This is a genomic window from Seonamhaeicola sp. ABD4_340, assembly GCF_056312135.1.
Map to the genome: position 1 here is coordinate 2711029 of NZ_CM149981.1, position 57671 is coordinate 2768699.

The following is a 57671-nucleotide window of genomic DNA, read 5'->3' on the forward strand; positions in this document are numbered from 1 at the left end:
TGCCAACATTTAACTTAAAAATTAACAACAAAAACCATACTGTAAATGCAGATATGGACACACCTTTACTTTGGGTGTTAAGAGATCATTTAAACCTTGTAGGTACTAAATTTGGCTGCGGAATAGGGCAGTGTGGTGCTTGTAGTGTGCATGTAGATGGTAATGTAATGAGAAGTTGCTTAATACAAGTATCTCAAGCCGAAGAAATGAATATTACAACTATTGAAGGCCTTTCAGAAAATGGCACTCACCCAGTGCAAGAAGCTTGGAAAGCTATTGATGTGCCACAATGCGGCTATTGTCAAGCAGGACAAATAATGACGGCCTCCGCTTTTTTACAACAAAACCCCAATCCTTCAGAAACTGAAATTAGAAACGCTATGCATGGTAATATTTGCCGTTGTGCATCATACAATAGCATTGAAGAAGCAGTAAAAGTGGCTGCCGAAAAAATGAGTTAATTTCAACCAAAAAAAAGAAAACATGGAACCTTCAAATAAAATAAATTTCAGCAGAAGATCATTCTTAAAAACCTCTGCTTTAGCCAGTGGCGGTATGTTAATTGGTTTTAACTTGTTTAATGCTTGTAAGCAAGATGTTAAAATGCCAGTAGATTTAAGTACGCTAAATTATAACGATTTTAATGCCTTCATAAAAATTTCACCCGAAGGGAAAGTTACTATTTTTGCACCCAACCCCGAAATTGGCCAAGGTGTAAAAACCTCAATGCCAATGCTTATTGCAGAAGAATTAGACGTGCTTTGGGATGATGTGTATGTGGTACAAGCACCTTTAGATACCGAAAATTACACACGCCAATTGGCAGGTGGTAGCCAATCATTACGTTTGGCTTGGGAACCGCTAAGGCAAACTGGTGCTACAGCAAAACAAATGTTGGTAAATGCTGCAGCAGCAAAATGGGGCGTAAATGCTTCAGAATGCAAAGCAAAACAAGGTGTTATTACAAATGCAAAAGGCGAAACTTTAGGTTATGGCGATGTGGTTTTAGAAGCTGCACAACTTGAAGTTCCTGAAAATGTAACCCTAAAAGAACCTAAAGATTTTACCATTATTGGCCAAGGTATTGCAAATGTTGATATAGATGAAATTATAACAGGTAAACCACTTTTTGGTTTAGATTATAAAGAAGAAGGCATGTTGTATGCATCTGTATTACGTCCGCCTGCTTTTGGTCAAATTTTAGATACTTTTGATGCTTCCGAAGCTAAAAAAATACCCGGTGTTGTTGATGTAATTACTATTGGTGATAAAGCAAAAGCATATTTAGAAGGAGATAAACCAAACTGGACAGCCCAACTTAGTAAAAGTAATAAAGTGGTTGTACTTGCCAAAACAACTTGGGATGCTTTTAAAGGCAAAAAGGCCATAAAAGCAACTTGGAAAGAAGATTCTGCTTTAGAAAGTACTGAGTTTCACAATAAAAAATTAAATGAAATTTTAGAAGGTTCTAAATTTAATACACGCAGAAAAGATGGCGATGTTAAAAAAGCATTTGCACAAGCAGATAAGGTTTTAGAGCGTACTTATGAAGCGCCCTTTTTACCACACAACACATTAGAGCCAATGAACTTTTTTGCCGATGTTAATGATGAAAAAGTACGTTTAGTTGGCCCAGTACAAACACCGGAAGATGCTGCCAAAACAGTAGCAGCTTTATTAGGCAGAAATATAGAAGATATTACTGTTGAAATGACTAGAATGGGTGGTGGTTTTGGAAGAAGGCTATATGGCGATTTTGTGTATGAAGCAGCCGAAATTTCAGATAAAATTAAGAAACCTATTAAAATGGTATCTTCTAGGGAGGATGACATGACAACGGGTGTGTATCGTCCTTCAACTAAATATAAAATTGCAGCTTCTATAAAAGATGGCAAAGTAACAGGTTATCATTTAAAAGAGGCGTGTATTAACGGTAATATGTACGGGTTAATACCAAACTTTTTTCCAGCAGCAGCCATAGAAAATTATCAAGTTGATACGGCAAACTATAAAAGTAATATAACAACCGGTGCTTGGAGAGCGCCATATACTAATTTTTTAGCGAGTGCAGAACAGAGTTTCTTTGATGAATTAGCTGAAGAAATAGGCATAGATAGGGTACAATTACATATGGATTTACTAGATAATGTAAAAAACAATCCAGACCCTAAAATAGAATATAATCCAGACAGGTTACAAGGTGTTTTAAAGTTAGCTGTTGAAAAATCTAATTGGGGAAACACAGCTGAAGGTGTTTACCAAGGTTTGGCAGTGTATTATTGCCACAATACGCATGTAGCTGAGGTAGCCGACATAACAATGGAAAATGGAGTGCCTAATGTAAAAAAAGTAACCTGCGCAGTAGATTGTGGTATTGTTGTTAATCCGTTAGGTGCCTTAAATCAAATAAAAGGTGGTGTTTTAGATGGTATTGGTCATGCAATGTATTCAGATTTTGTGTTTGATAACGGTGTTCCACAGTCTAATAACTTTAATAGTTATCAATTAATTAGAATGGGGCAAACCCCTAAAGTAGATGTGTTTTTTGTTGAAAATAATATAGCTCCAACTGGTTTAGGTGAACCAACTTTGCCACCCGTAGGCGGCGCTGTTGCTAATGCTATTTACAAAGCTACAGGCCAACGCTTAACTAAGCAACCTTATATGAATAATTTACAAGCTAAAAAGGTTGTAGGCTAAACAATAATAAAAAAGATAAAAAAAAGCGAGTATTATTTAACTCGCTTTTTTATTTGTTAAATTTCTTTACCAAGAAATGCTTGGAACTTTTTGGGGTTACCATCAGCATCGCCAGTAAGTAAATAGTAAACCATTCCTGCATCTGAAATATCTGCTCTAAATTCTTTATGCTTTTTCATACTTTCCCAAAGCCATACAAAATCGGGGTTTTTGCTATCTCTTAACCAATGCCAAACACTCCAATCATGCAGTGAACTCCATCCTTCGTTGGGGTTGTTTTTATTGTTTTGGTCTTTAATTCTTTTAAATTTTAAACGGTTTTCACTTAACTTTAAAACATCATCAATAGTGTGATGGTCTGGTCTTCTTAAATGATTATCATTATAATTACTGTGTGAAATAATGTAAACGTAAGAAAGAACATCTGCTTTACCTTCATCAATAACTTGTTTTACAGTTTGATATAAAAATTCTGAAGGTCCCATGTTAACAAAAAACAATGGGTCATTTTCTGTAGATTTTAATATTTCAACTTTTAAATGATTTATAGCTTGTTTTTTATGCGTGCCAACATCAAAAAATACAGATTTATTAAAATGCCATCGTTCTACAGAACCATCAACCCCTTCTTTCATGTAATTACGCACCGTTGTATGAGGTGGCGAAGGCATAAAATTATTGTAAGAGTAATGAACAAGTTTGTTTTGTAATTTTTTTTTAGCAAGTATAGCTAAAGTGGCAGGTGTTGCACCCCAATCATCGGGGTCTGCGTAATTATAACGTCCTGTATACTCTAAATCAGGTTGTGCGTTACCATCTGCACTACAAGCAATTCTATTGTTTTTGTATGTGGGTATTTGAGCAAATGCTAAATATGGTGTAATTATAAAAATAAGTACAACTTTTAAAACTTGGTGTGTCATGTGTTTATTAAGTATGGTTATTATTTGTTATTCACAAACTATATTTTCGGTAAGGTTTTTGCTTTTATTTTTAGCATCGTCATCTGGCATACCTGAAGAAAGTACTAGTTTATCTAATTGAAAAAACTCAGATCTGGCACAAATTTTTAAAGTGTATTCACCTGCTTCAGGAAATCTTGCACGCATCCATGAGCTAGATTTTGGGTTGTGTAAATCTAAAGCACCACCATAGGTGAATTCACCTTTACCACGGCTTACAAATTTTTCATAATGTTCTAAAGTATAATCGGCATCGTTAACTCTAGCCAAACCAATATTTCCTGGGAAATAAATCCAAACGTCGTTAGATTTATCACCTTCGGCTTCATCAGGTTGTCTCATGTACCACCTAACTAAGTATGTTGCTGGGGCATCTACCGTAAATTTTACCGTAATTTCATGATCTAAGTTTTGAGTTTGGTAGCTATTAGCGCCATAATATTCAATGTACTTACCTGCAGAAGCTTTTTCATCTTCAACGATGCGCCATTTTCCTTTTAAATCAAAACTTTCGGCTTCAATTATTAATAAGCCATCTTTGTTTGTGATTTTGCAAGTTTCATTTTCGGTGTTGCTTTCTTCTTCTTCTTCTTCTTCTTCTTTTGTTTCATCGGTAATTTGTGTTTGTTCTTCTTTTGAAGATTCATCGTTACTGTCTCCACAAGAAAACATTAAAAAGAACACAGATAGTAATGTTAATAAGGTTTTTTTCATCATAAAATAGTTTAGTTGTTGGTAATTATGTGTTGTAGTTAAAATTATAATACTACATTATTAATCTATTGTAAGTAAAAATAGGTTTTAAGTTTTTAAATCATGATAAAAAACAACTTAGCAATAACTTTACTGTGTTGTTTGTTGTGCTAAAATGAACTATACAATCATGTTTTTTTTATACATTTAATTGTTTAGTGAAAAACGTTATTTTTAAGTATGAAGAATTTTTTAATAACCTGTTTAATTTTTGTTTGTGTTAGTAAGTTGTTATTTAGCAGTAATGTTAATTCTTATAAAGAATACCAAAACATTGAAATTAATAATATTACTGTAAACAATGATACTATATTTCAAATTAAAAATCATTTAAAATTAGCTGATGAAAACAAAAATAAAGGTTTATATGCCTTTGCATATGGGCATTTATGGGATGCTTTGTTGTTAGTTGAACAAACGGCAAATTTTAAAGAGTTGGCTAATATTCATGATGAATTGGGTGTGCTGTATGGTATTTACGGACGAGATAAAATGGCAATTCATCATAAAAAATTAGCGTTATTCTATACAAAAAAAGATAGCGTTTTAGGTGGGGAAAAATCAAAGAAATTAACAAAAGCTTACTATAATTTGGCGGTGCAATATAGAAAGGCAAAACAATATGATAGTAGTTTGGTGTATTTAGATTCTTGTTTGTACATACATAAAACAACTTTACAAATTAAAAAAAGCAACCCTTATTTTTTAGCCGAAAAAGGTTATGTGCTTTTACAACAAAATAAAGTTAACGAGGCTGAAGATTACTTATTACAATCAAAACATATTTTTGAAAATTATAAAGAAGAGAAAAATTATACTATAATTATTTATTCGTTTTTGGGAGATTTATATTTTGAAAAGACAAATAATAATGAAGCTTTAAAGTTTTATAAACTAAGCTTACAAAAAATTGATAGTTTAAAAGCGCACACAGATTTAAAGCCAGACATATTAAAAAAAACATCTGAAGTATTACAAAAACAAGGATATTTAAATGAGGCGTTTAATTATTTAAATGCCTCAACTAAAATATCAGACAGTCTCTTTAGTGTTAGAAATAAAAGTAACAATCAGTTATTTGAGGTAAGAAACAAGTACCAAGAAACTATAGATAGCAAGGAAGCTTTTATAACCAAACAACAAAATATAATTGAGAAAAAAAGCTTAATACAATCGCGTTTATTAGTTGTAATAGCACTTGTTTTACTTTGTGCAATATTGGTGGTAATAGGTTTTTACCACAATGCTAAAGTTAAAAAATTACAATACGCCAAACAAAATGAAGCCATTAAAACCCAACACGAAAAAGAAAAGTTAAATATAAATTTAGAGTATAAACGTAAAGAACTTACCGTATCTGCACTTCAGCTTATAGAAAAGGACAAAAAAGTAAATTACTTACTAAAAATTATAAAGGAGAAGGCTCCAGAAATTTATAAAAAAACTAAAGATGATGTTATTAAAGAAAACACAAACATGTGGGAACGTTTTAATGTAAGGTTTACTGAAGTGAATTCTAATTTTTATAAGGCTTTAAGAAAAAAATATCCTAACTTAACACCAACAGAACAAAAACATTGCGCTTTAATACGGCTGAAATTTGATAGCAAAGAAATGGCTTCGCTTTTAAACATATCTATAAATAGTGTACATATATCTAGGCATAGAATTAGAAAAAAAATTGGCTTAAAAAGAGAAGATAATTTAACAGATTGTATTGCCGATATTTAAAAAATACTGTTTTTAGAGGTCTTTAATAACAATTTAGTTTATATATTAGTTATAATAGTTTAGTTTTTCAATTTTAACTACCAGTAATTTAGCAAACTTAATATTCATCTATCAAAAAAGGTATGAGCAAAACACCAAAAGATAGAGCAGCTACTTCAGAAAAGTTTACAAAGTTAAAAGTAACTAATCCACCAAAAAATAGTGTGGGTTTTGGCGCTTTAAAATCTGCAGTAACCCAGGTTTCAAAATATATGAAACCATCTGATGCTCTTAAAATTTCATCAAAAATAAATCAAAAAGGCGGGTTTGATTGCCCTGGTTGTGCATGGCCAGATCCAGACGATGAGCGTTCCGCTTTAGGCGAATATTGTGAAAACGGTATGAAAGCCATGGCAGAAGAAGCTCAGAAAAACACTATTGGAGCCAATTTTTTTGCAAAACATGCAGTTGATGAACTATCTGAATGGTCAGATTTTGAAATTGGTAAATCAGGAAGGTTGGCAGAACCTATGTATTTAGCTGAAGGCGCTACACACTATCAACCAATTTCTTGGGAAGATGCTTTTAATAAAGTTGGAGACCATTTAAACGCTTTAAATTCGCCCGATGAAGCCGTATTTTACACTTCAGGAAGAACTACAAATGAAGCCGCTTTTTTGTATCAGCTATTTGTTAGAGAATATGGTACCGCTAATTTGCCAGATTGTTCAAATATGTGCCATGAGGCTAGTGGTAAAGCACTTTCAGAAACACTTGGCATAGGTAAAGGGTCTGTTACTTTAAACGATTTGTATAAGGCAGAAGTAGTTATGGTTGTGGGGCAAAATCCAGGAACCAACCACCCAAGAATGCTTACAGCGCTTGAAAAATGTAAAAATAATGGCGGTAAAATAATAACTATTAACCCGTTAAAAGAGGTTGGTTTAATGAAGTTTACCAACCCGCAAAGTCCGTTAAAAATGTTATCTGGTGGTACAGAGTTAACCGATGTTTTTGTACCTGTTACTATTAATGGCGATGTTGCTTTTTTTAAAGCTATTCTTTTAAAACTACTAGAAAAAGAAGAAACTACGGGCAATGTATTTGATAAATCTTTTATTGAAGAGTACACCAGTGGCTATGATGCTTTTATTAAAGATTTAAGACAATATAATTTTAACGATTGTTTAAAGGCTTCGGGTGTTTCAAAAGAAACATTTAATGCCGTTTTTGATATAATTTTAAACAACAACAAAATTATTATTTGTTGGGCAATGGGCTTAACACAGCACGAAAATGCTGTTGATAATATCCGAGAGTTGGTTAATTTATTATTATTAAAAGGAAGCATAGGTAAAGAAGGCGCAGGAACATGTCCGGTGCGTGGGCATTCTAACGTTCAGGGCGATAGAACTGTTGGTATTTGGGAAGCTGCACCACAAGCTTTTTTAGATAAAATTGAAGCTAAATACGGCTTTAAGCCAACAACAAAACACGGTTATTCTGTTATTGATGCTATTGAAGGCATGTATAAAAAAGAGGCTAAAGTATTTTTTGGCTTAGGAGGTAACTTTATTTCGGCAGTGCCAGACACTAATTATTCTGCACAAGCACTGGCCAATTGTAATTTAACGGTGCATGTAAGCACAAAGTTGAATCGTTCTCATTTGGTTACCGGCAAAGAGGCGTTAATTTTACCATGTTTAGGAAGAGCAGAAAAAGACTATCAAAAAACGGGCGTGCAAACCCAAAGTGTAGAGAATTCTATGGGTGTTGTATCTTCAACTAAAGGTATTTTAGAACCTTGTTCAGATAAAATTATTAGTGAAGTGGCTGTTGTTTGTGGTATTGCCAATGCTACCTTAAAAAACCGTTCAAAAATAAACTGGTTGGCCTATAAAGATGATTATGCTTTGGTTAGAAATGATATTGAAGAGGTTGTTGATGGTTTTAAAGATTATAATACTAAATTAAAACAACCTTCAGGGTTTTATTTACCTAATGGTGCTCGTGTAAGGCAGTTTAAAACTAAAACAGGTAAAGCTAATTTTAGTGTAAACAAATTACCTCAATGGCAATTAGAAACAGATGAATTAGTAATGATGACAATACGTAGTCACGATCAATTTAACACCACCATTTATGGTTTAGATGACAGGTATCGTGGTATTTTCAATGAGCGTCGTGTTATTTTTATGAATAAAGATGACATGAAAGCACGCGGACTTGAAGAGCAGCAAGTAGTGCAATTACAATCAACATTTAAAGGTGTTGTACGTACTGCAAATAATTTTAAAGTTGTTGGGTATGATATTCCTAAGCATTGTTGTGCTACCTATTTTCCTGAGGCCAATGTGCTTGTACCTTTAGATAATTTTGCTCATACAGCTAAAACACCAGCTTCAAAAAGTATTGTAATTACAGTACATGCCAACTAAAATGTAATTTCAGAAAAAAATATAATAGCAATTTTGCTTTATAAATAATTTAAAAGCCTTCAATTTATCAAATTGGTAATAATTGAAGGCTTTCGCAATTTTCATATCCTATTTTGAATCAAAATTAAGTATAATTACTTAGTTTTGTTTTAAAATACTTAGATATGAAAAACATCATTGTTGTTGGTAACGGTATGGTTGGTTATAAATTTTGTGAAAAGTTTGTAGCACAAGAAAATGCAAAGAATTTTAAAATAATCATTTTTGGTGAAGAACCAAGACCCGCTTATGATAGAGTTCACTTAAGTGAATTTTTTGAAAATCAAAACGCTAAAGCCCTTGAAATGGCACCAGCAACATGGTATGCAGATAATGGTATTGAATTAATAACAGGTGAACGTGTTGCCGATATTAATAGAACCGAAAAAACAATTACTACAGCTAAAGACCGCGAGTTTACTTATGATTATCTTGTAATGGCAACGGGTTCTTCGCCTTTTGTACCGCCTATTAAAGGTGTTGAAAAAGAAGGTGTTTTTGTATATCGAACCATTGAAGACTTAGAGGGTATGTTAGCTTACGCAGCTAAGTTAAAAGTAGAAAAACCAAATGCTAAAGCCGCTGTTTTAGGAGGTGGTTTGCTTGGTTTAGAGGCTGGTAAAGCAGTTTTAGATATGGGCTTAGAGCCTCATATTGTTGAGTTTGCTCCTAAACTAATGCCTAGACAGTTAGACACCCGAAGCTCTCAAGTTTTAAAATTGAAGTTAGAATCTATAGGTTTAAATATTCATTTAAGTAAAGCTACCAATCAAATTTTAGGTGATAAGTTTATCACAGGTATGGAGTTTGGTGAAGATGATGTTTTAAATGTTGATATGCTCATTGTTTCAGCCGGTATTCGTCCAAGAGATGAATTGGCTAAAGCTTGCGGATTAGAGGTTGGTGTTCGTGGAGGTATTGTAGTTGATAATACTATGAAAACTTCAGATGATAGTATTTACGCCATAGGCGAAATAGCACTTTACAACCAAATGATTTACGGTTTAGTGGCTCCAGGTTATGACATGGCAGAGGTTGCTGTACAACAAATTATTGGAAATTCTGAAGTAAAAATGGCTGAAGAAATAGACATGTCTACCAAACTAAAATTAATTGGTGTAGATGTGGCTAGCTTTGGTGAACCATTTATGCCTGCTTCAAAAGGGCATTCTATAATTTTTGAAAATAAAACAGAGTATTTATACAAAAGAATCAATGTTAGCTTAGATGGGAAATCGTTATTAGGAGGGATTTTAGTTGGTGATGCTTCAGATTATAATATGTTGCATCAAATGTACTTGAATGGAATGGCTATTCCTGAGAATGCTGCCCAACTTATTTTACCAGCAAGTGATGGTGCATCAGCTTTTGGCGATGTAACAGATTTACCTGATGAAGCTCAAGTATGTTCATGTGAAAGCGTAACAAAAGGACAAATATGTGCTGCTATTGAAAACGGCGAAGCTACTGATGTTGCAGGCGTTGTAAGTTGCACCAAAGCTGGCACAGGTTGTGGTGGTTGTAAACCCATAGTGACCGATTTAACCAATGCTACCCTAAAATCTTTAGGTATTACGGTTAAGGAAGGTGTTTGTGAACATTTTGATTTAAGCAGGCAAGATTTATACCAAATTATTAAAGTTAAAGGTTACACAGCGTTTAATGAGGTTTTAGATAATCACGGAAATGGTGGTCATGGTTGTGAACTATGTAAACCATTGGTAGCCTCATTAATGGCAACAATAAATGCAGATACAGCCAATAAAGAATATGCCATTCAAGATTCAAATGATAGATTTTTAGCGAACATTCAACGTAATGGTACTTACTCGGTTGTACCGCGTGTTCCTGGTGGAGAAATTACACCAGATAAGCTCATTGCACTTGGAGAAATTGCAAAAAAATACGATTTATATACCAAAATAACAGGCGGTGTTCGTATAGATTTATTCGGAGCTACTTTAAACCAATTACCTTCAATTTGGAAAGAATTAATTTCACATGGTTTTGAAAGTGGTCATGCCTATGGTAAATCGCTCAGAACGGTTAAAACTTGTGTAGGTTCAACTTGGTGTCGTTATGGTATGGATGAAAGTGTAAGCTTTGGTATTGAACTAGAAAATCGCTATCGCGGAATTAGAGCACCTCACAAAATTAAAGGCGGCGTATCTGGATGTATAAGAGAATGTGCCGAAGCTCGTGGTAAAGATTTTGGTTTAATTGCTGTTGAAGGTGGCTGGAATTTGTACGTAGGAGGAAACGGTGGCGCAACACCACGTCATGCCGAATTATTAGCAGAACAAATTGACAATGAAACGGTTATTAAATACTTAGATAGATACTTAATGTTTTACATGCGTACTGCCAAACCATTACAGCGTACAGCTGCATGGCAAGAACGATTAGAAGGTGGTTTAGAGTATGTAAAAGAAGTTGTAATTGATGATAAACTTGGTATTGCCGAAGATTTAGAAAATGAAATGCAAACCTTGGTTAATAAATTTGAATGTGAATGGACACAAGCTGTTAATAATCCTGAAATGATGAAACGTTTCAACCATTTTGTTAATAGTAAAGAAGACGATGATAATTTGGTATTTGTGCCAATGCGCGAGCAAAAAATGCCAGAACCTTGGAAATAATTAACCTTCAAAAAAATGAAAACATGGAAACAATTCTAGATACATATAAAACCACAAAAATAGAAGCGGTAAACGTTTGGTTTAAAGCAGCATCGGTTAATGATTTTCCTGTTGATGGTGGCGCTTGTGTTAAATATAAAAACAAACAAATAGCCGTATTTAATTTTGCAAGATTGGGCAAATGGTACGCTTGTCAAAATGTTTGTCCGCATAAAATGGAAATGGTATTATCACGCGGTATGATTGGTGATGATAAAGGCATACCAAAAGTAGCTTGCCCATTACACAAAAAAACATTTTCATTAGAAAATGGTGAAAACTTAAATGGTGATTTAGAGGCTATAGCCACATATCCTGTAAAAATTGTAGGTGATAATGTGTATATTGGTTTTACAGAGTAGGTAAAATTTCTAAATAAAATTTAGGAAACCTAGTTGTAAAAAACATAAATTTTTAAAAGAATTTAAAATTACATACTTGTGTTTAATATTAAAATGTTAAATACGTATCTTGGCTACTAATATTAAATATTCCTTGAAAATATGAAGCCAACCAGATTTGAAACTGCCATAGCATTAATTGATAAAAAAAATTCTGAAGATGTAAACACTTATCAAGTAAGCGGTATGAATTACCCAAAAGAATTACTGTATTCACAACGCATGACGCGTAAATTGCTACAATTTGAGCCCAATGCATCAAAAGCACTACAAATTGCAGCACGTGCACAACATATTTGCAGATGGCAAATTGCCCGTGATGAATATCCAATGGATAGAGTTGGCTATTTAAAATGGCGCGAAACTTTAAAGAAAATGCATGCTGAAATCACATCAGAAATACTTAGCAATGTTGGGTATGATGCACAGTATATAGAAAGAGTTTCGCAATTAATAACAAAGAAATTAATTAAGAAAAACGAAGAGTCTCAAACACTAGAAGACACTGTATGTTTGGTGTTTTTAGATTATTATTTTGAAGAATTTGCTGCAAAACATGAAGATGACAAGGTTATTGATATTCTTCAAAAAACATGGAAAAAAATGTCAAAAAAAGGACATGAAGCAGCTTTAAATCTAAATTTTTCTGAAAAAAATTCAGAGCTTGTAAAAAAAGCAATTCAAGGTTAATATTCAACGTATGGCTAACAACCAAAATGCTTTAGATCAAAGAACTTTTGAGCGCTTAAGGCGTTTATATATTATAGCGCTTAGTACCATTGCGCTGTCTGTTATTGTTAGTCAAATTTTAATAAAAAAGCATTTAAAAGATCAAGAAAGCGACTCTAGAATAATAAATGTGGCAGGTAGGCAGCGTATGCTTAGTCAAAAACTTACTAAAGAAATTTTAGCGCTTTCCGCAGAAAAAAATAGCCTTAAACAAGAGGCAATTAAAGATGGTTTAAAACAAACACTACAACTTTGGGTAAACTCACACAACGCGCTACAAAATGGTAGTGATAGTTTAGGTTTACCAGGTAACAATAGCAAAGTTATTATGGGCATGTTTAATAAATTAAGCCCAACGTTTAAAACAATAAAAAACGCTTCAGAAAATATAATTCATCAAATAGAATCTTCAGCATTAACAAACACGGCATTTTTCACAAAACAAATACAAAAGGTTACACAAAGTGAAGGCTTTTTTTTGGTGCAAATGGATGGTATTGTAAACCAATATGATAAAGAGGCCAAAGCCAAAGTTGCATGGTTACGCAAACTAGAAACCTTTTTAATGGGGTTTACGCTAGTACTTTTGTTAGCTGAATTTTTATTCATTTTTTGGCCCACAGCAAAAACAGTAAAAAAGAGTATTTCAGAGCTTATTTTAGCAGAAGAAAAAGCCAAAGAAATGGCCTTTAATGCCGATGTTTTAAGTGAAGCCAAAGAAAAATCTATTAAAGAATTACGGGCTTTAAGTCATGCCATGGATGAAACTTTGCTGTTTGCAAGAATTTCTCCAAACGGGCGCGTTCTTCACATGGGTAAAAAGTTTTCAAAGCTTTTTAAATTGAATAAATTTAACTCAGCCGATAGTTTTGCTAAAGTGATTTCTAACATTGAAACCGAACAGGAAACCATAGAAAATTTAATAAACAAGTATAAAAAAATTGGTTGGCAAGGAGAAGTAAAAGCTACCACTAAAGATAATTCAGATACCTGGTTAGAGCTTTCTATGATACCGTTTAATCCTACCAATGAGCGTTCAGAATTACTCATTATAGCCTCTGATATCACAAAACGAAAAGAAGGTCAACTTGAAATAGAACGCCTTACAAAGGCAAGTTTTGAGGAGAAAATGAACCAGCAAAAAATTGTATCGAGTAAAATTATTGAAAATCAAGAAAAAGAACAAAACAGAATAGCTAAAGATGTGCACGATGGCATTGGGCAAATGCTTACAGGTTTAAAATATAATTTAGAAAGTATTGATAGTAATGATGTTGAAAAAACAGCGGTTAAAGTAGAACATTTAAAAGCGCTTACAACCAACATAATTAAAGGTGTGCGTACCGCTACGTTTAATTTAACACCACCAGAGTTGGCAGATCATGGTATTGTGCCCGCATTAACAAAGTTAACCCAAGAATTAGCTAGATTAACAGGTAAAGAAATTTTACTTTTTAATAAAACCGATTTTAATGAAAGATTAGATTCTTTAACCGAAATAAATATTTATCGTATCACCCAAGAAGCTATTAATAATGCTATAAAATATGCCAATTCTTCGCACATTATAGTATCCTTGTCTAGTAGTAAAAACATGTTAAGCATTGTGGTTGATGATAATGGTAAAGGCTTTGAACCTTCAAAAATTAAAAACATAAAAAATGGTGATGGTGGTATGGGGTTAACTTTTATGAAAGAGCGCATAAAATATATAAACGGACGCTTATTTATAAATTCAGAACCAGGAAGTGGCACACGTATAACATTAAATATTCCTTTGAATTAAACTAGCCAAACAGTAATAAAAAGTTAAAACAATGATGTGAAATATAAAATTAAGTAGATACGTATAACTACTTAAAATTTGTATTTTTGCCACACAGAGTAATAAATTATGGATGTAATAAAGGTTGTATTAGCAGATGATCATGCGTTGGTAAGAGATGGTATAAAAGCGCTTTTAGAAGATCAAAAAGGTATTAAGGTAATTGCTGAAGCATCAAACGGTATAGAAGCTTTGCAAGTTATTAAAACCAATAAGCCCAATGTACTTATTGTAGATATTAGAATGCCCGAAATGAATGGGATTGAAGTTGTGAAAAACATATCAGCTAATTATAAAAATATAAAAACATTGGTGCTTTCTATGCACGATTCTGAAGAGTACGTAGTACAATCTATTCAATCTGGAGCCGATGGTTATTTACTTAAAGGGGCTAGTAAAGAGGAGTTTTTAAAAGCATTAAATAAAATAGCTTCTGGTGGAAAATATTTTACTGGCGATGTTTCAGCAATTATAATGAATAATTTTGTTAACGGCACATCGGCAGCTTCACTAAAACAAAATACAGAGGTTAAACAACTACCTTTTAAATTAACAAAACGCGAAAAGCAGATACTTGGTTTGGTTTTAGAACTAAAAAACAATAAAGATATAGCTGAAGAGCTTAACATAAGTAAAAGAACTGCTGAAGTGCACAGGTTTAACTTAATGAAAAAATTAGAAGTTTCTAATTTAAAAGAACTTACCGAAAAAGCCAAGGAATATCAGTTGGTATAAAATTGCTTTATTAGTAAAATTATATGGTTTTCGTTACAACCATTTTAATGAATTTGTAAATTTTGCTTTTGTAAATTATTAATCTCATAAATATTATTAATTACGTATGCTTTGAATGCTAAAATTAAGTAAAAATACTTAGTTTTGTGTTGAAAAATTACGTAGTCATGATAAATATTCAAGCTCAAAAAGCAACAAAACTGTCGCTTTTCAACCTTAAAAACGTTTCAATACGTACATTCTGTATTACCGCAATATCATTCTTCATGTGTTTTTTATCATGGTTTGTTTTAGTGGTATTAATGTCAAATGTGTCATTATCATTAGTTAATTTAGTTTCTAAAAGTTGTTTTTTAATTGGTTTTATGGTTTTGATTACTAGTGTTTTGGATTTAAAAATTAAATTTTCAAAAGTAGAAGATACTATTAATAACGCTTCGCAAAGTAAAAACAAAAATTTAGCTGAAGGTTTACAGCCAATAAAAATAAAAAGTAAAAAAACATCCTGGGTTTTTAGTATTAGTTCAGGTTTCTTTGAGAGTGTTATTCCCGCAAAATACAATTATAGCCTGTAAAGCGGGAATAACAAAAAGAAAATACGTAAGTATTAAATACGTATTTCTGAAGCAACTTTTTTAGTCAAAATATAAGTTTAAGGGGTGTTTTTAAAACTATTCGTAATTATTAAAAATGCCTTTTACAAGTTAAAAATATTAGTTTAAATTTAAATAAAAACACTGCTGTTTATGGTTAAAAATGAGGTAAAAACAACGTGCTCTTACTGTGGTGTAGGCTGTGGTATTATTGTTAAAAAAGACAACAATAATAAAGTAGTTGTTGAAGGCGATAAAAACCATCCTGTAAATAAAGGTATGTTATGCTCTAAAGGCAGAAATTTACATTATGTTGTTAATGATACTTCAGATAGAATTTTATACCCAGAAATGCGTTGGAGTAAATCACACCCTTTAGAGCGCGTATCTTGGGATACAGCCTTAAATAGAGCTGCAAGTGTTTTTAAATCTATAATAAAAAAACATGGGCCAGATAGTGTAGGTTTTTATGTGTCTGGGCAAAGCTTAACTGAAGAATATTATATAGCCAATAAACTTACAAAAGGGTTTTTAGGTACTAATAACATTGATACTAACTCAAGGCTTTGTATGAGTTCTGCTGTAGTTGGTTATAAAAAAGTATTTGGTGAAGATAGTGTGCCTATTAGTTATGCCGATATTGAATTGGCCGATTGTTTTTTAATTACAGGCGCAAACCCAGCATGGTGTCATCCTATATTATTTCGCCGTTTAGAAAAGCATAAAGAAGAAAATCCTGATGTAAAAATAATTGTAGTTGATCCTAGAAAAACTGATACAGCAAGTTTTGCCGATTTACACTTGCAAATTTTACCAGGAACCGATGTAGTACTTTACAATGCCATTGGCCGAAGATTATACGACCAAGGTTTAATAGATGAAGATTTTATAAAAAACAATACTGAAGGTTTTGCAGCATACAAAGCACAAATATTAGCCACAAGAATTAGTAAAGCTGCTAAAATTTGTGGTATTGAAGAAAAAGAAATAAAAAAAGCAGCCGATATTATTGGGCTATCAAAAGGGTTTATAAGCATGTGGGCTATGGGGCTTAACCAAAGTGTGGTTGGTGTAAATAAAAACATAGCCCTTTTAAACCTATCTTTAATTACAGGGCAAGTTGGTAAACCGGGTTCTGGCCCGTTTTCATTAACGGGGCAGCCTAATGCCATGGGCGGACGTGAAGTTGGCGGTATGGCAAACCTTTTAGCTGTTCATAAAGATTTAATGAATGAAGAACACCGAAGAGAAGTAGCACAGTTTTGGGGTGTTGAAAAAATTAACCCAAAGCCAGGTTTAACGGCTACCGAAATGTTTGATGCTTTAGAATCTGGTAAACTTAAAGCCATTTGGATAGCGTGTACAAACCCATTAGTAAGTTTGCCAAACATAAACATGGTAGAAAAAGCTGTTAAAAATGCAAAGTTTGTGGTGGTTCAAGATATTTCGCATAAATCTGATACTGTTAAGTTTGCAGATTTAGTTTTGCCTGCAGCTGGTTGGTTAGAGAAAGAAGGTACTATGACGAATTCTGAACGTAGAATTTCATATTTACCAAAAGAAATTGATCCGCCAGGGGAAGCTAGACCCGATGTTGAAATTTTTTGCGATTTTGCACAACGCATGGGCTTTAGAGGCTTTAACTATGGTTCTGCAGAAGAAATCTATGATGAATATTGCGCCATGACCAAAGGCACAAATATTGATGTGTCTTACTTAAATTATGATAGATTAAAAACCGAAGGCACGTTTCAATGGCCTGTAAATCAATACAGGCACGGTGGTACTCCTAGATTATTTCAAGATAAAGTGTTTTTTACACCATCAAAAAAAGCCATTTTTAACGTACCAACAACTTTAGAGAATACCTCAGAATTACCAAACCCAGAATACCCGTTAATACTCACAACAGGTCGTGTTAGAGATCAATGGCATACCATGACAAAAACAGGTAAAGTAGCGCGTTTAAAAACGCACTATTCAAAACCTGTTTTAGAAATTAACCCGGTTGATGCGTATTTAAATAAAATAAAAGATGGCGATATTACTGAAATTACTAGCAGTAACGGTAAAGTAAGGGTGAGGGCTAAAGTAACCGATGCTATTAAAAAAGGCGTAGTATTTTTACCAATGCACTGGGGCAAGCAATTACAAAATGATTTAAACCGCGCTAATAACTTAACAAATACACATGTAGACCCGGTTTCAAAAGAACCCGATTTTAAATTCACACGTGTTAATGTTTCAAAATATGAAAAGCCTAAAGAAAAAATTATTATTGCAGGAGCAGGAGCAGCGGCTTTTCGTTTTATTCAAAATTACAGAGAGCGCAATAGTAAAGATGAAATTCATGTGTTTTCAAAAGAATCTAATTTGTTTTATAATAGAGTTTTGCTACCAGAATATGTTACTGAAGAATTAACTTGGGAACAACTTCTTAAAATAAAAAAACAAGAATTAAACAAACTTAATATAGTACTTCACCCAGAAACATTAATTACTAAAATTGATAAATTACAAAAAAAGGTAATAGACAGTAAAGGTGAAACACATACATACAACAAGCTTATTTTAGCAACCGGTAGTAGGGCTTTTATACCTAAAGATGTACAAATAGATTTGCCAGGGCGTTTTACCATGCGAAATAAAACAGATGCAGATAAATTTAAAGCCTACTTAGATGCCACAGGTTTACCACCCGAAGAACAATACGTAGCCATAGTTGGCGGAGGTTTATTAGGCTTAGAGCTAGCAGCAGCACTAAAGCATAAAAATTTAAAAATAACCATTATACAAAGAGCATCACGTTTAATGGAGCGCCAATTAGATAAAGTTTCTAGTAAACTACTAGCTTTAGATGTGCAAGAACGTGGTATTCAAATTTATTTTGATAATGAAGTTAGTACTGTTTTTGATGATGAAGATACAGGTGAATTAAACATTAGTTTAAAAAGTGGAAAGATATTTACCGCTAATGCCATTGTATATGCCATAGGTACTAGACCAAATATTGAAATAGCTAAAGAAAACGGCATAAAATGTAGCAGGGGTGTTATTGTAAATCAACATATGCAATCATCAAACCCTGATGTTTTTGCCATTGGTGAAATTGCCGAATTTAAAAATCAGTTATTTGGTATTACATCAGCAGCCGAAGAGCAAGCAACAATTCTTGCTAATTTTATTGGTGGCGATGTTAGCAGCACCTACAACGGTTCTGTTTTAATGAATATTTTAAAGTTTAATGATTTAAACTTGTGTAGTATTGGTGAAATTAGCGTGCCAGAAAATGATCCAACTTATGAAGAAGTTGTGTTTACAGACATATCAAAACGTTATTACAAAAAGTGTATTGTGAAAGACGATTTGTTGGTAGGCGCTGTATTAATGGGCGATAAAAATGAATTTGCAGAGTTTAAAACTCTTATTGAAAGTAAAATTGAAATGTCTGAAAAGCGCGACACCTTGCTTAGAGGCGCTTCAAATAATAAACCCGTAATAGGTAAATTAATATGCTCTTGCAGTCAGGTTGGTGCAGGTAATGTAGAGGAAGCTATTGCAAAAGGCTGTACAGATTTTACAGAGCTTTGTAAACAAACAGGCGCAGGTTTAGGTTGTGGTAGTTGTAAAACTGAAGTTAGAGAAATACTTCAAAATTCTAAAGTATTAAAATAATTATGCAATTAAACAGACTTATAGTTAAAGGCGGTGTGTTGTCTCCAGGTGAGCTAAAATATATTTGTGAATGTGTTGAAGCTATTGGGTTAAAATCAATTTCATTTGGGTCGCGTCAAGATATTTTATTACCCAAAAAAGCTACTGAAGAAAAACTTAGCGGCTTTGATAAATTAAAAATAGTATCGCAAGAAGAAACAGGTGTGTCTAACATCATGTCTTCATACGTATCAGCCGATATTTTCCCAAATACACAATGGTTAACAAGTGATAAGTACTTGTATATTTTAGAACTTTTCAGATCTAAATTACACTTAAAAGTAAATATAACAGACCCCAAACAGCGTTTAGTACCTTTATTTACAGGACATATAAATTTTATAGCATCACAACATGAAGACTATTGGTATTTATACATAAGATTACCAGAATGGGAAAAGGCTAAAATGTATCCGGCACTAATTTACAGTTGGGATATGGGTAAAATAGTTGCAGCCATTGAAAATGTTTTGCAAGAAGAACCAGAAACAATTGAAACTATTTTTGAGCTGGTTAGTGATGCTGTAGATTCTAATAACCGAACTGTAGATAAACCACTCGAAATATCTTTTCATCCGTTTCCGTATTATGAAGGCATGAACAAAATAGGTATGGATAAATACTGGTTAGGTTTGTATTGGAGAAATAATAAATACGATATTTCTTTTTTAAAAGAAATGTGCGAGTTATGCCTAGAAAATAAAATTGGTAAAATTTCTATTACACCCTGGAAATCGTTCATAATTAAAGGTATACCAAGATCATCAAAACTAATTTGGGAGAAATTTTTGGGTAAACGTGGTATTAATGTACGCCACTCTATGTTAGAACTTAATTGGCATATTCCGGCCGCAAATAAAGAGGCTTTAAATTTAAAAAAGTATTTGGTATCTAATTTTGATCAAAATGATATTAGTACTTACGGTTTAACTTTCGGAATAACAGATTATGCTAAAACATCGCACTATTTTACGTCCATAGTTATTGAAAAAAATAAACAACCAGCACCTATAGGAGATTTTAAAATTAGAGATACTTACAACCTTTTGTACGCTAAAAATTTCGATCCTAATACACGCGCATACATTATGCATGTACAAGATGTTGATAAAGTTGAATTACCCGGGCTTTTAATGGAATTAAGCCAATTATATTTTGAAGATTTAGGCTCAGAAAAAGAAACTTTAGAAACAAAAAAAGTACCCAAACAAATTACAGAAGAGGTTTACCAATGCACATCATGCTTAACGGTTTACAACCAAAAATATGGAGATGTTACACAACATATTGCTCCGTTAACCCCTTTTGAAAGTTTACCTGAAACATATTGCTGTTCACTTTGCGAAGCACCAAAATCTAATTTTCAAAAGAAAGAATTAGTAAAACAACTATAACAATAGTGCGGTTTTTACACATGCCTCTTAATGGTTTTTCCTTTAAATAATAATGGTTTTTTAAATTGGTAGCAATTACCATTCGTCGACACTTATCTGCATTCTAACAACCTAAAGCATCGCTTAAAAGAAAGTAGGCTTCAACATTAAATCTAGTAATATATTTTTACGCTGATAAATAATATATGGTATGAAAAATTTAAATATTTTACTAGTTGAAGATGATATGATTGAGGTTATGAAATTTAACCGCGTGCTCTCGGCGCTTCAACTTAATCATAAAATTATTGAAGCTAACAATGGGGAAGAAGCTTTAAAAATTTTAGAGGACAAATCAGATTTACCTGACATAATTTTGTTAGATTTGAATATGCCCAAAATAAATGGTATTGAATTTTTAACCATTTTAAAGGAAGATGAGTATTTAAAATATTTACCCGCTATAATTTTAACTACATCTAGCAATGATAGAGATTTGCTAGAATGTTTTAAACTAGGTATTGCAGGCTATGTTTTAAAACCTTTAAAGTACGAAGATTACATGAGTAGCATTGAAAAACTTTTGGCATATTGGAGTATTAACGAATTAAAAAAGAAATAAAATGAAAGGTATTGTGTTTTCTGAGTTTTTAGAACTTGTAGAAGATAAATTTGGTTTAGAAATGGTAGACCAAATTATTAGTCAGTCTAAACTAGAGTCTGGAGGTGTATACACATCTGTAGGAACTTATGATTTTTCTGAAATGCTACAATTAGTAACAAACCTAAGTAAAAACACAGGTATAGCAACAGATGATTTGCTACAAGTTTATGCAGAGCATTTCTTTTCTGTATTAGAAAACAGTTATGGCGATTTATTAAAAAATTACAAAAACCCAATAGAAATGCTATCATCTATTGAAAGCCATATACATGTTGAGGTAAGAAAAATATATCCAGATGCGGAGCTACCTACCTTTGAAGTTTTAGAAAAATCTAGTAATAAATTAGTAATGATTTATAAATCTAGTAGAGCCATGCATAGCTTTGGTTTAGGCCTTATGAATAAAACTTTCGAGTATTTTGATACCAAAGCAAAAATTGAAGTTGAAAAATTAAAAGAAGACGGAACAGAAGTTAAGTTTTTAGTTAATAAGTACTAGATGACCCCAAACAGAATCGAAATACTTGAACGTGCTTTATCTAGAGAAAAAGCAGCAAGAAAGGCAGCCGAAAAAATATTAGAACAAAAAGCCGCCGAACTTTATAATGCCAATAAAAAACTAGAAAAATCATACCTTGAATTAGAAGCGCTTTTAGATAAAACTGACTCACAATTACAAGGCGTTTTTGAAAACATTGTTGATGCCTACGTAATAATGGATTTAATGGGTAACATTTTAAAAATGAATGATGCCGCCGTAAATTTATTAGGGTTTGATGATCAAAACGTAAACGCTAACCTTTTAGAGTTTCCTATAGCTGAAGAGCAAGAAGTAGTTTCTCAATCTTTTAAAACCTTGTTAAAAGAAGGAGCCGTAACAGATTTCATCATAAAAATAAAAACAAATAAAAATGATATAAAACTAGTACACATAAATGCTAGTATAATTTATGATCAAGGCATTCCCGTTGCAGCACAAGGTATTGTAAGAGACGTAACTGAAGAGCGAAAAACAGCCTTATTAATAGAAGAACAAAAAAAGGAACTAGATGCTATTGTTCAAAACTCATCATTGGGTATTGTACTTGCTCAAAATTTTAAAATTATAAGAACCAATGAAGCTTTTCAAAGGTTATTGGGCTATACTGAAGAAGAATTATTAGAAAAATCAATTAAAGATATTGCTGATAATTCAGATGAAGAGCAAGTAAAACAATACGTTTTAAAAATGCAATCTGGCGAAATTGATAATTTTGTGCTTCATAGACGATATATAAGAAAAAACGGATCTGTTTTTTGGGCAAAAACCAGTGTTGCAGCTGTAAGAAATAGTGATGGTAGTGTAAAATACAGGCTGGGTTTAGTTGAAGATATTACCTCTGAAAGAGAACGCGCTTTAATACTTGGCATGGTAAATGAAATTACCAATGCCATTTTAGGTAAAATTGATATTTACGAAATAGCCAATGTAATTACTTCTAGAATTGCCGAATATTTAAATACAGACTATTGTATAATTTATTTAGTTAATAAATATGGTGATTATATTGAGCCAATTGCAGGCTACGGTGTAGATGCTGAAAGCAGAGAGAAAAACTTAGAAAGTGCTAAATTTCCTATAGAGCAAGGTGTTGTTAATACTGTAGTTAAAACAGGAAAGCCAATACTCACAAAAGACGCCTCTTCAAACAGTAAGTATGTGTTTTCAGGCAAACAATTAAATTCAAAAATAACAGTGCCAATTGCTAATGAAGGCAAGGTTATTGGTGTAATAGATGCCAGACATAGCAGTAAAAACTACTTTACAAATAAACAATTGCAAACCATAGAACGTATTGCAAGTTTAGTGGCAATGCAGCTAAAAAGCGCCATTAATTTAAGAGAAAAACAGCGTATAGAATCTAAAAACGAAGAACTTTTAGAAAAATTAGCAAAAAGTAATGATGAGCTACAAGAATACGCTCACATTGTGTCACATGATTTGAAGTCGCCATTACGCAGTATTAACGCTTTGGTTACATGGTTAAAAGAAGATAATGTTGATAAACTAGATAATGTAAGCCTTCAAAATATAGCACTTATTGAAACCACATTAGAAAAAATGGATCAATTAATTTCTGATGTTTTAGAATACTCAAGTATTGGTAATGATGATGATGAATTAACCGATGTAAATTTAGATACGCTTATTTCAGATTTAATTAAAATAATGTACACACCAGAGCATATTAAAGTTGAAATATTAAATAAATTACCAACTGTTAAAGGTGATAAAACCAAATTACAGCAAGTATTTCAAAATCTAATAAGTAATGCCATTAAGTTTATTGATAAACCCGAAGGTTATGTAAAAGTAGCTGTTGAAGACGTTAAAACACATTATAAATTTTCAATACAAGATAATGGTATTGGTATTGATGAAAAATACCACTCAAAAATATTTAAAGTATTTCAATCTGTAAACAAGCGAAAAGATTCCTCAGGTATTGGTTTATCAATAGTAAAAAAAGTAGTAGAGCTGCATGAAGGAGACATTTGGTTAACTAGTAAACTAAATGAAGGGACTACATTCTTTTTCACAATAAAAAAATAAAAGATGAAAGTTGTACAATTAAAAAAATATAAAGAAAAAGATTGGGAAGCCGTAACACCTTACATGGAGCTAAAACAGCCCTTAGTAATGGTTTTTGGTAATCGTTTTGAACTAGAAAACCCAAAAATTTACAAAGCAATTTCCAAAATGTTTCCAAAAGGGCACATTGTATTTGCTTCAACTAGTGGCAATATTACAACAGCTTCAGTTGAAGATGATTGCTTAATAATTACAGCCATAGAATTTGAAAAAAGTACCTTCAAAATAGAAACAATAAATTTAAACGAAACCAAGTTAGATAGCTTTCAAGCAGGTGCAAGTTTAGTAAATAAACTACCTAAAGAAGGGTTGAAAAATATTATTGTTTTATCTGATGGTAGTTTTGTAAACGGCAGTGAATTAGCTAGAGGCATGAATTTTGCAGCCGATAATAATGTATTAATTACAGGTGGTTTATGTGGTGATGATGCCAGGTTTGAAAGAACCTTAGTATCATACAACGAAAACCCTAAAGATGGCGAAATTGTAGCCATTGGTCTTTATGGTGATACTATTGATGTATCATCATCTATTGAAGGTGGTTGGAAGCCCTTTGGGCCAGAGCGAGTGGTAACAAAAGCAAAAGGAAATATATTGTACGAATTAGATAATAAACCGGCTCTAGATTTATATAAAAAATACTTAGGCGATAAAGCAAAAGATTTACCAGGAGCAGCATTATATTACCCTTTAGGTGTAAAAATAGAAACTGATGATCAATCGTACGTAAGGACTATTTTAAATATAAATGAAGATTACAATGCCATGATTTTTGCGGGCGATGTGCCAGTAAATTCAAAAGTACAACTCATGATGTCTAATGTTGATAATTTAATACATGCCTCAGAACAAGCAGCAAATAGAGCATTAGAGGGCAGAGTAAATAAACCGCAATTAGCATTATTGGTAAGTTGTATTGGTAGAAAAATATTATTAGACCAAAGAGCTGTTGAAGAGTTAGAAGAAGTAAAAGAAATTGTTGGAAACAACGTTTATGTAACAGGGTTTCATTCATACGGTGAAATAGCACCGTTTAATGATGAAAACATGTGCCAGTTGCACAACCAAACCGTAGCATTAACATTAATAAGTGAATAATGAATTCATTATTAAAACATCAAGTTAAAAAATATTTAAGTGATAAAAATGTATCAAATGAAGATTTGATGGCGTTTTTAGATGCGGTAAATAGGTCGTATGATAACTTTGATGAACAAATATTAATGCAACAAAGAGCCATGGAAATTAGTTCAGAAGAACTTTTTGAAGCTAATAAAAACTTAAAAAAAGAAACCGAAATACAAAGCAACCTCATTGATAAGCTTAATAAAGTTATTGAAACTTTAAATTTCACAGGACCTTTAGAAACTTCGCAAAAAGCATTACCATCAACAGAAAATTTAGATGGTATAAAACTAGCAGAGTTTATAGAAAAGCAAACCCAAGAAATAGTTGAAATGAACCAACAGCGCGAAAAATTAATGGGTGAGCTAGAACGCCAAAATGAAGAGCTAAGTAACTATGCTTACTTGGTGTCTCATGATTTAAAATCACCGCTTCGTAGTATTGATGCGCTTACAACTTGGTTAAATGAAGAAACAAATGGAAACGAAACCAATAATAAAGCTCAAAATTTACAATTAATTAGAGCCAATGTAGAGCGTATGGATAATTTAATTACAGGTATTTTAAATTATTCAACCGTTAATAAAACAGATTCTCAAGTAGGTGTTTTAAATACTGATGCGTTTGTGAAAGATATTGTTAATGATTTTTCTGTACCTAATCACATAAACATAAAAGTAGTTAATAAATTACCAGAAATAGAAGCCGATAAACCTAGAATAAGGCAACTTTTTGAAAGTTTAATAGGCAACGCTATAAAGTATATTGATAAAGAAAAAGGCTTTATAGAAATAGGCGCTAAAGAAGAAAGTTTGCACTGGCAATTTTATATAAAAGATAACGGTAAAGGTATTGAAAAAGCGTATTTTGATAAAATTTTCAAGCCCTTTCAAAAATTAGAAAACAACCCAAGCGCCACAGGAATAGGTTTATCTATAGCTAAAAAAATAGTAAATGCCTATGGTGGTAAAATTTGGTTAGATTCTACTTTAGGTGAAGGTACTACGTTTTATTTCACATTAAAAAAATAAACCATGGAGCAACCCAATTTATCATACATAAATACATTATCAGGTGGCGATAAAGCTTTTGAAGCTAAATTAATTGGTATTATAAAGCAAGAATATCCAGAAGAGCGAGATGTTTATTTTAATAATTTCAATGCTAAAAATTATAAACTAGCTGCAGAAAATGTTCATAAATTAAAACATAAAATAAACTTACTGGGTTTAGATAAAAGCTATAAAATAGCTGAGAAATACGAGCATAATTTAATTGATAATAGCACTGAAGGTGAAGAAGATTTTGCTAATATTTTACAAACCATAACAAATTTTCTTGATAGTTTATAGCACTTTTTGCAGCAAACACAGTTTCTTCAAATTATAATACATTAATAATTTTCATTTATATTTAATTGTAATATTTTTACAAGCAAAACTATATTTTGTCTTGTTTGGCATGATATTAATATAACTTGAATATAGATAATGATTAGAAAAAAAATTCTAGTTACAGGCGGCGCAGGCTTTGTAGGTTCTCATTTATGCGAACGTTTATTAAAAGAAAATAATGAAGTTTACTGTTTAGATAACTTTTTTACAGGGCAAAAGCAGAATATAGTTCATTTATTAAATAACCCATATTTTGAACTCATTAGGCACGATATTACAAGTCCGTTTTTTATAGAAACCGATGAAATATACAACCTTGCGTGTCCTGCATCACCAATTCATTATCAATACAACCCAATAAAAACAATGAAAACCTCAGTAATGGGGTCAATAAATATGTTAGGCTTGGCTAAACGTGTTAAAGCCAAAATTTTACAAGCATCAACCAGCGAAGTATATGGCAACCCATTGCAGCACCCACAAACAGAAGCATATTGGGGTAATGTAAACCCAATAGGAGAGCGCTCATGTTATGATGAAGGTAAAAGAGCCGCAGAAACCTTGTTTGTAGATTATCATAAATCTAATAATGTAGCGGTTAAAATTGTTCGTATTTTTAATACCTATGGTCCTAAAATGCACCCAAATGATGGCAGAGTTGTTTCAAATTTTGTAGTACAAGCATTAAAGAATGAAGATATTACAGTTTATGGTGAAGGCAAACAAACCCGAAGTTTTCAGTATGTTGATGATTTGGTTGAAGGTATGATTACCATGATGAATAATACACCTAATAATTTTATAGGTCCTGTAAATATTGGTAATCCGGGAGAGTTTACCATTTTAGAACTAGCAAAAAAGGTAATAGAATTAACCAATTCAAAATCTAAAATTGTTTATAAACCAATGCCTTCCGATGATCCTTTAATGCGTAAACCAGATATTACTCTTGCCAAAGAAAAACTAAATTGGCAACCAAAAGTATCATTAGAAACAGGGCTTTTAAAAACAATAGATTACTTTAAAACTATTATTTAAAAGAAAAAACTTGTTAAAACCTGTATAAAATTCGTATTTTTAATTAGATTTATATCACACGCTAATTACTAAAAGATATTTAGAGCCAATTAAACATTAGTTTACCAACATATGAATTGTATTATTATAGATGATGAACAAACAGCAAGAGCTATAATTGCGCAACTATGTACAAATTTTTCTAATTTAAACGTTGTTGAAGAATTTCCTAATGCCATACAAGCCATAAAATATTTAAATCAAAACACTGTAGATTTAATTTTTTTAGATATTCACATGCCAGATTTTACAGGTTTTGATTTTATTCAAACCTTAAAAAATCCACCAAATATTATTTTAACAACTAGTGATTCTAAATTTGCAATAGAAGCTTTTGAATATAATTGTATTGTAGATTATTTGGTAAAACCTATTGAATTACAGAGGTTTAGCAAGGCTATATTAAAAGCGCAGGCAAGACAAAAAGAGGTTGAGCAACAAGATAAAATAATCGCCCAAAAAGAAAAAGAAGAGCGCATTTCTGAAAAAGATTTATATGTAAATATAGATAGGCGCTTAATAAAAATAGATATGGCTAGTATTTATTTAATTGAAGCTAAAGGTGATTATATTAACATTAAAACTGAAAATAAAAACTATACGGTACATTCTACACTAAAAAAAATAGAAGAAAAATTACCAATTGATACGTTTTTAAAAGTACACCGCTCATACGTTATTAACACTAAAAAAATTATTGATATTGAAGATAACAGTGTGTTAATTAAGAAAGATGTAATACCTGTAAGTAGGTCAAACAGACCTGAACTTATGAAGCGCTTAAACCTTTTATAAGTTTATCTTTAAAATACATTCATTCGTCTACACTTATCTTTCATTTACCGAAGTTTACCCCAAAAGAGTCTGCGTTTAAACTAATTTTATGACACCAAATCTAGTGTCATGAAAAAAACTTTACTATTATTACTAATTTGCACAACTTCCTTATTTGCTCAAAGTGAGCCTTTTAACTGCGATTATAACGCATATTTGTTTCAATACAATGATGTGTATGCCATAGACTTAGCCTCGGGTAATGCCTATGTAGTAGCAACCGATGTTACACCAGGAAATATTAATGCAGCTGCATACAACCCAAAAGACGGTTATATATGGGGCTCATTAAGTTCGCCATCAAAAACTATAGTTCGTATTGGTAAAAATTTTCAAACTACAACGTATTATATTGATGAGCTTTCTACAAACGGAAGGTACATTGGAGACGTTAGCGCTTCAGGTATTTACTATTTAAAAGGAGGCGGCGCAACGTATTATGCTGTAGATTTAGATCCTGAATCTGCAAATTTTGGCAAACATCATCAAACGCTTAACATGTCTAAAAGTTTAAATATACACGATTGGGCGTTTAATGCTGTTGATGGCATGCTTTATTCCGTTGAAAAAAATACAAATATTTTATATAGAATAAATGCAGAAACAGGTTCTGTAGTAAGTTTAGGTGAAGTACCAATTTTATCTGGTTTAAACTACACATATGGCGCTGTGTATTTTGATGCTTCTGGCCGTTTTTATGTGTCTGCCAACCAAACAGGAACCATTTATGTTATTCAAAATGTACAAGATTTAACAGGCAGTAATGCTATAAATTCTAACTTATTTGCCTTTGGGCCTGCAAGTTCACAAAATGATGGGGCTAGATGCCCTACCGCTCCCGTTCCACAAGAAGATTGTATAAATGGTATTGATGATGATGGAGATGGTTTAGTAGATTGTGATGATCCATCATGTTCAGGCACATTTACTTGTCCAATAATTACAGCATCTGCATCTAGTGCCAATACAGGTGGTCTAGAAAGTAACAATAGGTTATCTGAAAAAATTAGTAAAAGAAACTTTAACCGAGTAAAAAATAGCTATAAATTTAACGTTAGCACAGCTAAAAAAGTTAAAAAAAGCACTAAATACGGTAAAAAAACAAGTAAAAGCACAGGAGGTTTTCAGTTAGAAGATTTAATTCCTTTAGGGGTAGTAAATGAAGATAGTGCTGTAGAATCATCACCAAATGATTTGATTGATATAACCAATGCAACCAATGTATATTCAGTAGATTATATAAAAGATAATGTTACTGCGGCTTCAATTTTACTTTTAGAAACTCAAAACGGTGTTTATGAGCATACCAAAGTAATTTGTGATAGGTTATTAGGGGCAGAAATTATTTCTGTTTCAACTATTGAAATTAGAGAGCATGCGTTTATAAAAACATTGTTTAAAAATGTTAATGGCGGTGTTGAATTTGTTTTAAGTTTAGCTGCTAAAAATAGTAACAGTGGTAATGATTTTGAAATTGAAAGCCATTGGAATATTGATAAATATGAAAGCGGCGTATCGTACTATAACTTCCAAATTTGGGCAAATTCATTAGATGATTTATACAAGTTAGCCGATGAAGTTTTAAATCTTTTAGAAGTACAAAAACCAATAGTAGGATACAACAATTCTACACCACCAACAGTGTTTATTAAAAAAGGAAAATATCATAATGGTAAATTAGATTTACAAATTGTAAACACAAACAGAACACAAGCTGTTACTTTTGATGCTGGTGTAAGAGCTTCAGAAACTGAAACGGTTAATTATATTTCATCAAACATAGATTTATCTAGCGGAAGCTATATTTCTAATGTAGAAGTAGATGCTGGTACTTTATTTGACGTTGGTTTTAGAATTGGTGATGGTATTGCAACACCCGATGATTTATTCTTATCTGACGGCTCTTGGGGCTATGATGATGCCGATGCCACAGTTACTAATTATGTCGTAGAGCCTAATACATTATCATTTGATGACAACCAATTTGCTATTGAAAGAAACTTATCATTAGAAGCTACAACCAATAATTATGTGGCAGCTTACAGGTCTTTAACCGCTAAATTTAGCCCAGTAAATTTAACTGCTTTTGATACTTTTAATTTTGAAGCTAAAGGAACTGGAAACATGATTGTTAGATTGGTTAAAGAAGGTATTAGCAATTGGGAAGAGCAATATAAAGTAACCATTCCATTAACTAATACATTAACCAATTATAGTGTGCCGTTTAATATGTTTTTATCATCAACAGGTCAAGAGTTTGAAGCAAATGATGTTGTTTCGGTGGTGTTTACCATGTTGGCATATGGTGCCGAAGAAACTAAAAAAATGGATTTAAAGCAGCTTCATTTTTCTCATAGCAGTAGTTTATCTACAAATCAAATGGATGATGAAAATGGCGCTGAAACTCAAGCAGTACCAAACCCAATGCTTAATACAACAAATATAGAGTTTATAGCCAATGCTATTGAACCAGTAACTTTAGATGTTTTTAACCAAGACGGACGCTTAATTAAGCAATTAGAATACACAACAAGTAATGGTAATAACCAAATTAAATTAGACAGAGGAAGTTTAAGTTCAGGATTATATTTCTGCAAAATTAATAGCAAAATAACTACTTATAAAACCGTTAAACTAGTAATAGAATAAGTTAATAGCAACTATTTATTTTATGGTAAAAAAGGCAAAACTTAATGGTTTTGCCTTTTTTGTTATTATACTTTCATAGGTTTTTGAGTTATAATTGCATTCTAAATAAATTTCATATAAGTTTCATTTTTAGTGTTATAACAACATAAAAGGTGTTGTTTTGTTGTGTTTTAAAGTTCAAAAGCATAAAATAATGTAATTAGTAAATTCATTAGAGGTATATTTTAAAAACACTTTTTAATATAAATTTGATGTATTGTTTTTATTCATTAAGAGATAAATGAGCTTTATTGATGCAATTGGTAAGCTGTACTTCAGTACCTTTAGTAATAAATAATAACAAAGTAACCATCAATGTATCAGTGTTTTTAAAGTAAATATGTTTATTTGAATAATAAAATTGAATAAAAAAACCTGCCAATATATTTAGCAGGTTATTATAAATGAAAAGGATTTTATTTTTCTATTCTTCTTTTTTCTTAAAAATAGGCTTCTCTAAAAAGTACCATTTAAAGCGTAAACCAATTTCATTAAATGTAAAACCAGCTGCAGTAGCCGATGCTATATTACTACGAGTGCCAAATAAATTAAGTTGACAACGTTCTGAGAATTTATAACCTAATTTAGCCTGAATTCTGTAAGTGCTTTGTTTCGGGTCTTTTTCAATAAACTGTAAACCTGTTGCAGCGGTAAGCTCATAAAACCATTCTTTAGCTTTTGCAATGCCATCGGTTTTAATTAGGTTTATAAAAATTTCGGCAGCGTTAAATGTTTCCGGACTAAAATAAATGGTTGGTACTTGGTTTTTAAAGGTTATGTATTGGTAGTTTAAACCGGCCTTTAATGATGGTTTACTTAAAATATTATAATACAATGATGTAAATAGTAAGTTTCTTGCATTATCATCATTTTGCCACGTGTAAAAGTACTGTGTAAACCAACCAATGTTAACGTTTGTACTTAAACTATAGTTGGCGTAAATATTGTTCATTACTATTTGGCGGTCTAATAATTCGGCATTAAAACTTTGTATTTCACGCTTATAACCAATATCTAAAACTTGTAGTTTCATTGGTTTTATGTTGAATGAAGCATCTGTAACTAATTGGGTGTAAGATTGATCATTAGCATTAGCAGCCGTTACACCAACATTACCGTTAAATGTAATATTTGGTAGTAATTGATAACCTAAACCAAAGGTGAATGCATTAGAATTTGCCTCATTATCTGTTACTTTATTACTAGTTGTTCTGTAACCGTATCCCGCTTTTAGTTTAAATTTTGTAGACATTGGGAACTCAATGGAGGTATTAACAGCATAAGCTTTGTTGTTACCATTATCAAAAGAATAAGAGGCTTTGGTTTCCCAAAAAGGAGTAAAACTTTTATCTAAATTTTTAATAAAGTTAGAGGCATCTTTTTGTTTTTCATAAAACGTTAAAGTGTTATTTGCCCATTGGTAGGCTTCTTTGTATAGGCCTGTAGCTTTTAAAGCATTTGCTTTACCTAAATTACCATCAAAAGAGCTGCTGTCTATTTCTAAAATCCGGTTGTAGTCATTAATACTATTTTTAAATTCGCTTTTGTAAATATTTAGGGTAGCGCTAAGTGATAAAACCCAAGCCTGATTAGGCTTTTCAGTTTTAAGTTCGTCAATTAAAGTATTGGCTTCTTTAAATTTTTTATTCCAAATTAAAGCCTGTATGTAGCGTTCTTTGGTTTGGTTTATTTTAAGGGTGTCTTTAATATTTGGTATATTATTAAATGCTTGCTTACTTATTTTTAAAGCATCTTTTTCTTTTCCTTTTAAATGTTTTACAAGCGCAATACCGTTAAGTGCTGTAGTTTCACTTTCGGGTAAGGTTTTAATTATTTGGTACGTGGCTTCGGCTTCATCAAATTTACCAGCAATAATGTATAGGTTAGCAAGGTTTAATAAGGTTGATTTATCATTATTAAAAAGCTCTAAATTCTTTTTTAGCAAGGTTTCGGCTTCATCATATTGTTGCGCTTGTTGTTTTTGGTATGCATAACCTAAATAAATATATTTTTTTGAAACCATAGCATTGGGGTTGCCAGGAGAAACCTGTAAGGCCTTATTTACTTGAGTAAGCGCTTCATTGTAAATTTTTAAGTTAGAAAGCGTGTTTGCATACCCAAGCAATGCTGCAAAACTTTGGTTGTTTTCTTTTAAAAGCTTTTCATAATACACTTTAGCATCGGGGAAGTTTGAGCCCCATAGTAAAGATTCGGCATAGTTAAGTTTTACTTCAAAATCATTTGGATAAACCTCCAATAATTCTGTAAATATAGTTACTGCTTTTGGTGCATTTCCGGCTAGTCCAACAGCTCTTCCGTAACAAAGTTTGGCGGTTTTATTATCAGGGTGTTCTTTTAAAACATTATTAAAAAAAACTTCGGCTTCAGGATATTTACCAGTTTCTAATAGGTTAAAGCCTTTTTTCATGTCTTGAGAAAAGCAAAAGCCGCTTATTAAAAACAAAGCAAACAAAAATAGGTGTTTATTGTGCATAATTTTGGGGTTGGTTTTATACTTCTGCAAGTTAGTCATTACTTTTCAATCATTCATCTACAGCAAATTGCCACTCACCGAAATAAAAGGTTTATTCACTGTAAGTTGGCTGATATTTGTGTTAAATACATAAAATAATAACCCCAAATATTATGAATTATGGCTCTTAAAATTAAAAGAAATAATGGTGTTTATTTTGCTGAAGGCACAATAAATGCATCTACATCATTCAATTTATTAAATCACTTAAATTATTTAATTAATAGCGAAAAAGCACTAACGCTAAATTTAGATTTGGTTAAAAATATTGATAATAACGGTGTTTTTGCTATTTATAAAGCTTATAAAAATGCATTAATTAAAAATGTAAATTTTAAACTTACAGGTAAACAAAGCGCCTCTATTTTAAAGCAGTTTAATAATAATAAGGCTTAATTTTAAAAAGTAGTTATGCAAATATTAACGGTTTTAAAATCAAAAAAAATTACACCCGAGCAAATATTCATGCTCAGTGTTTTGCTGGTAAACGGTGGTAATTACCTGTATAATTTAATATTGGGTCGTATATTAGGGCCGGCACAATTTGCAGATGCAGCCGTTTTAATTACATTTTTATTAGTACTATCGTTTGCGGCTATGACATTTCAGTTGGTAACTGCAAAATTTTCAGTGTTATTTGAAAATGATATTCTAGAAAAATTTGTTACCAAAGTATATAAACAAGCTTTATTAATTGGCGTGTTAATGGGTATTGCTATTGTGGTGTTTTCAAAACAACTACAAATGGTTTTTAATACATCATCATCTAGTATGTTTGTAATTTTTGGTGTTGGTGTGCCTTTGTATTTTTTAATGAGTGTAAACCGTGGTGTTTATCAAGGTAAAAAAGCTTTTAAAAACTTATCAATAACTTATCAATTAGAAATGTTAAGTAGGTTGCTCATTACATTGGGTATTATATTTTTGCTTAACATACAATCTTCAGTAGTCATTGCTATTGGTATATTATTGTCTTTTGCCTTTGGTTTAGTGCCATTTAAATTCAGTTTATTAAACTTCAAAGGGCAAATTTCGCTTTCAGAATCACAAACAAAAAACATCCGTAGTTTTTTTATAATTACAGCGTTTTATGAATTAACACAAATTATAATTAATAATAGTGATATATTATTGGTTAAACATTATTTTGAATCTTACGAAGCAGGACTCTACGCATCATTAGCTTTAATAGGGCGTATAGTGTACTTTATAGCGTGGATGTTTGTAATGTTACTGCTACCAACGGTTGTTCAGCAGAAAAAGGACGGATTAGACACTGCGCCAACCTTGTTTAAATACGTAGGTTATATTGCCGCTATTTCTACAACCATTGTTTTGGTATGTTCTATAATGCCGCAAACTATAATAACTATATTATTTGGTAAAAGCTATATTGCAATGGCACCTTTATTATGGAAATACGCCATAGCAACATCTATGTTTGCCATTTCTAACATATTTGCATACTACTATTTGTCTTTAGATAAATACGTGCCAGTTGTAATCTCGGGTGTTTTTGGTGTACTTCAAATAGCCTTAGTTGTTTTTTATCATGATAGTTTAGCGCAAGTTGTGCATGTTCAAATAATAGCCATGTTTTTGTTATTGTGTATTCAACTGGTGTTTTTTAAGCTTAGTCACAAGAAAAAACAGTTAGTCTAAAGTAAATTACCACTCGTCTACACTAAAAGCTACCTAATCTAAATCTATCACATTATTAAATATATAAGTCCCAATTTTACAATAAATAAAACCACTATTAATTATGAAATTAGCAATTGTAACAGCGTATCCGCCAAGTAAAGTAACCTTAAACGAGTACGCCTACCATTTAGTAAAACACTTTACCCAAAAAGAAGATATAAATGAAATAGTTTTGTTAACAGACAAAACTGAAGGAGAAAAGGATCTTAATTTTAATACTAATGGCTGTAAAATTACAATTAAAGAATGCTGGGAATTTAACAGCTACAAAAATATTTTAAGTGTTAATAAAGCAATAAAACAAGAAAAGCCAGATGCTGTATTGTTTAATTTACAGTTTATGAAATTTGGCGATAAAAAAGTAGCTGCTGCCTTAGGTTTAATGTTACCGTTAGTTTGTAAACTTAAAAGAATACCAAATATAGTATTATTGCATAATATACTTGAAGAAGTAGATTTAGGTAGTGCAGGTTTTACCAGTAATAAGTTAATGCAGAAAATTTATGGTTTTATTGGAAGCACACTAACGCGTTTAATTTTACAAGCAGATACCGTTGCTGTAACCATGCAAAAATACGTTGATATTTTACAAGCAAAATATAAAGCAAACAATGTTAAATTAATACCTCACGGAACTTTTGAAATACCAGAAGAACCAAATTATGCAATACCCGATGGCCCCAAACAAATCATGACTTTTGGTAAGTTTGGTACCTATAAAAAAGTAGAAGGCATGATTGAAGCTGTTGAAAAAGTACGCGCCAAAACAGGCTTAAACTTAGAAGTAGTTATAGCAGGAACAGATAACCCAAATGTACCAGGTTACTTAGCCGGTGTAAAAGATAAATATAAACATGTGCCAAAGTTACGATTTACCGGTTATGTTGAAGAAGAAGAAGTGCCTGTGTTGTTTAATGAAAGTACTGTTGTAGTATTTCCATATACATCAACCACAGGAAGTTCTGGTGTGTTGCACCAAGCAGGAAGCTATGGTAAAGCAGTAGTAATGCCAGATTTAGGTGATTTAGCCTTGTTAGTTCAAGATGAAGGTTATAGAGGTGAATTTTTTAACCCAACAAGTGTTGAGAGTTTAGCAGTAGCTATTGAAAGAATTGTAACCGATGAAGATTATAGAGTAACACTTGGTAAAGCTAATTATAAAGCTGCAACAGCACACCCAATGTCTCAAATTACTGAAATGTATTTAAACACATTTAAAAGTATTATTGCCCGCAAATCTCCAGATAAAATTATAAAAGGAAAAGAAGTTATTGTTTAGTTAAATGTTGGAAAGATGGTTTAAGGTTTCCATCTTTATCAATGCAACCAAAGTGCTCTTGCACTTTTTTACGCCAAGGAAGTCTGCCCACGACTTCCTTTGGTATTTTATTAAAGTCATAAAGTGTCCAAAACATAAACTGTATGTTTTCTTCTTTAAAAATGTTTTGAGTTTTTTTATGAAACTCAGCTTGGTCTTCATCATTATTTCCAAACGGATTCCATAATCCTTTGTATGATGAAACACCGTATTCTTGTAAAACTAAAGGTTTGTTATTAATGCTTTTAGCTAAAGTATTATGTGCCACTAAAAAATCATCAATATTGCGGTAGTAGTGGTATGATACAAAATCTACATGAGGTAATAGATTTGTAGCAGCTTCTGGGGCAGACCAACCTATGGTAACAGGATGTGTTTTGTCCCATTGTTTTATATTAATTAGCATTTGTTCTAACCAAGCTAAAACGCGTTGTTTTCCTCTAGAATCAAAATCTAAATCGGGTTCGTTTTTAATATCCCAACCTAATAACGCCGGATGATTTTTTACGGCATTAACAATAGCTTCGGCATGCCTGTGTGTTAGTGTCCAGTTAGATACATCATAATCACCATAAAAATCAAACAAAGTAATTAATACATCTATTTTGTTATTTTGTGCAATATCTAATAACCGTTTTAGAAGCTCTAGTTTTTTGGGCTCAACATTATTTTTACCAAAATCTTCATATTGAATAAAAATTCTAATGGTATTTAATCCCATTTTATTAATTATTTTAAAATCGGCATTAATAATACTGTCGTTAAATTTTTTTCCAAACGTGTCCCAAGGAGAATCTTTTGGGTAATAATTTAGGCCTTTAATATGTTTTGTTTTAGCTAACTTTTTAGCAATATTTCTATGTTCTGTTTGTGTTGTATCGGTTGTTGGTGTTGGTATTTCTTTTAAATGCCTAATACGCCAAAAGCCATCTTCTAACAACATCATTACTTGGTAGCTTGTTGTGTCTTTTTCGCTTAAAATTAAATTTTCATTTTCATAAATTTCTTGGTATTGTTCAACGCCATAATCTTTAAACACAACCATGGTACCATCGGCACTGTAAAAATCTAAATCTGTATTGTGTTTTAAAGTGGTTCTTTTGTACCAATTGTTATTGGCTTTGTTAAGGTGTATGTTTTCAAAAATTCTAACTCTAGCGCTATCGGTGTAAAAATCATTAACGCCGTAAGGGTCATTTTTTTTGTAAGCAATATTTCTAACATGCCACGCATTCATATAATCATTTGTAATTTCACCCAAAGCTTGTTTATCCATGGGTCTGCCAGGGTTTATGGTGTCAATCCAAGTTAAGTTTGGTTTGTAAACATCGGCCATGGGCACTTCTAAGTGTAGCATAGATGTGCGGTCTGCACCAGTATTCATAAAGGCTAAAATAGATCCAATACCCGCAATAATAAGGGCATTTACAGCAACAAATGTTGCTATTAAAACAGTTCTGTAAAGTGTTTTGTTTAATTTAATTGCCATGTAAAGTTTTTGAGTATTCTTTAGTAATACCTGCTGCTTTTATTTTAAAAACATACGTGTTATTGGGTAAAAATTGCGTTTCAAAAAACAAACTACTTACTCCATTTTTAGTTGTTGTTTTTTTCGTTTCAATAAAGTTACCGTTTTTATTGTAAATTTCAATTTGTACTAAAATACCATCGGGTACCAACTGTTTCATAAAGCTTTTAAAAGGGCCAATAACTAGTTTTCTGTTATTTTCATAAAAATGTACGGGAAAATCTTTTATAGCTGCTTCAAAATTAAAATGTATAGTGTTACTCTCTGCGGCGCCTGTTATAAAGGCTTTAATAGTCCATTTAGCAGCATAATCTGGGTGAAGTGTTCTAGCTTCGGCTATACCACTAATTGTGGTGCCAACGGTGTTTAAATAAGAACCTTTTTCATCTATTATAATAAAATTCACCAAGGTGCCATCACTAACTGTATTGCCGTATTTATCTTTTATAATATCAGATTTAAATGTTATAATTTGATTACCATCGGCATAATTATGGGCGCTTGTTGCCGAAATTTTAAAGTTCTTAGCGTTTGAAGGAAATACAATAGTTGTTAATTCTTTTGATGTTGTACCGTTACTTTCTGAAGTTACTAAAATTCTGCCCGATTTTGTAGTAGACCTTACGTTGTACCAGGCAATAAAATTGTTTGTTTTAATGTTAGTTTGGTTTATATTTTTTTGAAACTGATATTTTACAGTTACTGGCGTGCCGTCATCAACTGGGTTGTCATAAATATCGGTTGGTGCAATGGTTAGCATAGAGTAGTCATCATAGCCTGCAGTTATACTTCGTGGCCCAAAATAGGTTTCTACATGCGTTTTGTTTTTTTTATTGGTTTCAATAAATAATTTACCTTTTTGAAGTATTGTGTTTTGGTGTAATAATTTCCAATGTAAATTACCTGCTAATCGGCAGTAATTCTTCGGAATATTAAAAGAAACAAATGCTGTATTGGTAGTGTCTTTTTTTATAATAACGCTACCAAAAGCATTTTTAAGTTGAAGTTTTAATGGTGCTTTATTATTTGAAGTTTTAAATTTTAAATTAATGGGGTTTCCTGCAATAAAGTTTGTTTGAGTTGTTTGTAATGAAACTTCAGGATTTTGTACACTTTCAGTTAATTGTTCTTTTTTTGAAGAACAACCAATACACAAAAATAGCGCTATAATAAAACCTAATTTCATACTATTTTGGGTTGCCAATATAACTGTTAATTTCAAATTTTATAAAAGCATAACCATTACCTTTGTATGGTTGCATTTGGCTAGGGCCATGGTCATAAATTCTTTGTGGCAGTACTTTTTCGGCCACTGCTTTATTGGGTAAGCCGTTAACGTAGCAGTTTTCTAAACTACTATTAATTACGGTTAAACTATCTAAACTTACAGGTTTATAATTAAAAAATTGTTTGCGTTGAATACGCACGCCTTCTGGAATAAACTTGTGGTCTACCCAAAGTAATTCGGCATTTTCATTGTAATACGATACAATTAATTGCGGAATAGTAACTTCTTGCACGCCATGGTTAAACAAAACACCATTAATGCCTTGGTTTGTAAATTCTAAACTTTGTAAGGCTACTTGTTTATATAAATCTGTATTGGCAGTATTTCCGGCAGATTGAAGGTTAAACTTTGTGGGCTGTTCTTCAAAATTTAATGGTGTAAACTCATCAGGATTAAACGTTGGCGGTATGGTATCTTTAGTTGATGACCACGCAATACCTTCAAAATTAATTTTAAAAGTTGTGGTTTCTTTTGGCATTAATTTGTGCTTAATATGGTGTTTAGCGTTGTAATTTGCTAATTCTTTATTGTTATCATTATACAAAGTGGCTTTTATAACAACATCGGCAGGCGAGTTATCTACATTTTGTAGCTCGCCAATAATACTGTATTGCCCTTTATTTTTAACTAATTTAGCCGTTAGAATTTCTAAAACAGGTTGTTTTAACACATCTTCATGGTAGGTTTCTTGCGTGGTTATTTTGCGTCTTCCGTGGTTGTAAAAAGTGGTTGTGTTTTGTGTAAATAATTGATCTGGCGGAATATCATTATCAAATTTTGAAGGTTTAATATACCATTTGCCTTTTTGTTTAACAAGTTCGTGGTAATTGGTGTGCTGTACTTTTTCTAAAGGCGTTATCCAGTTTGTAGCAACTTTAGCTTTGGCACTATTTTTAGTAACATCAAACACTTCAATACCAAGAGAATCCATTTTTGCATACGAGCTTAAAATACCATCGGTTACAGATACTTCAAGCATATATTGCGCAATGGTAACATTGCTATCGGGATCTAAATAAGAGTGGGCGCGGTTAAACTCTTTAAAATCTAAGGCGTCATAATAAGCGGTTAAAACATTTTTAGGAGATAGTTGTGTGGTGTTTTTTATATAAAACAAATACATGCCATAACCAATGCATGCTAATACAATAACGGCCCAAAAATGAGAGAATATTAAAAGTTTAGATGGAAATTTTTTATACTGAAGTTCAAAAGATTTAAACGGCGATTTTTCAACTTTTTTAGATTTTAACAGGCGAATCCAAATCATTTGAATGTTAATAAAAAAGGCAATCAAAACGGTTGAAATAGGAATGATGCCCCACATTATTTTCATAACAGTTGGAACATCTTGTTTAGGCATTATTTGTGGTATTGGCGCCACATTAAGTTTTTCCCAAACCATTATGCCATTTTCTAGCTGTTGTAAACGTTGCCAACCGCAGTAGTATAAAATGGGATCATAAAACTTATCGTTTGAAAAAATGTATTTTAAATTATATTTTTCGGGAACGGTTAAAAATTGCTGAAGAGAGCCTATGCCTTCAACACCTCTAAATTTTGAGTTTTCAATACGCTCAATGGCACGTGTGGTAAGTTCGGGTAGGCGTCTTGCAGAATGGTAGTTTCCATCTACAGTCATAGCATTAGTTTGGGCAGATAACCACGCCATTTGATCGCCAAAGCCTAAAGGTAAATACCGCCAAGAGTCGTGAGAATCGGCTCCTAAAAAGTTAACAATAGGTAGCATATTAATTTGTGCCGGTTGCGATGGCCTAAAATAACCCAAAGTCATGGTGAATAGCACCATAAAAAGCATGCCGCCTGCAATTAAACCACCCAATACTCTATGATAAACTTCACCAAACTTTTTTTGCACCAGGGTTTTTAAATCGCCTTCAACCATACGATAACCAAATTCGGCAAAAATAGGCAAAGCCATAATGGTTGCCCAAAGCGTAAATCTATCTAAAGTTAAAATATTAAAAGCGGTTTCGCCTAAAAGCATTAAAGGTACAGGAGTAGTACCGCCAGTTCCTAAAATGGTTAACATAGTGAATGATAAACCAAAGAAAAGGTAACGTTTACTGTAATATCTGTAAAAAAAGTAGGGTAGAATAAAGAGTAATACACCCCAAGGAATCATAAAAAACACTAAACCCGAAGAGGTTACTTCTAAAAAATTATCTCTAGAGCCATGTGGTATTGGTACTTGGGTAATGGGGTTGCGTTTTGAGTTGTACCAATACGGAAAAATACAAAACACAATTAAAAACAAACCGCTACCGCCAAAGGTGGCAATACGCCAAAAGTGTTTAAGTGTAGTACGCCAAAATACTTTAAAAGAAAGTTCTTTATATGAGTTTACTTGTTCTCTAGAGGCATCCATTACTACCATACCAATAAGTGGCGCTAAAAAGAAAACCATACCAAAAATAGGCGTAACATGGTGGCAAGTAACAGTAACAGCCAGCATTGAAACCGATGTTAAAAAATATTTTAGTTTACCTGTTTTTATATATAGGTAAATTTCTACCATAGAGTGCATTAATACAGATAGGGCTACAATGCTGGGTAATTGACCAAAAATATGAAGTGTTTCAACAAAAGTAGATGAAAACACAGCTAAAACAGAGCCGTAACCAGCAATTCGGCGGCTACCAGTCATTAATAAAGTATACCTATAAGCACCCGTAATAAAGAGTACAATACCTACCAAGGCTACTGTGTACATTCCAAATTTAAGGCCGCCAATATATGATAATAATGCAATTGATTGGTGTACTAATGGCGGGTAAGATTGCACTGTAAACCCAGTGTACCAGCGGTATTCCCAAGGGTCAAACCAACTATCGGCGTAGCTATCTGCAAAAAATAAATGTATTAAAGCGTCGTAAGTATATTCTAAAGTAAAAAAGATTGCCGACCCATGAAACGCAATACCTACAATTAAAGCAAGAATTAAAAGTGTATTGGTTTTTTCGGTTTTCAATAGTAATAAAATTTTGTTTATCTACACAAATCGGTCATTCGTCTAAACTAAATCTAGACTTTAGCTAAATTAAAATTTTTCTGAGACTTCGCATAGTATTTTTACACCGTAAACAACAAAACTCCCAAGTCATGAAAATTTTAGCAATTGATGATCAGCAACTAGTGCTACTGCCACTAGAAAAAAGATTAAAAGAATTAGGTTATGATGTAAAAATAGAAACTGAAGCCAAAAAAGGGCTTTCAACATTTGATTCTTTTAATCCAGACTTAGTAATTGTTGATATAAATATGCCTTATGTTTCTGGTTTAGAAATAGTAAAATACATAAGAAGTTCTAAAAATCCTGATACTCAAATTATGGTTTTATCAGGTAATACACAAGACAATATTATTACTGAAGGTTTTGATTTAGGTATAAGTGATTACATGAAAAAGCCTTTAAGTTTAAACGAAATTACAGCAAGAATAAAACGTTTAATAGGGCAACCAGATGTTGTGGTGGCTAATAATGTTTCGTCAAACGCGGTAATACAACAACGTTGTGTTGGGGTAGTAATACCTTGTTATAATGAAGAAGAACGTTTATTAAGTAAAGAATTTACAGATTATATACAAAAACACACAGGTTACCATTTATGTTTTGTTAATGACGGAAGTAAAGATGGTACGTTAGAAGTTTTAAACAACCTACGCAAAGGGCGAGAAGATTTTATTACCGTGTACGATTGTGAAAAAAATGGTGGTAAAGCAGAAGCGGTTAGACTTGGCATGTTACACATGGCTAAAAAAGAAGATTTAGATTATATAGGTTTTCTTGATGCCGATTTGTCTACAGATTTATCTGATTTTGATGATTTAGTAACAACCATTGAAAATTCAAACTTTAAAATAGTTAGTGGATCTAGAATTAGTAGAATGGGAGCAAACATTACCAAAGAATCTGCTCGTAAAATTATTAGTATGACCATTAACTATATAATAAGAAAAATTTTAGGTATGAATTTTAAAGACACGCAATGTGGCGCCAAAATTTTTAGTAAAGATGTCATTCAAATTTCATTCAAAGAAAAATTTGTAACGCAATGGATTTTTGATGTAGAAATATTTAAAAGAATGGCAGGCTATTTTGGTACTGAAAAGGCAAAAAGCCTAATATGCGAACAACCTTTAAAACGTTGGATACATGCCGATGGATCAAAGCTATCAATGAAAGATTCAATTAAAATAGTAATGCAGTTAGGGCAAATAGCTTGGGTGTACCGTAAAAAAAACTTAAAAAAATATAAAAACCAACAAGTTGAATACACTACGATGCACTCTTAATTTAAAAAGAGGAAATGAAAATAGGTGTAATAATTATTTTTAATAACAACGAAACCAACTTAAATAATTCATTTTTTAATGACTTATTAAGTATAGCAAATAGTTTTGAGTTGTGCTTAGTAAATAACGGAAGTGAAGATGCAACTTTAGAAAAACTGTTAGATTTAAAGGATGTGTTTGAGTCTCAAATAACCGTTGTTGATATAAAGAAAAAGCAAGCTCTAGAAGCAGCAAATAAAGCAGGCGCAAGGTATTTGTTAAATACAGGTACTTTAAAGCATATAGGTTATATAAATGTGAATAATTTAAGTAATATACAGCATTTAAATAAAATATTAGCAGCTTTAAATAAAAATAAACAACGCGTTATAATGCATAATTTAAGCGTGTTAAAAAGCAATCAAAATACAAGGGTTACAGTAAAAAATATTTTTTCAGTGTTACAATACCTAAATGTATTACATATAAAAGTTAATGATTATAGTTTTAATCAAATAGAGAATTAATAGCATGGTGTTTTTTGTTTATTGGTAAGTTGATTTTTTTAAATCAATTGACAACCACTGAGGCCTTACAGAAATGTGAGGCCTCTTTTTTTTACTATTATGAGCATTCCAGTTTCATTTTCAATAATCGATGAAATGCATGCTCAAACGTATTTTCCTTAGTTTTTAACAGCTCGTCTACACATTAGTTTCATTCACCTAAAAACATAAAGGCAGCCCTTTGTTGTACTGTATCTTTGTAATATAAAACGTAAATAATAAAATGCTATGAAAAAGAACTTTGCAACAGATACAGGCGATGTAAAAATGTCAGTGGGCATTAAAGAATATTTAGAGAATTTAGAATTTGATTTTGTGGACAATAATTTATTAGAAAATATAAAGAATTTTTTTAAAGAAAAGCATGCTAAAAAAACAGCTTTAAGGGAGAAACAAATGACGTTTTTGCCTGATGATAGTGGTATTAGTCATGCCGATGAAGTAGCGTTCCTGTTAAATCATGGTATAGAAATTAACGGAACTAATATTAAAGATTTACCAGTTTTAAATAGTTTAAGAAGGATTTCATTTCATGGATCTACTTATTTCTTAAGAATTAAAGAATATCAAAAAGAACAAGCGGTTTATGACCATATCATTAAGAATTATATGGTAGTATAGCAGCCTAATTAATAGCGTTTTATTTTGCTATCCGTTCATTATTTTTGCACTTATGCATTAATATTGGGCGGATAGTTTTTTTATGAAATTTGGTTGAGTAATTGTATTTGTGTGTTTTTTGTGTTATATTCAGTCTTGATCTTCAGCTAGATAGATATCCTTTTCTATTCTATTTTCTATAAAACGCACAAAAAACCTGTAATTCCTAACAATTATGACACCTGCATCTAGTTTAACAATTCAAAAACCACAAAAAAGAAAAAGTTCCATTACCATTCACAACACAAAACAACAAACTAAAAACCCATTAAATGTATTAGAAACAGATTTTGGTTTTCAGTATAAACTTAAAATTCCCGGATACATTAAAGACGATTTTAGGTTTTACGTTACAAAAAAAGATTTGGTTGTTACCACACAAAAAGAGACATTAAAAACACAAGCATCTAATAGCAAAAAGCATGCGTATTGTTATCCTTCTGCTTTGTTTAAAATGCATATTCCTTTACCAAAAAAGTCTATTAAAAATGAAATTTCGGTAGATTATAACAACGAGACTTTAAGTTTTAATTTGTATAAGAAATGAGATAATTAAGAATTATCCACCAATAGTAATCATACTTCTGTTTTTACCGTGTAATTGCGGTTCTTGTAGTTTTTTAAGGGTATCCATTCCGCCACGAACTTTAAGTTTTGCAAGAACCGCTTTTTTTATAATAGGTTCAATAGTTTTACCATTGCGTAGCGTTGTAAGTAAATCTGATTCTTTTGCTGAAAACAAACAGTTTTTTATTTGTCCGTTGGCTGTTAAGCGTAGCCTGTTGCAGCTATCGCAAAACGGGTTGGTTACAGAACTTATAATGGCAAAACTACCTTTGTAGCCTTTTATTTTATAGTTTTTAGCAGTATCATTAGCGGCATCTTTAAGTTTTACAACATCGTTATTTTTGTACGTGTTGTTTACGTTTTGCATAACCTCGGCATATGATACCATTTTACTTAAATCCCATTTATTACCATCAAAAGGCATAAATTCAATAAACCTAATAGAAATAGGTAAATCTTTGGTGAATTCAATAAAATCAATAATTTCATTATCATTAAAACCTTTAATTAAAACAGCATTTACTTTAACGGTAAAACCTTGTTCAACTAAAAGATGAATGTTATTGTAAACTTTTTCAAACTGATTTCTAAGGGTTATGTGGCTGAATTTTTCTTTGTTTAAAGAATCTAAACTAACATTTATTTTATGAATGTTATTAGCTTTTAAAACATCAATAAACTTATCAATAATCACAGCGTTTGAAGTAATTGATAGCTCAACGGGTAGTGATGCTAATTTTTCTAAAATTACGGGTATATCTTTTCTAACAAAGGGTTCGCCGCCGGTTAATCTAATTTTTGTAACACCATTATCAACAAAGGTTTTTGCTATTTCAAAAACTTCTTCATAGGTCATTAAATGACTTTTTGGAGATAATTGTACACCTTCTGCAGGCATACAATAGGTGCAGCGTAAATTACACCTTTCGGTTAATGAAATACGCAAATAGGTATGCATTCTACCAAAGGAATCTTGTAATATTTTTGAATTTTTGGTCATATTAAATTTTTCAAAATCAATATTAAAAATTAATCATGTCTGGCGCCTTTTAATATTCTAAATACATGTAATACCGAAGGAAAAATAGCATCCATAGATTCTTTAGCGCCGTTTGTAGAACCTGGTAACGCTAAAACTAAGGTGTTATTTATTGTGCCAGCAACACTACGAGAAAGCATTGCAAATGGCATACGTTCTTGCCCAAAATTTCTAATGGCTTCTTCAATACCAGGAATTCTTCTGTCTAATAATGGCAGTAAAGCTTCGGGTGTATTATCTCTTTCAGAAAGCCCTGTGCCACCTGTATAAATAACCATGTCTATACCTTCGTTTTCATAGGTTTTAACTTTGTTTTGTATGGCTTCAACGTCATCAGGAATTATAACGTATTCTGAAATTGACACCTTGCAAGATTTTAGTTTTTCAATGATGGCTTTTCCTGCTCTGTCTTCTTTGTTTCCTGCCGAAATACTATCACTGCAAACAACAACAGCTGCAGTTAAATTGTTTCTAAAAGTGTCTTTAAAATCAGATTTTCCACCTCTCTTCTTAAGAAGTTTAATAGCGTGTATTTCAATGCCTTTATCTATAGGTTTTAGCATATCGTACATATTTAAAGCCACCACACTAGCGCCATGCATAGCTTCAACTTCAACGCCGGTTTTATAAATGGTTTTTACGGTAAAAAGTACGGTTATTTCTAGTCCGTTAATTTTGTATTCAACGCCTGTAAATTCAATGGGTAACGGATGGCAATCTGGTAAAATATCAGGCGTGCGTTTTACCCCCAACAATCCTGCTGCTTTACTCATAGCAAACACGTTGCCTTTTGGTACCGTATCATTTTTAATAGCCTCAATAGTTTCAGGTTTGCTTACAACAACTACCGCCTGAGCAATGGCAGTTCTTAATGTTGTGTTTTTAAATGTAATATCTACCATATTTTTCAGATTGATTATTTCTTGCTTGCTGTCTTTCTTTAAGCCATAAAGACTGCAGTTAATTCACTAGATTCTTTTAAAGAAATTCTATTTTATCCTTTGAAATTAAGCTTTCATCTAAAGCAAATTCAAGCCAAAAATTTGATTCATCAACTTCTTCAATAACAATACTTATTTTAGAAATGAAACTAGGCTTCGATTGTGCAATGCAAGTAGCTCTGTAATTTGCTGCCACTGATGTTGAGCATCTAATTAACTGAGCTTTTATGTGATTAGCTAAATAATTATTTGGAAATAACTCGGTAATTTTAATGCAATTATGAGCAAAAGTTTTGGTTCTTTTTTTTAAAGCCTCCTTCATAATAATAAATAATAATTAGTCAATAATCAATTGTTAACTTTCCATTGATGTGTTTTATCTTCAAAAATTTCTTTTCCAAAAACAGGAACATCTGCTTTTATAGCTTCAACAATAAATTCTAAAGCCTTAAAAACCTCTTTTCTTCTTGGTGATGATACAAAAACAAATAGGCAAATTTCACCAGCTTTAACAGTGCCTAAACTGTGATAAATGTGCATGCATGTTAAGTTAAATTTTTTAAAAGCCGCTTCTCTAATTTCATGAAATTTTTGGTTGGCCATATCTTCATAGGCTGTATATTCAATGGCCGAAACTATTTTGCCTTCAATATCATCGGCGCGTACTTGTCCTAAAAATATATTGTGTGCTCCAATGCTAGTTTTTGTTTGGTGTTTATAAATTGAATTTCCTATAAATTCAGAAGAAATAGCACCTTGTTTAAATACGTTTTTTATTTTTTTATCGCTCATTTTATGTTTTTTTATTTTTGCTTGAAAACCTTTTTTTATAATAAATTATCCGCCAGAAAAAGGAGGTAATAAAGCTATTTCAGTGCCATTTAGTGGTGTGTTTAAAGGCACTAATTTTTGGTTTTGTGCTATTTTAAAATCTTTGGTTTTAAGCAGATTATATTTTTTGTGTAACAGTTGTAAAACATCAGAAATTTGAGAGCCATTTACCTCAAGGGTTTCTTCGTTGGTTTTTGTAACCTCGGCTATTTGTCCAAAATATTTAATAGTTATAATCATTTTGAATAGTTTTTAGGTCTTCTTTTGTGTTTATATTTATAGTAGCTTTTTGCGAAGCTTCTTCTAATTTTATATGTTTGGTTTTTAGTGTTTTAAGTACGTGTCTTAAGCGTCTTTCGTCATTTAATAAAGCGTTTTTAAAAGTTGTTGCAGTACTTTTTTTATAAAGCGCAATTAACGGCATTGTTTTGCCGTTGCTTTCAATTTGAATAACTTCAGAATCATTATCAACTACAGAAATGAGTTTTTTGAGAACTTCAGTTTTTATCAACGGAATATCACAACTTAGTATTAAATTATTTTCAGTTTTTGAAGCTGTAAGTCCTGAATAAATACCAGCAACAGGTCCTTGGTTTTTAAAAGTATCTTCAACTAATTGATAACCAAACACGTTGTAATTTTTATTGTCTGTAACAATTAAAATATTTGAAACTAAAGGCTTTAAGGCGTCTATGCTATATTGAACAAATTGTTTGTTGTTGAATGTAACAAAACCTTTGTCTGTACCCATTCTAGCGCTTTTTCCACCAGCTAAAATTATACCCGTTATGTTGTTTTGTTGTTTCATTTTAAGTAAGAAATAGTTTAACACAGGCTATAATTAAAACAAAGGCTAAAATGTATCGTAAACTATTGTTATTTAGTTTTTTACTTCCGTAGTAACCACCTAAAATACCGCCAATTATGGCAATGAAAACCAATATAAAAGATGTTTTTTCTAGAACCACACCGCTACTAATTTGACCAATTAATCCAGAAGCAGAATTTACCCAAATAAAAAGCGCCGATACTGCGGCAGCTTCTTTCATTTTACCCCAATGTAAGAGTAGGATAACAGGACTTAAAATTATGCCACCACCAATACCAATAAGCCCAGAAAAAAAGCCAATAATACCGCCAACAACAAGTCCTTGATAAAGTTTTACTTGTTTAACAGTACTACTTTCTTTACCAAAAACATTCAGCATTTTTAAAATGGCAAAAATGAGTAAAATGGCTAATATTTTTTTGTAAACTGAAGCATCAATTTCAATGGTACCACCTAAAAAAGCCAACGGAATGGAGGCTGCAGCAAACGAAATGAAAAGCCTTTTATTAAAATATCCTTCTTTATAGTAGTAGTAAAATGATATGCCAGCAACAAATAAATTGAGTAATAGGGCGGTAGGTTTCATGGTTTCGGGCGCAAATGAAAATAGAGCCATTAAAGCTAAGTAACCACTAGCGCCACCATGACCAACGCTAGCATATAAAAATGATACTATTGGAAGTATGAGTAAAAATAGATATATGTTTTCTGTTTGTAGCATGTTAATTTTTAAGTATTTAATCACTTATAAATTAGTTACCTTTTTTAGCTGCTCATCTAAAAACGCCCAACAATTTTTATTAATTTCATCAAAAGCATTTACAAGGGCTTCTCCATATTCTGTCAATTTTGCACCGCCACCGCCTTTACCACCAATGCTGTTTATGGTTACAGGTTTTTTAGCCGATTTGTTTACTGAATCTAAAAGTGTCCATGCTTTTTTATATGAAATATTTAAACTTTTTGCAGCTTTAGATAAAGATCCTGTTTTATGAATGGCTTTTAATAAATGCACACGTCCTTCGCCTAATAACACGTTATTATTTGCTTCAATCCAAATTCTGCTTTTAATCTTATAGCTCATTTTTACTAGTTTAAACGGGTAGTAAAATAGTTTCTACGTCATCACCAATATTTACTTCACCAACATTTTCTGGAATAAAAACTAAGGCGTTTGAAAGCGCAAAAGTTTGTAGCATTGATGAGTTTTGTCCTTCTAAAAGTGTAACGTTTCCATCATTAAAAATAGCTTTTAAAAACTGCGGTCTGTCTCCTTTTTTTAAAAATTTTGAAGAGGATGTTGCTTTAATTCTAGGTAATTCATCAGTATCAAAACCCATCATTTTTTGTAGAGCAATGTTAACATACACGTAAAAACAAGACAGGGCTGCAGCAGGATTTCCGGGTAAAGCAAAAACAGATGTGTTTTCTTTTTTACCAAAAAATAATGGTTTGCCAGGTTTTTGTTTCACTTTATAAAACACTTCTTTAACTTGTATTTCTTTCAGTGCTTTTCCAACAAAATCATAATCGCCAACCGAAATACCTCCAGTAATTAATACTAAATCATGCGTGTTTACGGCAGATGTTAAAGTGCTTACAGTTTGCTTATAATTATCTTCAACTTTATAAAGTGTAATGTCATAAAACTTTAAGCTGTATAATGCACTTAAAAGCATTTTAGAGTTGCTTTCATAAATTTTTCCGTGAGTAAGCGTTTTTCCTGGTTCAATTAGTTCGTTACCAGTAGTTACAATGGCAATAGTTGGTTTTTTGTAAACGGTAACTTCTGTAATACCCAATGACAACAGGTAGCCAATACCTGCAGGCGTTAATTTAGTGCCTTTTTTTAAGGCAACGTTTCCTTGTTTTACTTGCTCACCTAATGGGCGGATGTTTTGTTCTAAATCAATTTTGTGTGCAAGTTCAATTTTAGTATCATTTGCTACCACTTTTTCTTGAATCATAACTGCATTGGCAGTATCTGGTACAGGGGCGCCAGTGAAAATTCTAACAGCTTCACCGGGTTTTAATACCGGTATGTGGTTGTCACCCGCTTTTATTTCACCTGTTAAAGTGTATGTTAAGCTTTCGTGTAAGTTTATAGCATAACCATCCATGGCAGATTGCCTAAAAGGAGGCATGTTTATAGGTGATTTTATGTCTTCAAAAAGCAAATATCCATTGGCTTTTTCAACAGGTTTTATTGTTGATTTAACAAGTTTTGTTGTGTGTTTTTTTACAGTAGAAATAGCTTCTAATATGGTAATCATTATGTATTTCGTTATGTTTTTACAAATATAACGATTAAGAAGGCTAACATCATTATTTATTTACATGATTATTGTGAATTTTTAAAGGCGTATAATTTTCATCTTTAAAAAAAAGTATTTATTTTTTGTGATACTCATAAAAATTGAGATGAAAACATAAAACTAAGTATTGTTACGTATATTTGTTTGAAGTGTATATTTATACATTCTTGCCAATAATTTAAAGAAATTCAACTAAATGAAAGTAGCCTGTATACATTGTGAAAACAAAAATTGCTTAATAAGTAGGAATACTTCGGTATTAGAAAATTCAGATTTTTTAAACAATAAAAGCGAAATATTCTGTAAAAAAGGGCAGCAATTTATAATTGAAGGCGCGCCAGTTAATGGTTTGTTTTTTATTTTAAAAGGAACCGTTAAAGTTTTTAGAACGGGTATTAACGGCAAAGAGCAAATAGTAAGGTTTGCTAAAGCTGGTGAAATTATTGGGCATAGAGGTTTTGGTACTGAAGAATACTATTCTATTGGTGCAATAGCATTGCAGAATGCAGATTTATGTTACTTCTCAAAAGACGATTTACAAAATGCACTTAAAGACAATCCAGACTTTACTTATGATATGATGCTTTTTTACGCCAATGAGCTAAATAGAAGCGAATCTAAAGTAAAATCACTTTCACAAATGACGGTTAGAGAGCGTGTGGTAGATACTTTATTATATATAAACCGAAAGTTTGGTACGTTAAAAGGCTTTTTAAATTTACCGTTAAGTAGAAAAGAATATGCCGATTATGCCGGCACTTCAGAAGAACAAGTTATTAGAGTTTTTTCAGCTTTAAAAAAAGAAGGACTCATTGTTGCTAGCGGTAAAAAGGTTGGTATTGTTGATGTTAACGTGCTTAAAAAAGAGATTAACGATCATAATTTCTTTTTAGATAGTTAGTGTTTATTAAAAAAACATGGTGTAAAAACAGCTTTTTACCTGACGCAGTCTATAGTATTTGCATTAAAACCGCTTTAGTTTTGTTGCAAATGCAAAGGTTATGGAAACAAAAACAATCACTTTAGTGCAAGAATCGTTTAAAAAAGTAAGTCCTAATGCTTTGGCTGTATCTCAATTGTTTTATAATAAATTATTTCAGTTAGATCCGCCTTTAAAAGCATTATTCCCAACAAATGATGCAGATATGCAGCAGCAAAGTAGTAAATTAATGTCTATGTTAGGGGTAGCTATAACCAGCTTGAAAGATTTAGATACTTTAAAACCAGCATTAGAAGATTTAGCAAAAAGGCATTTAGAATATAAAGTAGAAGCATTTCATTACAATATAATAGGTGAAGCATTAATGGCTACTTTAAAAGAAGACTTAAAAGAAGATTTTACAAGTGAAGTACAACATGCTTGGGAGCAAACTTATACAACAGTAGCTAATTTTATGATTAAAGCAGCTTATAAAAACTAAGTAAATACGTAATTTTTGTAGAAATATATCTAAAGAATTTTTCTAAAAAGCACATTTTAAAGATTTAAAGATTAGTTAGTTGCTTTTTAAACCTGCCAAACGGCAGGTTTTTTTGTGGATGAAAAAGTGTTTTATCTATGGTGTTTATCATGCTAAGTATTATAAACTACTTATATATTTGTTTTAAAATTAAGTATAAATACTTAGAAAATTAATTAACATCTCTAATATGAAAACACTAATCAAAAAAACAATTCTTTTACTACCGGTAGCGGTTTTATTATTTGCCTGCGGAGGAAAAGAAAAAAAGAAAGAAGCTGAAGTAGAAAAAGCAGCTACCGAAGTTTCTAAAACAAAACAATTAGAAATTGAAAAGCCTCAATTAACTTTTGGTTTTATAAAGCTAACAGATATGGCGCCATTAGCCATTGCAAAAGAAAAAGGCTTTTTTGAAGATGAAGGTTTATTTGTGTCTGTTGAAGCACAATCTAACTGGAAAAACGTTTTAGATCGTGTTATTGATGGTCAATTAGATGGTTCACACATGTTAGCTGGTCAGCCAATTGCTGCAGGCGCAGGTTTTGGGCGTCAAGCAGAATTAGTCACGCCGTTTTCAATGGATTTAAATGGTAACGGTATAACAGTTTCAAATGATGTTTGGAGCAAAATGAAAGCCAATGTGCCTAAAGATGCCGATGGTAAACCTATACATCCTATAAAAGCCGACGCCTTAAAACCTGTAATTACAGATTACAAAAATGCCGGTAAAGCTTTTAAAATGGGAATGGTTTTTCCAGTATCTACTCATAACTATGAAATTAGATATTGGTTAGCCGCAGCAGGCATTCACCCGGGTATGTACACTGCTGAAAATGTACAAGGGCAAATTGATGCCGAGGTTTTACTTTCTGTAACACCGCCACCACAAATGCCAGCTACTTTAGAGGCAGGAACTATTTACGGGTATTGTGTTGGTGAACCTTGGAATCAACAAGCGGTATTTAAAGGTATTGGTGTACCTGTAACTACTAATTACGACATTTGGAAAAACAACCCAGAAAAGGTTTTTGTTATGACTAAAAAGTTTGTAGATGAAAATCCTAATACTGCTATTGCTGTAACAAAAGCATTAATTAGAGCTGGTAAATGGTTAGACGAACCAGGAAATAGAGCCGAAGCTGTTAAAATATTATCTATGTCTCAATACGTAGGCGCAGATGAAGCTGTTTTAGCCAACTCAATGACGGGTACTTTTGAGTTTGAAAAAGGCGATAAGCGTTCTATGCCAGATTTTAACGTATTCTACAAATATAACGCAACCTACCCATTTTACTCTGATGGTATTTGGTTTTTAACTCAAATGAGACGTTGGGGACAAATTCCTGAAGCCAAACCAGCTGAATGGTACGCAGAAACTATAAAAGATATTTACAGACCAGATATCTGGAAAAAAGCTGCCGAATTGTTAGTAGCCGAAGGTAATATTCCTGCTGCTGATATTCCTAAAACAGACGGTTACAAACCATCAACAACAGATTTTATAGATGGAAATGCTTATGATGCTAAAGATCCAATAGCATACATAAATAGCTTTAAAATAGGTAATAAAGATTAAGATTAATTTTTTTATGTCGTTCCTAGTGTGAAGTTTCATGAGAAATCTCATAAACAAAACCGTGAGGTTTCTCATACTTCATTCAGTAAAACGGTATTTAAAAAATTATGAAATAGAATAAATAGTAACAAACGTAGTCATGAAACAAAGTATAACATTAGGGAAAGTAACAAAATTTATGGGCTTAGGTTTTTTAACCACGCTTAAAGATTTGTTTACAGGTAAATTAGATAAAGAAGATTTTAAAAGTTTTTTGCGTAAAGTAATAGTGCCAATTGTATCCATATTATTATTTGTTGGGTTGTGGCATATGGGGGCAAAAGCGCTGTATAATATAGAAGCAGATTTTAAAATAAATAAAGCCTTAGAAGAGCGCGGGCAAGCAGCAGCTGATGCTGAAGCGGCTTGTATTGCATCAGGCGATGTAACATGTCAACCTAACTCTTTACCTTCACCAGCACAGGTTTGGGATTCTTATAAATCACTCCTAAAAGACCACAGTGCTATTAGTGCAGATAAAGCAGCTTTTAAAGAAAAAACAGCAGCTTTAAATGAAAAACGTATAGCTGAAGGCAAAGAACCTATTGTTTATACCGGGCGTCCATCGTTTGTTGATCAAATTTTTAGAAGTTTAAAAACTGTATTTGCAGGCTTTTTGCTTGCTTTAGTAATTGCTGTGCCATTAGGTATTTTTATTGGCTTGAGTCCTACATTAAAAAGTGCTTTTAACTGGTTTATTCAAATTTTTAAACCTGTATCTCCAGTAGTTTGGTACTTATTAGTTTTTATGATTGTGAAAACATTATTAATAGATTCTAGTGAAGACAGCTCATTCACTATTTCATTTATTAGCGTTGGTTTATGTTCAATGTGGGCAACATTGGTAAATACAGCCATGGGTGTTTCATCGGTTGATAAAGATTATATTAATGTAGCTAAAGTATTGAAGTTAGGTACGTTTCAAAAAATATTCAAAGTTATTTTACCATCATCGTTACCATTAATTTTTACAGGTTTAAAAATCACAATCTCTGTAGGTTGGATGGTGTTAATTGCTATTGAATTATTAGCACAAAGTCCTGGTTTAGGAACTTTTGTTTGGGAAGAATTTCAAAATGGCGCTAATGATTCTAATGCCAAAATTATTGTAGCCATGTTTGTTATTGGTATTATTGGTTTCTTGTTAGATAGGTTAATGTTAACCATTCAAAACTCAGTGTCTTTCGTTAAAACAGATGCTATTTAAAATAACAAAATAACAAAAAATGAAGACAGAAGTTTAATATGTGTTAGGGATTGAAGCGGCATCCTTTTTTATGTCAGTTTGAGTGTTTTGCGAAGCATGAGAAAAACGTAGCGAAAACAAATAAAAAAGATATAGCAGAAAGCCCGACCCTTGGGGAACACCATAAAAACAAAAACGAAAATGGCATATTTAGAATTAAATAACGTACACAAAACATATATAGAAGGCGAAGATGAAGTGCTTTCTAACATCAACCTTTCTATTGAAGAAGGCGAGTTTGTGGCTATTGTTGGTTTTACAGGAAGTGGTAAAACAACATTGGTAAACTTAATAAACGGTTTGCTACAACCCACAAGAGGTGAGGTTTTATTTAAAGGAGAACCTGTAGTAGGAACAAGCCACGAAAGAGGTGTGATTTTTCAAAATTACTCATTGTTACCATGGTTAACAGTAGGGCAAAACGTGTTTATGGCGGTAAAAGAAGCGTTTCCAAAAACACCAAAAAAAGAATTAAACCAAATGGTAGCAAATTATGTTGATATGGTAAGTTTAACACCTGCTATTAACAAATTGCCAAGAGAGCTATCGGGTGGTATGCGACAGCGTGTTGCCGTTGCTAGAGCTTTAGCTATGAAACCCGAAATGATTATTATGGATGAACCTTTAGGTGCTTTAGATGCTTTAACTAGGGGGAATTTACAAGATGAAATTTTAAACATTTGGGGAAAAGATAAACGTACCGCGCTACTTATAACTAATGATGTTGATGAAGGTATTTATATGGCCGATAGAATTATTCCGTTACGCCCAGGGCCAAACGCCACTTTAGGGCCAGAGTTTAAAATTGATATTGAACGCCCACGTGATAAAACCGCTTTAAATGATAATGAAAACTTTAAGCAAACACGTAACGCCATTATTGAATATTTAATGGATATAGGTAATGAACGTAAGGCTGAAGCAAATACGGCCTATGCTTTACCAGATTTAGCGCCTAAAGATTTTGTGAACCAATTTAAATAACATGAACATTATGAGTACAATTACAGCAAATACAGCACAAAAAAGTTATGTTGAAAATGGCATTTTTCCATCTAATGATGTCATGTTAGATTTAAAAAATTTAAAAAAAGTATACCCAACACCAAAAGGTGATTATGTGGTTTTAGAAAACCTAAACCTTCAAATAAGAAAAGAAGAGTTTGTTACCATTATTGGGCATTCAGGTTGTGGTAAAACTACCATGTTATCTATGATTGCTGGTTTAAATGAAATTTCAGGTGGTAATATTTCAGTTTTAGGAAAACATATTAAAGGACCAGGGCCGGATAGAGGAGTTATTTTTCAGGCACCTAGTTTAATGCCTTGGATGACATCACTTCAAAATGTATTGTTGGGCGTAAACCAAGTATTTCCGCATGCTACAAAAACACAACGTAATGATATTGCAAAGTATTACCTTCAAAAAGTAGGCTTAGAAGATTCATTTCATAAAAAAGCAGCAGATTTATCGCAAGGTATGCAACAACGCGTTGGTATTGCTCGTGCATTTGCTATTAAGCCTAAAGTATTACTGTTAGATGAACCTTTTGGAATGTTAGATTCTCTAACCAGAGGAGAATTACAGGATATTTTAATTGAAATTTGGAATAAAGAAAAAATTACGGCGGTTATGATTACACATGATGTTGATGAAGCTATATTTTTAGCAGACAGAGTGGTGATGATGACTAGCGGACCTCGTGCTAAAATTGGCGATGTGCTTAGTATAGATTTTGAACGCCCGCGTACACGTAAAGCAGTTTTAGAACACAACGATTACTACAAATACAGAAAACATTTAATAGATTTTTTAGAGCATTAAAAAAACATAAAGTGGTTTTAAACATGAGTTTTATCATAATTCA

At 32.0% G+C, this 57671-nt stretch carries 49 protein-coding genes (1 of these 49 running past the window's edge); 34 read left to right on the top strand and 15 right to left on the bottom strand.

Annotated elements, in window-relative coordinates:
- Positions 1 to 461, top strand: the 3' portion of a protein-coding gene (locus tag ACYX4H_RS11770; protein WP_475295975.1) for a (2Fe-2S)-binding protein. It extends 1 nt beyond the left edge of the window; only the last 461 of its 462 coding nucleotides appear in the window; only part of the start codon is in view: it crosses the left edge, with 2 bases visible at positions 1 to 2; it ends in the stop codon at positions 459 to 461.
- 22 nt (positions 462 to 483) lie between these two features.
- On the top strand, positions 484 to 2700 hold the full coding sequence (locus tag ACYX4H_RS11775; protein WP_476236465.1) for a xanthine dehydrogenase family protein molybdopterin-binding subunit: 2217 nt from the start codon (positions 484 to 486) through the stop codon (positions 2698 to 2700).
- Between the two features lie 56 nt (positions 2701 to 2756).
- Here the strand turns inward: ACYX4H_RS11775 and ACYX4H_RS11780 are convergent, their stop codons facing one another.
- Positions 2757 to 3623 carry a hypothetical protein gene (locus ACYX4H_RS11780; RefSeq protein WP_476236466.1) on the bottom strand — a complete coding sequence of 289 codons (867 nt, stop codon included), beginning with the start codon at positions 3621 to 3623 and terminating at the stop codon, positions 2757 to 2759.
- Positions 3624 to 3650: 27 nt separating this feature from the next.
- A complete protein-coding gene (locus ACYX4H_RS11785) occupies positions 3651 to 4379 on the bottom strand; it encodes a hypothetical protein (protein WP_476236468.1) in 729 nt (242 codons plus the stop codon).
- 216 nt (positions 4380 to 4595) lie between these two features.
- Between ACYX4H_RS11785 and ACYX4H_RS11790 the strand changes: the two genes are divergently transcribed.
- The 19 genes from ACYX4H_RS11790 (at position 4596) to ACYX4H_RS11880 (ending at position 31028) form a co-directional block, all read left to right on the top strand.
- Positions 4596 to 6146: a hypothetical protein gene (locus tag ACYX4H_RS11790; protein WP_476236469.1), complete on the top strand. Its 1551-nt coding sequence runs from the start codon at positions 4596 to 4598 to the stop codon at positions 6144 to 6146.
- A gap of 122 nt (positions 6147 to 6268) precedes the next feature.
- Positions 6269 to 8563, top strand: a complete 2295-nt coding sequence (locus ACYX4H_RS11795; RefSeq protein WP_476236471.1) for an FdhF/YdeP family oxidoreductase — start codon at positions 6269 to 6271, stop codon at positions 8561 to 8563.
- Positions 8564 to 8727: 164 nt separating this feature from the next.
- Positions 8728 to 11244, top strand: a complete 2517-nt coding sequence (gene nirB / locus ACYX4H_RS11800) for a nitrite reductase large subunit NirB (protein WP_476236472.1) — start codon at positions 8728 to 8730, stop codon at positions 11242 to 11244.
- A gap of 23 nt (positions 11245 to 11267) precedes the next feature.
- The gene (nirD, locus tag ACYX4H_RS11805) at positions 11268 to 11645 is read left to right on the top strand and encodes a nitrite reductase small subunit NirD (RefSeq protein WP_476236473.1); all 378 of its coding nucleotides are present in this window, start codon (positions 11268 to 11270) and stop codon (positions 11643 to 11645) included.
- Between the two features lie 141 nt (positions 11646 to 11786).
- Entirely contained in the window at positions 11787 to 12374 is a 588-nt protein-coding gene (locus ACYX4H_RS11810; RefSeq protein ID WP_476236474.1) for a DUF4202 domain-containing protein, read from the top strand.
- A 10-nt stretch (positions 12375 to 12384) separates the two neighbouring features.
- The gene (locus tag ACYX4H_RS11815) at positions 12385 to 14199 is read left to right on the top strand and encodes a sensor histidine kinase (protein WP_476236475.1); all 1815 of its coding nucleotides are present in this window, start codon (positions 12385 to 12387) and stop codon (positions 14197 to 14199) included.
- Between the two features lie 108 nt (positions 14200 to 14307).
- The gene (locus tag ACYX4H_RS11820; protein ID WP_476236476.1) at positions 14308 to 14973 is read left to right on the top strand and encodes a response regulator; all 666 of its coding nucleotides are present in this window, start codon (positions 14308 to 14310) and stop codon (positions 14971 to 14973) included.
- A 311-nt stretch (positions 14974 to 15284) separates the two neighbouring features.
- The gene (locus tag ACYX4H_RS11825) at positions 15285 to 15548 is read left to right on the top strand and encodes a hypothetical protein (protein ID WP_476236478.1); all 264 of its coding nucleotides are present in this window, start codon (positions 15285 to 15287) and stop codon (positions 15546 to 15548) included.
- Positions 15549 to 15719: 171 nt separating this feature from the next.
- On the top strand, positions 15720 to 19241 hold the full coding sequence (locus ACYX4H_RS11830; protein ID WP_476236479.1) for a molybdopterin-dependent oxidoreductase: 3522 nt from the start codon (positions 15720 to 15722) through the stop codon (positions 19239 to 19241).
- A 2-nt stretch (positions 19242 to 19243) separates the two neighbouring features.
- On the top strand, positions 19244 to 20674 hold the full coding sequence (locus ACYX4H_RS11835) for a rubredoxin (RefSeq protein WP_476236480.1): 1431 nt from the start codon (positions 19244 to 19246) through the stop codon (positions 20672 to 20674).
- Positions 20675 to 20864: 190 nt separating this feature from the next.
- Complete coding sequence (locus tag ACYX4H_RS11840) at positions 20865 to 21275, top strand: response regulator (protein ID WP_475295989.1); 411 nt, start codon at positions 20865 to 20867, stop codon at positions 21273 to 21275.
- Position 21276: 1 nt separating this feature from the next.
- Positions 21277 to 21816, top strand: a complete 540-nt coding sequence (locus ACYX4H_RS11845) for a heme NO-binding domain-containing protein (protein ID WP_476236481.1) — start codon at positions 21277 to 21279, stop codon at positions 21814 to 21816.
- A complete protein-coding gene (locus ACYX4H_RS11850) occupies positions 21817 to 23910 on the top strand; it encodes a PAS domain S-box protein (protein ID WP_476236482.1) in 2094 nt (697 codons plus the stop codon). It begins immediately after the preceding gene.
- Between the two features lie 3 nt (positions 23911 to 23913).
- Complete coding sequence (locus ACYX4H_RS11855) at positions 23914 to 25047, top strand: FIST signal transduction protein (protein WP_476236483.1); 1134 nt, start codon at positions 23914 to 23916, stop codon at positions 25045 to 25047.
- Positions 25047 to 26105 (top strand): sensor histidine kinase, encoded by a 1059-nt coding sequence (locus ACYX4H_RS11860; protein WP_476236484.1) that lies wholly within the window; start codon positions 25047 to 25049, stop codon positions 26103 to 26105. Before ACYX4H_RS11855 ends, ACYX4H_RS11860 begins: the two co-directional genes overlap by 1 nt.
- A gap of 3 nt (positions 26106 to 26108) precedes the next feature.
- Positions 26109 to 26426 (top strand): Hpt domain-containing protein, encoded by a 318-nt coding sequence (locus ACYX4H_RS11865; protein ID WP_475295994.1) that lies wholly within the window; start codon positions 26109 to 26111, stop codon positions 26424 to 26426.
- Positions 26427 to 26564: 138 nt separating this feature from the next.
- The gene (locus ACYX4H_RS11870; RefSeq protein ID WP_476236485.1) at positions 26565 to 27506 is read left to right on the top strand and encodes a UDP-glucuronic acid decarboxylase family protein; all 942 of its coding nucleotides are present in this window, start codon (positions 26565 to 26567) and stop codon (positions 27504 to 27506) included.
- A gap of 111 nt (positions 27507 to 27617) precedes the next feature.
- Positions 27618 to 28340 carry a LytR/AlgR family response regulator transcription factor gene (locus ACYX4H_RS11875; protein WP_476236486.1) on the top strand — a complete coding sequence of 241 codons (723 nt, stop codon included), beginning with the start codon at positions 27618 to 27620 and terminating at the stop codon, positions 28338 to 28340.
- Between the two features lie 108 nt (positions 28341 to 28448).
- The gene (locus tag ACYX4H_RS11880; RefSeq protein WP_476236487.1) at positions 28449 to 31028 is read left to right on the top strand and encodes a DUF6923 family protein; all 2580 of its coding nucleotides are present in this window, start codon (positions 28449 to 28451) and stop codon (positions 31026 to 31028) included.
- A 463-nt stretch (positions 31029 to 31491) separates the two neighbouring features.
- On the opposite strand, the gene ACYX4H_RS11885 is transcribed toward ACYX4H_RS11880, so the two are convergent.
- Positions 31492 to 33495, bottom strand: a complete 2004-nt coding sequence (locus tag ACYX4H_RS11885; protein ID WP_476236488.1) for a tetratricopeptide repeat protein — start codon at positions 33493 to 33495, stop codon at positions 31492 to 31494.
- Between the two features lie 225 nt (positions 33496 to 33720).
- Between ACYX4H_RS11885 and ACYX4H_RS11890 the strand changes: the two genes are divergently transcribed.
- The 3 genes from ACYX4H_RS11890 to ACYX4H_RS11900 all read left to right on the top strand — a co-directional run bounded on the left by ACYX4H_RS11890 (position 33721) and on the right by ACYX4H_RS11900 (position 36583).
- A complete protein-coding gene (locus tag ACYX4H_RS11890; protein WP_476236489.1) occupies positions 33721 to 33996 on the top strand; it encodes an STAS domain-containing protein in 276 nt (91 codons plus the stop codon).
- A gap of 15 nt (positions 33997 to 34011) precedes the next feature.
- Positions 34012 to 35262: an oligosaccharide flippase family protein gene (locus ACYX4H_RS11895; protein WP_476236490.1), complete on the top strand. Its 1251-nt coding sequence runs from the start codon at positions 34012 to 34014 to the stop codon at positions 35260 to 35262.
- 103 nt (positions 35263 to 35365) lie between these two features.
- Complete coding sequence (locus tag ACYX4H_RS11900; protein WP_476236492.1) at positions 35366 to 36583, top strand: glycosyltransferase; 1218 nt, start codon at positions 35366 to 35368, stop codon at positions 36581 to 36583.
- Here ACYX4H_RS11900 and ACYX4H_RS11905 read toward each other — a convergent pair.
- Genes ACYX4H_RS11905 through ACYX4H_RS11915 form a run of 3 tightly spaced genes read right to left on the bottom strand, consistent with a single transcriptional unit; the run spans position 36573 to position 42430 of the window.
- Positions 36573 to 38111 (bottom strand): glycoside hydrolase family 2 TIM barrel-domain containing protein, encoded by a 1539-nt coding sequence (locus tag ACYX4H_RS11905; RefSeq protein WP_476236493.1) that lies wholly within the window; start codon positions 38109 to 38111, stop codon positions 36573 to 36575. The genes ACYX4H_RS11900 and ACYX4H_RS11905 overlap by 11 nt on opposite strands.
- Positions 38101 to 39336, bottom strand: coding sequence for a hypothetical protein (locus tag ACYX4H_RS11910; protein ID WP_476236495.1), 1236 nt, complete (start codon positions 39334 to 39336; stop codon positions 38101 to 38103). The genes ACYX4H_RS11905 and ACYX4H_RS11910 overlap by 11 nt, the downstream gene beginning before the upstream one ends.
- Position 39337: 1 nt before the next feature.
- Complete coding sequence (locus tag ACYX4H_RS11915; protein WP_476236496.1) at positions 39338 to 42430, bottom strand: hypothetical protein; 3093 nt, start codon at positions 42428 to 42430, stop codon at positions 39338 to 39340.
- 131 nt (positions 42431 to 42561) lie between these two features.
- On the opposite strand from ACYX4H_RS11915, the gene ACYX4H_RS11920 reads away from it, so the two are divergent.
- The 4 genes from ACYX4H_RS11920 to ACYX4H_RS11935 all read left to right on the top strand — a co-directional run bounded on the left by ACYX4H_RS11920 (position 42562) and on the right by ACYX4H_RS11935 (position 45507).
- The gene (locus ACYX4H_RS11920) at positions 42562 to 43755 is read left to right on the top strand and encodes a response regulator (RefSeq protein ID WP_476236500.1); all 1194 of its coding nucleotides are present in this window, start codon (positions 42562 to 42564) and stop codon (positions 43753 to 43755) included.
- 14 nt (positions 43756 to 43769) lie between these two features.
- Positions 43770 to 44261, top strand: a complete 492-nt coding sequence (locus ACYX4H_RS11925; RefSeq protein WP_475296043.1) for a glycosyltransferase — start codon at positions 43770 to 43772, stop codon at positions 44259 to 44261.
- Between the two features lie 267 nt (positions 44262 to 44528).
- Complete coding sequence (locus tag ACYX4H_RS11930; protein ID WP_476236501.1) at positions 44529 to 44921, top strand: hypothetical protein; 393 nt, start codon at positions 44529 to 44531, stop codon at positions 44919 to 44921.
- Between the two features lie 214 nt (positions 44922 to 45135).
- Complete coding sequence (locus tag ACYX4H_RS11935; RefSeq protein WP_476236502.1) at positions 45136 to 45507, top strand: Hsp20/alpha crystallin family protein; 372 nt, start codon at positions 45136 to 45138, stop codon at positions 45505 to 45507.
- 12 nt (positions 45508 to 45519) lie between these two features.
- On the opposite strand, the gene moaA is transcribed toward ACYX4H_RS11935, so the two are convergent.
- From moaA to ACYX4H_RS11980, 9 genes are all read right to left on the bottom strand, one after another.
- Positions 45520 to 46527 carry a GTP 3',8-cyclase MoaA gene (gene moaA / locus ACYX4H_RS11940; protein ID WP_476236504.1) on the bottom strand — a complete coding sequence of 336 codons (1008 nt, stop codon included), beginning with the start codon at positions 46525 to 46527 and terminating at the stop codon, positions 45520 to 45522.
- Positions 46528 to 46556: 29 nt separating this feature from the next.
- Positions 46557 to 47468 carry a bifunctional molybdenum cofactor biosynthesis protein MoaC/MoaB gene (gene moaCB / locus ACYX4H_RS11945; RefSeq protein WP_476236505.1) on the bottom strand — a complete coding sequence of 304 codons (912 nt, stop codon included), beginning with the start codon at positions 47466 to 47468 and terminating at the stop codon, positions 46557 to 46559.
- Between the two features lie 76 nt (positions 47469 to 47544).
- Positions 47545 to 47829 carry a four helix bundle protein gene (locus ACYX4H_RS11950; RefSeq protein WP_476236506.1) on the bottom strand — a complete coding sequence of 95 codons (285 nt, stop codon included), beginning with the start codon at positions 47827 to 47829 and terminating at the stop codon, positions 47545 to 47547.
- 26 nt (positions 47830 to 47855) lie between these two features.
- The gene (locus ACYX4H_RS11955) at positions 47856 to 48299 is read right to left on the bottom strand and encodes a molybdenum cofactor biosynthesis protein MoaE (protein WP_476236507.1); all 444 of its coding nucleotides are present in this window, start codon (positions 48297 to 48299) and stop codon (positions 47856 to 47858) included.
- Between the two features lie 45 nt (positions 48300 to 48344).
- Positions 48345 to 48578: a MoaD/ThiS family protein gene (locus tag ACYX4H_RS11960; protein ID WP_476236508.1), complete on the bottom strand. Its 234-nt coding sequence runs from the start codon at positions 48576 to 48578 to the stop codon at positions 48345 to 48347.
- A complete protein-coding gene (gene mobA, locus ACYX4H_RS11965) occupies positions 48562 to 49146 on the bottom strand; it encodes a molybdenum cofactor guanylyltransferase (RefSeq protein WP_476236509.1) in 585 nt (194 codons plus the stop codon). The genes ACYX4H_RS11960 and mobA overlap by 17 nt, the downstream gene beginning before the upstream one ends.
- Before the next feature lies 1 nt (position 49147).
- On the bottom strand, positions 49148 to 49888 hold the full coding sequence (locus tag ACYX4H_RS11970; protein WP_476236510.1) for a sulfite exporter TauE/SafE family protein: 741 nt from the start codon (positions 49886 to 49888) through the stop codon (positions 49148 to 49150).
- A gap of 24 nt (positions 49889 to 49912) precedes the next feature.
- Positions 49913 to 50251, bottom strand: a complete 339-nt coding sequence (locus ACYX4H_RS11975) for a winged helix-turn-helix domain-containing protein (RefSeq protein ID WP_475296053.1) — start codon at positions 50249 to 50251, stop codon at positions 49913 to 49915.
- A gap of 10 nt (positions 50252 to 50261) precedes the next feature.
- Complete coding sequence (locus tag ACYX4H_RS11980) at positions 50262 to 51440, bottom strand: molybdopterin molybdotransferase MoeA (protein ID WP_476236512.1); 1179 nt, start codon at positions 51438 to 51440, stop codon at positions 50262 to 50264.
- Positions 51441 to 51678: 238 nt separating this feature from the next.
- Here ACYX4H_RS11980 and ACYX4H_RS11985 point away from each other — a divergent pair, with 238 nt between their 5' ends.
- The 6 genes from ACYX4H_RS11985 to ACYX4H_RS12010 all read left to right on the top strand — a co-directional run bounded on the left by ACYX4H_RS11985 (position 51679) and on the right by ACYX4H_RS12010 (position 57628).
- Positions 51679 to 52383 carry a Crp/Fnr family transcriptional regulator gene (locus tag ACYX4H_RS11985; protein ID WP_476236513.1) on the top strand — a complete coding sequence of 235 codons (705 nt, stop codon included), beginning with the start codon at positions 51679 to 51681 and terminating at the stop codon, positions 52381 to 52383.
- A 100-nt stretch (positions 52384 to 52483) separates the two neighbouring features.
- Positions 52484 to 52903 carry a globin domain-containing protein gene (locus ACYX4H_RS11990; protein ID WP_476236514.1) on the top strand — a complete coding sequence of 140 codons (420 nt, stop codon included), beginning with the start codon at positions 52484 to 52486 and terminating at the stop codon, positions 52901 to 52903.
- Positions 52904 to 53132: 229 nt separating this feature from the next.
- Positions 53133 to 54518, top strand: coding sequence for a CmpA/NrtA family ABC transporter substrate-binding protein (locus ACYX4H_RS11995; protein ID WP_476236516.1), 1386 nt, complete (start codon positions 53133 to 53135; stop codon positions 54516 to 54518).
- Between the two features lie 139 nt (positions 54519 to 54657).
- Entirely contained in the window at positions 54658 to 55764 is a 1107-nt protein-coding gene (locus ACYX4H_RS12000) for an ABC transporter permease (RefSeq protein ID WP_476236517.1), read from the top strand.
- Between the two features lie 180 nt (positions 55765 to 55944).
- Positions 55945 to 56787, top strand: coding sequence for an ABC transporter ATP-binding protein (locus tag ACYX4H_RS12005; RefSeq protein WP_476236518.1), 843 nt, complete (start codon positions 55945 to 55947; stop codon positions 56785 to 56787).
- 10 nt (positions 56788 to 56797) lie between these two features.
- Positions 56798 to 57628 (top strand): ABC transporter ATP-binding protein, encoded by an 831-nt coding sequence (locus tag ACYX4H_RS12010; protein ID WP_476236519.1) that lies wholly within the window; start codon positions 56798 to 56800, stop codon positions 57626 to 57628.
- The last annotated feature ends 43 nt before the right edge of the window (positions 57629 to 57671 follow it).

Coding starts and splice junctions, on each gene's coding strand:
- ACYX4H_RS12010 (WP_476236519.1), top strand. CDS start 56,798: ATGAGTACAATTACAGCAAATACAGCACAAAAAAGTTATGTTGAAAAT.
- ACYX4H_RS11885 (WP_476236488.1), bottom strand. CDS start 33,495: ATGAAAAAAGGCTTTAACCTATTAGAAACTGGTAAATATCCTGAAGCC.
- ACYX4H_RS11840 (WP_475295989.1), top strand. CDS start 20,865: ATGAAAAATTTAAATATTTTACTAGTTGAAGATGATATGATTGAGGTT.
- ACYX4H_RS11910 (WP_476236495.1), bottom strand. CDS start 39,336: ATGAAATTAGGTTTTATTATAGCGCTATTTTTGTGTATTGGTTGTTCT.
- ACYX4H_RS11920 (WP_476236500.1), top strand. CDS start 42,562: ATGAAAATTTTAGCAATTGATGATCAGCAACTAGTGCTACTGCCACTA.
- nirB (WP_476236472.1), top strand. CDS start 8,728: ATGAAAAACATCATTGTTGTTGGTAACGGTATGGTTGGTTATAAATTT.
- ACYX4H_RS11790 (WP_476236469.1), top strand. CDS start 4,596: ATGAAGAATTTTTTAATAACCTGTTTAATTTTTGTTTGTGTTAGTAAG.
- ACYX4H_RS11775 (WP_476236465.1), top strand. CDS start 484: ATGGAACCTTCAAATAAAATAAATTTCAGCAGAAGATCATTCTTAAAA.
- ACYX4H_RS11780 (WP_476236466.1), bottom strand. CDS start 3,623: ATGACACACCAAGTTTTAAAAGTTGTACTTATTTTTATAATTACACCA.
- ACYX4H_RS11795 (WP_476236471.1), top strand. CDS start 6,269: ATGAGCAAAACACCAAAAGATAGAGCAGCTACTTCAGAAAAGTTTACA.
- ACYX4H_RS11925 (WP_475296043.1), top strand. CDS start 43,770: ATGAAAATAGGTGTAATAATTATTTTTAATAACAACGAAACCAACTTA.
- ACYX4H_RS11980 (WP_476236512.1), bottom strand. CDS start 51,440: ATGATTACCATATTAGAAGCTATTTCTACTGTAAAAAAACACACAACA.
- ACYX4H_RS11955 (WP_476236507.1), bottom strand. CDS start 48,299: ATGAGCGATAAAAAAATAAAAAACGTATTTAAACAAGGTGCTATTTCT.
- ACYX4H_RS11785 (WP_476236468.1), bottom strand. CDS start 4,379: ATGATGAAAAAAACCTTATTAACATTACTATCTGTGTTCTTTTTAATG.
- ACYX4H_RS11995 (WP_476236516.1), top strand. CDS start 53,133: ATGAAAACACTAATCAAAAAAACAATTCTTTTACTACCGGTAGCGGTT.
- ACYX4H_RS12000 (WP_476236517.1), top strand. CDS start 54,658: ATGAAACAAAGTATAACATTAGGGAAAGTAACAAAATTTATGGGCTTA.
- ACYX4H_RS12005 (WP_476236518.1), top strand. CDS start 55,945: ATGGCATATTTAGAATTAAATAACGTACACAAAACATATATAGAAGGC.
- ACYX4H_RS11865 (WP_475295994.1), top strand. CDS start 26,109: ATGGAGCAACCCAATTTATCATACATAAATACATTATCAGGTGGCGAT.
- ACYX4H_RS11860 (WP_476236484.1), top strand. CDS start 25,047: ATGAATTCATTATTAAAACATCAAGTTAAAAAATATTTAAGTGATAAA.
- ACYX4H_RS11895 (WP_476236490.1), top strand. CDS start 34,012: ATGCAAATATTAACGGTTTTAAAATCAAAAAAAATTACACCCGAGCAA.
- ACYX4H_RS11880 (WP_476236487.1), top strand. CDS start 28,449: ATGAAAAAAACTTTACTATTATTACTAATTTGCACAACTTCCTTATTT.
- ACYX4H_RS11905 (WP_476236493.1), bottom strand. CDS start 38,111: ATGGCAATTAAATTAAACAAAACACTTTACAGAACTGTTTTAATAGCA.
- ACYX4H_RS11875 (WP_476236486.1), top strand. CDS start 27,618: ATGAATTGTATTATTATAGATGATGAACAAACAGCAAGAGCTATAATT.
- ACYX4H_RS11870 (WP_476236485.1), top strand. CDS start 26,565: ATGATTAGAAAAAAAATTCTAGTTACAGGCGGCGCAGGCTTTGTAGGT.
- ACYX4H_RS11845 (WP_476236481.1), top strand. CDS start 21,277: ATGAAAGGTATTGTGTTTTCTGAGTTTTTAGAACTTGTAGAAGATAAA.
- ACYX4H_RS11985 (WP_476236513.1), top strand. CDS start 51,679: ATGAAAGTAGCCTGTATACATTGTGAAAACAAAAATTGCTTAATAAGT.
- ACYX4H_RS11830 (WP_476236479.1), top strand. CDS start 15,720: ATGGTTAAAAATGAGGTAAAAACAACGTGCTCTTACTGTGGTGTAGGC.
- nirD (WP_476236473.1), top strand. CDS start 11,268: ATGGAAACAATTCTAGATACATATAAAACCACAAAAATAGAAGCGGTA.
- ACYX4H_RS11835 (WP_476236480.1), top strand. CDS start 19,244: ATGCAATTAAACAGACTTATAGTTAAAGGCGGTGTGTTGTCTCCAGGT.
- moaCB (WP_476236505.1), bottom strand. CDS start 47,468: ATGGTAGATATTACATTTAAAAACACAACATTAAGAACTGCCATTGCT.
- ACYX4H_RS11850 (WP_476236482.1), top strand. CDS start 21,817: ATGACCCCAAACAGAATCGAAATACTTGAACGTGCTTTATCTAGAGAA.
- ACYX4H_RS11950 (WP_476236506.1), bottom strand. CDS start 47,829: ATGAAGGAGGCTTTAAAAAAAAGAACCAAAACTTTTGCTCATAATTGC.
- ACYX4H_RS11975 (WP_475296053.1), bottom strand. CDS start 50,251: ATGAGCTATAAGATTAAAAGCAGAATTTGGATTGAAGCAAATAATAAC.
- ACYX4H_RS11890 (WP_476236489.1), top strand. CDS start 33,721: ATGGCTCTTAAAATTAAAAGAAATAATGGTGTTTATTTTGCTGAAGGC.
- ACYX4H_RS11970 (WP_476236510.1), bottom strand. CDS start 49,888: ATGCTACAAACAGAAAACATATATCTATTTTTACTCATACTTCCAATA.
- ACYX4H_RS11960 (WP_476236508.1), bottom strand. CDS start 48,578: ATGATTATAACTATTAAATATTTTGGACAAATAGCCGAGGTTACAAAA.
- moaA (WP_476236504.1), bottom strand. CDS start 46,527: ATGACCAAAAATTCAAAAATATTACAAGATTCCTTTGGTAGAATGCAT.
- ACYX4H_RS11855 (WP_476236483.1), top strand. CDS start 23,914: ATGAAAGTTGTACAATTAAAAAAATATAAAGAAAAAGATTGGGAAGCC.
- ACYX4H_RS11820 (WP_476236476.1), top strand. CDS start 14,308: ATGGATGTAATAAAGGTTGTATTAGCAGATGATCATGCGTTGGTAAGA.
- ACYX4H_RS11930 (WP_476236501.1), top strand. CDS start 44,529: ATGAAAAAGAACTTTGCAACAGATACAGGCGATGTAAAAATGTCAGTG.
- mobA (WP_476236509.1), bottom strand. CDS start 49,146: ATGAAACAACAAAACAACATAACGGGTATAATTTTAGCTGGTGGAAAA.
- ACYX4H_RS11935 (WP_476236502.1), top strand. CDS start 45,136: ATGACACCTGCATCTAGTTTAACAATTCAAAAACCACAAAAAAGAAAA.
- ACYX4H_RS11990 (WP_476236514.1), top strand. CDS start 52,484: ATGGAAACAAAAACAATCACTTTAGTGCAAGAATCGTTTAAAAAAGTA.
- ACYX4H_RS11810 (WP_476236474.1), top strand. CDS start 11,787: ATGAAGCCAACCAGATTTGAAACTGCCATAGCATTAATTGATAAAAAA.
- ACYX4H_RS11900 (WP_476236492.1), top strand. CDS start 35,366: ATGAAATTAGCAATTGTAACAGCGTATCCGCCAAGTAAAGTAACCTTA.
- ACYX4H_RS11815 (WP_476236475.1), top strand. CDS start 12,385: ATGGCTAACAACCAAAATGCTTTAGATCAAAGAACTTTTGAGCGCTTA.